The organism is Stenotrophomonas terrae, assembly GCF_039674165.1.
Taxonomy (GTDB): Bacteria; Pseudomonadota; Gammaproteobacteria; order Xanthomonadales; family Xanthomonadaceae; genus Stenotrophomonas; species Stenotrophomonas terrae_A.
This window is the reverse complement of record NZ_JBDJMY010000005.1, coordinates 1-57,671: the sequence shown is the minus strand read 5'-3', so window position 1 is coordinate 57,671 and position 57,671 is coordinate 1. Positions and strand designations below refer to the sequence as shown.

Below are 57,671 nucleotides of genomic sequence, written 5' to 3'. Positions count from 1 at the left end.
AATTGCGCCAGGCACCGTGGCTGGGCTGGATCCAGGATCTGACCGCACGTGACCCGTACTTCATCCTGCCGATCATCAACATCGCGGTGATGTGGTTCACCCAGAAGCTGACCCCGGCTGTGGGCATGGACCCGATGCAGCAGAAGATGATGCAGTTCATGCCGCTGGTGTTCGGCGTGATGATGGCCTTCATGCCGTCCGGCCTGGTGTTGTACTGGGTGGTCAACGGCGGCCTGAGCCTGCTGCAGCAGTGGTGGATGATCAAGAAGCACGGCGAAGATGCGCCGGGCAAGGTGATCGAAGCCAAGTAAGCAAAAGCCCGCCGCAAGGCGGGCTTTTCGCATGTGGGGGGAGCCTCGCGAAGACAGAACGTTCGGCTGTTTGTAGGAGCGGCGTAAGCCGCGAAGCCGACGCAGCATCAGATCGCACAGGTTCCTGATGTTCCAGCAAGGCCAGCTTCGCGGCTTACGCCGCTCCTACAAAGGGAGCGGCCTTTCGCCGCAGGTCTGGCTCCCGCCGGTGGCGTTAGAATCACCACGCCCGTTGCACCCTTTTCCCCGAGCCTGCCATGCCCTGTTCGTTGTCGCGCCGCCTGTCCTTGCCCGCTTTGCTGCTAGCCGCACTGACGGTTGCAGGCTGTTCCAAACAGGAAGAAGCCGGCACCGCGACCCCAACCCAGGCCAGCGCGCAGGCGGCAGCTGCGGCAAATCCTGCAGCGGCGCCGTTGTTGACGGCTTTGCAGAAACAACTCGATGGCCACCGCCGTATCGTCGTGCTGCTGGCCGATGAGGCACAGCAATCGCCGGCCGACCGCCAGACCTCCAGCCGCATCGGCCAGCAGCTGTTCCACGATGGTCTGGAACAGCGCCAGGCCATCGCCGCGCAGTTCGATGCGCTGTTGCGCGATCCCAACCCGCAGCGCTTCGCCACGCTGGGCACGGTGCTCGATTACATCGAATCCTCGCCCGAACTCTACGACGCCGACCGCCTGGCCTTCCGCGAAACACTGCGTGAGCTGCATCAGCGTGTCGGTGCGGATTCCTCGTTGCCGGCAGTGAAGCTGCACCAGCGCATCGGCGAAGACCTGGAGGCACTCGATGAAATCGAGCGCAACTACAACCAGGAACTGACCCGCATCTTCAGCCGCTTCGAGCGCACCCGCGCGATCGAGCTCAAGCGCGAGAAGTGGGACGACTATGTCGCCCACCTCAACACGCTGTACAAGCGCGAGGCGATCCTGCGCGACTTCGGCGTGATCGAGCCTTATCCGATGTCGATGCAGGACAGCGACCGTGAAATCTTCGGCCGCGACCTGCCGGCAAAGACCGTGGTGCTGACCTTCGACGACGGCCCACACAAGGCCTATACCGATGAAGTCGTCGCCATCCTGCAGCGCTACGACGTGCCGGGCGTGTTCTTCGAAGTCGGCCGCAACCTCGGCGCGGTCCAAGCCGATGGCAAGGTCAAGCTCGGTCCGATGGCCGGCATCAGCCGCAATCTGATGGAGCACGGCTATGCGGTGGGCAACCACAGCCTGACCCACGCGCAGCTCTCGCGCACCACCGGCGATGCATTGCGCCAGCAGGTGCTCGACACCGACACCCTGCTCAAGGGCGTGGACAGCAAGCGCGCACCACTGTTCCGCTTCCCGTATGGCGCGCGCAATGCCGAAGGCCTGCAGCTGCTCAACGAAGCCGGTCTGAAATCCATCATGTGGAACATCGACTCGATGGACTGGGCCGACCCGGTGCCCGAATCCATCGTGCAGCGCGTGGTCGACCAGGTGCAGAAGGAACAGCGCGGCATCATCCTGTTCCATGACATCCACGACCGCGCGGTCAAGGCGCTGCCGCAGATCCTCGACAAGCTGATCGCCGATGGCTACCAGTTCGCCGGTTGGAACGGCCGCGACTTCAGCGTCAGCCGAGCGCGCAAGGGTGCGGTCGCCGACACCACAGTCACCACCGGCTACGAGAAGTCCTGGGCCATCGTCATCGGCATCGATGAGTACGCCAAGTGGCCCAAGCTCGAATACGCCGGCCGCGATGCGCAGTCCATCGCCGACACGCTGACCGACCAGTTCGGCTTCCCGTCTTCGCAGGTGATCGTGCTGAAGAACCAGCAGGCCACCCGCAACAACATCCTTGCCGCCTTCCACGACCGCCTGGCCGATGAGCGCACCGGCAAGAACGACCGTGTGTTCGTGTTCTTCGCCGGCCATGGCGCCACCCGCCAGCTCGCTTCCGGCCGCGATCTTGGCTACATCATTCCGGTGGATTCGGATCCGAACGAGTTCGCCACCGATGCGATCGCGATGACCGATATCCAGAACATCGCCGAGAGCATGCAGGCCAAGCACGTGTTGTTCGTGATGGACGCCTGCTACAGCGGCCTGGGCCTGACCCGTGGCGGCGGTAGCTCGTCCTCGTTCCTGCGCGAAAATGCCCGCCGCAGCGCGCGGCAGATGCTGACCGCCGGTGGCGCCGATCAGCAGGTTGCCGACAGCGGCCCGAACGGGCATTCGGTGTTCACCTGGGTGCTGCTGCAGGCGCTGGGCGGCAAGGGCGACCTAAATGGCGATGGCCTGATCACCGGTACCGAGTTGGCCGCCTATGTAGCGCCTGCGGTGTCGGCGGTATCGCGGCAAACCCCGGCCTTCGGCAGCCTGCCCGGTTCGCAGGGCGGTGAGTTCGTGTTCCAGGTGCCGGACAGCCAGGAATACCTCAACGCCGGCAGTGACCAGCTTTCGGCCGATGCCATCGCCCTCAACAGTCGCGTCGATGCCGCCGCGCAGGACGCCAAGCCCGCCGGCAAGACCGAGGCACCGGTGACCGTGGCCGACCTGCAAGGTGGCAAAAGCACACTGGTGGTGCCGGCAGCGGTGCCGACCTCGGACCGCCAGCGCGCGCAGCAGGCCAATGACCGTGGCCTGCAGCTGTACCGCGAGAAGCGCTATGACGAAGCCGCCGTGCAGTTCACCGAAGCACTGAAGCTGCGTCCGGACTTTGCCCAGGCGGCCAATAATCTTGGTTTCGTCTACTACCGCCAGCAGCGCTATGCCGAAGCAGCGCGCTGGCTGGAGAACACCTTGAAGATCGATCCCTCACGCGCGGTGGCCTATCTGAATCTTGGCGATGCCTACTTCAATGCAGGCGACAAGGTGAAGGCCAAGCAGGCCTACAGCACCTACCTGGAGCTGCAGCCGCAGGGCAGCGGCGCCGCCCAGGCCCGCGCACAACTGCAGAAGTTGTAAATCATGAGCGAGTTGTCCACAGGCCAGACCATAGTCGCCATCGCCAGCGGCAATGCTGCCGGCGGCGTTGGCATGCTGCGCATCTCCGGGCCGCAGTCACTGCGCATCGCGGTTGCCTTGGGCTGCCCACAGCTCAAGCCGCGCCATGCGCATTACGCCAGGTTCCGCGATGCCGCCGGCGAGGTCATCGACGACGGCATTGCCCTGTACTTCCCTGGCCCGCGCAGCTTCACCGGCGAAGACGTGGTGGAACTGCAAGGCCACGGCAGCCCGGTCGTGCTGCGCCAGCTGCTGGCCCGCTGCATCGAACTGGGCGCGCGTCAGGCCCGCGCCGGTGAATTCAGTGAACGGGCATTCCTCAACGGCAAGCTCGACCTGGCCCAGGCCGAAGCCATCGCCGACCTGATCGCAGCCGGCGATGTGCGCGCCGCCCGCGCTGCCCGCCGCTCGCTTGATGGCGTGTTCTCGCGGCGGGTGGAAGAGGTGGGCGAACAACTGGTGCGGCTGCGCATCCATGTTGAAGCCGCCATCGATTTCGCCGACGAGCCGTTGGACACGCTGGGCGGCGCGCAGGTGCGCGCCGGCATCGAACAGGCCAAGGCCTTGCTGGCCCAGCTGCGCATCGATGCCGAACGTGGCCGCAAGCTGCGCGACGGCCTGCACGCGGTGCTGATCGGCCCGCCCAATGCCGGCAAGAGTTCACTGCTGAATGCCTTGGCTGGCAGCGAGCGGGCCATCGTCACCGACATCGCCGGCACCACCCGCGACACCCTGCGCGAAACCATCCGCATCGACGGCCTGGAGCTGGAGCTGGTCGATACCGCCGGCCTGCGCGAAGGTGGCGACGCCATCGAGCGCGAAGGCATGCGCCGCGCCCGCGCCGAAATGCAGCGCGCCGACCTGGCCATCGTCGTGCTCGATGCCCGCGACCCGCAAGCGGGCAGGGAAGCGATTGGTGATGCCGCCGCACAGGCCGCGCGCCAGCTGTGGATCTACAACAAGTCGGACCTGTTGCCGCAGTGGCCGCAGGAACTGGGCGAAGACAGCATCGCCCTGTCCGCCGCCAATGGCCAAGGCCTGGAGCAGCTGCATGCGCGCCTGCGCGAGATCGCCAATGACGGCGCGGGCGAGGGCATGCAGGGTGAGTTTTCCGCGCGCCTGCGCCACGTCGAAGCGTTGGCCCTGGCCAGCGAACACCTCGACGCCGCCGATGGGCAGCTGCACTACGACCAGTTGGAACTGGCCGCCGAGGAACTGCGGCTTGCACATGACGCACTCGGCGAAATCACCGGCCGCATGACCGCCGATGATCTGCTGGGCAGGATTTTTTCGAGCTTCTGCATCGGCAAGTGATGCTGGCGTAGCGACCGGCCCGCAGGGGCCAGACAGGACAGTAATCAGGAGGTAGTGGATGTTTTCGCACATCGTGGTGGGCGCCAATGACCTGGAAGCATCCAAGGCGTTCTATGACGCGCTGCTTTCCACGCTCGGCGCAAAGCCGGGTTTCATCGACCCCAAGGGCAACGTGGTTTATCTCCACGCAGGCGCCTTGCTGATCGTCGGCCACCCGCGCAACGGCGAGCCGGCAACGCACGCCAACGGCGGCACCATCGGCTTCAACTGCGCCACAGCCGAGTTGGTGGATGCATGGCATGCCGCCGGTGTTGGCCACGGCGGTACCAGCGTGGAAGATCCGCCAGGTCCGCGCCAAAGCCCATTCGGCCCGCTCTATCTGGCCTATCTGCGCGACCCGGCCGGCAACAAGCTTTGTGCCACGCATCGCCCGGCAAAAGCCTGAGCCATCCCTTTGCCTGGTACGGCGGCGCGGGTGACAGCGCCGCCGGTTACTGACGGTTCGGTTTTCCGCCGTTAGGCTATAAGCGTTACGGGATGCCCCCGCCAACGGAGTCCGGTCCAATGCGCCATTGATGTCACCGTCTTGATGACGGTCCCTACCAGTCCCTGCTGCCCTTGGCGGCCGGGTGCTTCGGGCATCGATGGAATACCGCATGACAACTTCTATTTCCGTGACGCTGGACAGCGTCGCGTGGCAGGCGCCTGACGGGCGCAGCCTGTTCTCCAACCTCAACGCACAGTTCGATCAGCGGCCAACCGGCCTGGTCGGACGCAACGGCGTGGGCAAATCCGTACTCGCGCAGATCATGGCTGGCTTGCGTCAGCCAAGTGCCGGGCACTGCCGTCGTAGCGGCGAGGCCTATTACCTTGCACAGCAGGTACAGCCGCGCGCCGGACAGCGCATAGCGGAGCTGGCGGCTGTGGATAAGCGTGTGGATGCATTACGCAGGATTGAAGCCGGCAGCACGCTGCAAGCGGATTTCGACGCGGTTGGCGAGCATTGGACGCTGTGTGAAACGCTGCAGCAGGCCTTGGCCGATGCAGGCCTGCAGGACGTCGATGCTGACACGCCTGTGGATAAGCTCAGCGGTGGCCAATGCATGCGCGTGGCCCTGGTCGGCGCCTTGCTGCAACCGGTGGAGTGGCTGATCCTCGATGAACCCAGCAATCATCTCGACCGTGCCGGCCGGCAGTGGTTGGCCGCGCAACTGCAGGCAAGAAAGCAGGGGCTGATCCTGGTCAGCCACGATCGCCTGCTGCTGCAACAGGTGGAGCGCATCGTCGAACTGTCGCCGCAAGGGTTGCGCAGCTACGGCGGCAACCACGCGTTCTATGCACAGGCACGCGCTGGTGAACGCGCTGCAGCTGAGGCGCTGCTGCAGCAACGTCGAAACGAACGCCGCAAAGGCGAACAGACGCTGCGTGAGCAACGCCAGCGGCTGGAGCAGCGCAGCGCGCGCGGCAACCGTGACGCCGCCAACGCCAATCAAGCGCCGATCCTGCTTGGCCTGCAGCGCCAACGTGCAGAAGCCAGCCAGGGCAAGGCGCGCGCGCAGCTGGATCAGCGCCAGCTACGGCTGCATGACGCGGTGCGCGAGGCGCAGGCCGATAGCGAAGCCGCAGCACCGGTGTTGCTGCTCCCAAGCCTGCAACCGAGCGGACCGGAGTGGGTAGTGCGTTCCACCGGACTGCAGCTGCCACACGTAGCACCGGCGCTGCGCGCGCTGGACTTCAATCTGCGCCGCGGCGAACGGGTCGCCATCACCGGCGCAAATGGTGTGGGCAAGTCGACGCTGCTGAAGGTCTTGGCCGGGCAACTAGCTGCCTTGGCTGGCGAAGTAAACGTGCAGGTGCCAGCCGCTTTGCTCGATCAGCAACTGCAATTGCTGCCCGCGCACAGCAGCGTGCTGGAGGCCTTGCGCCTGCGCAATCCGGGCTCGGCCGAAGGCGAACTACGCAGCCGGCTGGCCCTGCTGGGTTTGGATGCAAACCAGGTACAGCTGCCCTCGGCCCAGCTCAGCGGCGGGCAACGCCTGAAAGCCGGCCTGGCCTGCGCGCTGTACGCCGATCCACCGGCACAGCTGTTGTTGTTGGATGAACCCGGCAACCATCTGGATTTGGATGCCCTGGCCGCATTGGAGGAACTGCTGCGCCAATACCAGGGCAGCCTGCTGCTGGTTTCGCATGACGAAGCGCTGCTGCAGGCCATCGGCATCAGCGCGCGCCTGCATGCCGGTGCGGACGGTTGGCAATGGCAACGCGATTGAAGGCAGCGCGTTCTTACGCGCGTCACATGCAGCGGGCATGCTGCGCGCCTTGATTCCAATTGGAGTGCTGACGGTGCGAAGCTGGGCCTGGTTGATGGCGGTGGGGGTTGGCGTGGCATGCTGCTGGGCAATGGACAGCTCAGCCGCACAGACTTACCCACAGGTTTCGGTGTACGCGCACCGTGGTGCCAGCGCACTGCTGCCCGAGCACACGCTGGCCGCTTATGCACAGGCCATCAGCGACGGCGCCGATTACATCGAGCCGGACCTGGTGATGAGCAAGGACGGGGTGATGCTGGCCCGTCACGAAAACGAGATCGGCTCGACCACCGACGTCGCCAGCCATCCCGAGTTCGCCAGCCGCCGCACCCGCAAGCTGATCGATGGGCAGCAGGTGGAAGGCTGGTTCACTGAAGACTTCACCATTGCCGAGCTGAAGACGCTGTACGCGCGCGAACGCCTGCCGCAGATCCGCGGCACCGCCTTCGACGGCCAGTTCCGCATCGCCACGCTGGACGAGATCATCAGCTTCCTGGTGCAGCAGGCCGGCCGCGCCAACCGTGGCATCGGCTTGGCGCCGGAGATCAAGCACGGCAGTTATTTCAAAAGCATCGGCCTGCCGATGGAGGACAAGCTGCTCGCCACCCTGCAGGGCAACAGCTACACCAAGGTCGCGCCGATCCTGCTGCAGTCGTTTGAAACCGCCAACCTGCGGCAGATTCGCGCCAAGCTCGGCAAGGACAGCAATATCCGCCTGCTACAGCTGCTTGATGGCGGCGACGAGAAGCCGGCCGACGTGGCACTGGCCGGCGGCACGTTGACCTATGCACAGATGATGACCCCGGCCGGCCTGCGCGATATCGCCGGCTATGCCGATGCGATCGGTGTGGAACGGCGCGCGCTGGTGCCGCTGGATGCACAGGGCCAATTGGCGGCGCCTACCGCCTTGATCGGCGATGCGCATGCTGCGGGCCTGCAGGTAGTGGCTTACAGCTTCCGCCCGGAAAACCCGTTCTTGCCGCCGGCACTGCGCCAGGGCGCGGAGAATGCGCGCAACCCGGAAGCCTCGGTAGCCGAGATCCGCGCCTATCTGCAGGCGGGCATCGATGCGTTTTTTACCGATGATCCGGCGTTGGGGCGGCGGGCGGTGGATGGTGGTTCTTAAGGGTTGAACCTGCGTGCTGTTTGTGGGAGCGGCGTCAGCCGCGAAGCCCACACTCCACCAGATAGCTGACTGTCGGTGATTTCAACCATGCCAGCTTCGCGGCTTACGCCGCTCCTACAGATGGATTGCTGGTAGAGCCACTGCCGAGCATGGCTCGGCACTACCGTGCTGCCCTTACGGCCGCTCGTTCGGATCCCGCCGCCGCAACGGCACAACAACTTCATAATCACGACCTTCGCGCGGCTGCCACAGCACCGGCACGTTCTGCGGCAGCGGTGGCTCCAGCTCGTTTTCGGCCTGCGCCAGTTGTTCTTCTTCCTCGTCTTCCCAGCTGTAGCGCTTGCGCTCAGCGCGCGGGTCGGCGTTGCGGAACAGCAGCGCGGCGATCACGCCGGCGGCGGCACCGCCCATATGCGATTGCCAGGACACGCCCGGTTCGTGCGGCAGGATGGTGATCAACATGCTGCCGTAGAACAGGAAGCCGATCAGGCTGGCGGCAATCGCTGGCCGGTCGCGGCGCAGCAGGCCGAGCACGAACACCAGGAACATCAGGCCGTGGGTCAGGCCACTGGCACCGAGATGACGGCTGCCGGCATCCCCCAGCATCCATGCACCCAGGCCGGAACCCAGCCACAGCAAGGGCAGGGCGCGCAGGGTGGCCTTTGGGTAAACGCTGCCAGCCAAGGTACCGAGAATAAGCAGGGCGACCGCGTTGGCGCCCAGGTGTTCGATCGAGCCGTGCAGCAGGGGCGCGCCAAGCAGGCCGGCCAGGCCGCTGGCTTCCAATGGGGCTACCGCCCACGGCCGCCAATCCCAGCCACTGCTCTGCAGGGCGAACATCGCCACCAGCAGCAATACGAAGCCCAGGCTGATGTTGAACGCGCGCAGCACGCGGCTGCGGTCGTTGCGGGCGGCGGAGGCCGGCGTGTCGCCGGTGTCAGGCAGGGTTGGCGTGTCCATGATCAAGTGATTGCGGCGCCCGCTGGCAAAGCCAAGGGCGCCGCGCATGGGAACTGGCGTGCCACCGGCGGGACAATCCCGCCGGTGGGTGCGTGCATCAGGCCTTGTGGCCGCCCTTCGGCGGGATCTTCAGGCTCAGGATCACCGTGGCCACCAGGATCGCGGCAACCACACCCAGCGATACCGGTACCGGGATCTTGAAGATGTCGATCAGCAGCATCTTGGTACCGATGAAGGCCAGGATGACCGCCAGGCCGTAAGGCAACAGGTGGAAGCGGTCCGCCATGCCGGCCAGCAGGAAGAACATCGCGCGCAGGCCCAGCACCGCGAACACGTTCGAGGTCAGCACGATGAACGGGTCGGTGGTGATGGCGAAGATGGCCGGGATCGAATCCACCGCGAAGATCACGTCGGTGACGGCGATCAGGATCAGCACCACGAACATCGGGGTGAACCAGCGTACGCCGTTCTTTTCGGTGACCAGCTTGTTGCCGTTGTACTCGTGACTGATGCGCAGGTGCTTGCGCATGAATTTCAGCGCCGGGTTGTTGTCCAGGCTGGGTTCTTCGCTGGCGGCAAACCACATCTTCCAGCCGGTGTAGAGCAGGAAGGCGCCGAACACGTACAGCAGCCAATGGAACTGGGTGACCAGCACGGAACCTGCGAAGATCATGATCGTACGCAGCACGATCGCGCCCAGGATGCCGATGATCAGCACACGTTGGCGCTGGGTCTCGGGCACCGCGAAGTAGCCCATGATCAGCAGGAAGACGAAGATGTTGTCGACCGCCAGCGCCTTTTCGATCAGGTAGCCGGTCAGGAACTGCAGGCCCACTTCATTGGCAACGGCCGCGCCTGCGGTCTCATGCAGGTAGTACCAGAGGCCGGCGTTGAAGGCCAAGGCCAGCGCCACCCAGCCCAGCGACCAGTAAATGGCCTCTTTGAAGGTGACCTTGTGCGGGCCGCCGTGGCGCATCAGCACCAGGTCGATCAACAGCGCGGCGATGACCACGGCAATGAAGCCGCCCCAAAGCCAGGGATTACCAATTGTCTGCATCATGGAAAAATTCCGGTCGTGAACGGGGGTATCTCGGAACCACAAAGGCCAAGAGCTGGACACGGAATAAGGAGACCGGGGACAGAGCTTCGCCAATGCGGCGAAGGTCTTGCTCACAGTTCCAATGGCTGGAACTGCCGTTGCACCGGAGTCTTACGACTCGAATTGACGGCGACAACGTCTGGGAGCTACTCCCCTTCTGGGGCGAATAATGCCGCCTGTGCCCATTCCAGTCAATGAATACGCTGCAGGCAGGGGGCGGTGCGCGGCTACAATAGCGCCCATGAATACCCCACTCCCCGTCTTACGCCTGAAGAACGCGTGGCGCTCCAGCCACCCGTGGATTTTCCAGAAACTGGTCGAGAAGCCGACCGTCAAGCCGAAGTCCGGCACCATCGTCGATGTTGTCGGCGTGGACGGCGAGTGGATTGGACGCGGCTTCTACAACGGCCACTCACGCATCGCCGTGCGCATCCTGGAAACCAACCCGGACGTGGCCGTGGACCAGGCCTGGTTCGCGCAGAAGCTGGCGCAGGCGGTGTCGCTGCGCCGCGACGTGCTCAAGCTGGATGCAACTTCCAATGCCTGGCGTGTTGTCCACAGTGAAGGCGACGGCTTGTCCGGCCTAGTGGTGGACCGCTATGACGACCTGCTGGTGGTCGAGTTCTTCGCCGCCGGCATGTTCCGCCACCGCGAATGGATCTACGAGGCGCTGCGCGACCTGTTCCCGGGCTGCCGCTTCCACAGCTTTGCCGACGAACACGTGCAGAAGCAGGAAAGCTTCGATTTCCACGGCAATACCACCACCGAGCCGGCGGTGATCACCGAATACGGCATCAAGTTCCGTGCCGATCCGGCTGGCGCGCACAAGACCGGTTTCTTCGCCGACCAGCGCGAGAACCGCGAGTGGCTGAGCCAGCAGGTGGAAGGCAAGACCGTGCTCGACCTGTGCTGCAACACCGGTGGCTTTGCGGTGTACGCCGCAGCGCGCGGCGCGGCCGACGTGCTGGGCGTGGACATCGACCAGGACGTGATCCATCTGGCCAAGGGCAATGCGCGTTTGAACAACGCCAAGCCGCGCTTCGTGCAGGCCGACATCTTCCCGTGGCTGCGTGATGCGGCCAACCGTGGCGACCAGTACGACGTGGTGATCCTGGACCCGGCCAAGATGACCCGCGACCGCGAGCAGGTCATCACCGCGCTGAAGAAGTACCTGGACATGAACAAGCTGGCCTTGGGCGTGGTCAAGCCCGGCGGCCTGTTCGCCACCTTCTCCTGCACCGGCCTGGTAGCCGAGGACCAGTTCCTGGACATGCTGCGGCGTGCCGCGTTCTATTCCAACCGCACCATCCAGATCCTGAAGGTGGCCGGCGCCGGCCCGGATCACCCGTTCATGGCGCACGTGCAGGAATCGCGTTACCTCAAGGCGGTGTTCTGCCGCGTGCTGGACTGAGCAGCTGACGCTGCCTGGCGCTGCGGTGATACCCGCAGCGCCCCAGCGCAGCCCACAGACGGCTGCGCATCCGCACATCACACAAGCCTGGAACCCCCACCCGCTGGCGAGCAATCGCTGGCAGTGCGGCGCCTGCCATCTGTTTTGACTATCCCGTCACACTTTGTGCTGGAAAGTGTCCGCACCTGTGGGGGCCCACGTGAGTGGGAGGACGAGGTAACGGCACGCTGCAGCCACACGCAAGGGTGGCTGCGCTGCGCCTTGCACCGGAGTTTTCTGTCGGTCGGTCCCTACGTCTGTCGCATCGAGGGCTCGGCCAATGACTGCACCATCCACCCACGCCGCGCGTTGCACCGGCGTAGTGCTACTCCTGATTGCCCTTTTGCTGGGCGCGTTGCCGGCAGCGGCGCAGAACGTGCGCTGGGAAGACTATCGGGGCGATTCCAGCCGCGGTTCCGGCTTGGCCAACGTGACCTATGCCGGGCGCGCGGGTGCGCCCAGTTTCGACTACACCCTCACTGGCGTGGATGCACTGCGCACGCTTTCCGCCAACCCAGCCAACGCGGTGCGCACCGGCAGCTCGGCACTCATTGATTTCGGCGCTGGCATCGACAATGGCCTGTGCGACAACCGCACCGCCGGCAGCCGCACCTCCAGCGCCTGCAGCAACCACGCCATGGGCAAGGTCATCTATTCGCTGATCCGTTTCCCGCGCGCTGGTACCTACAACCTGGCGGTTGCCCACGATGATGCGGTGCAGGTGAATCTGTCCACGCAATACACCAACACCAGCTACCGCGCGGCGACCTATGACGTCGCGGTGGGTGCGCTGAGCAGCTATACCGGTGGCCAGGATGTGTTCCGCAGCATCGGCAGCTTCACCGCCGCAGTGGACAACAGCTGCGCCCTGATCCGCATGTACTGGGTCAATGCCGGCGGCCTCAACTTCAACCGCCTGCGCTGGCAGCATGCCGACATCAATGGCGGGGTCGAGCAGATCATCCCGGCCGCACAGTTCCGCAACCCCTCCGATGAGGCCAGTTCGCTTGGCTGCCAGGGCTCGGTGGTGTTCCCGGTGCCGGCGATCATGATCAACAAGAACGTGGCCGGGCGGATTGCCGCCCAGGACCAGTTCACCGTCGCCATCGTCCAGGGCAGCACCGTGCTGCGCTCGGCCACCACCAGCGGCAGCGGTGTGGGCCAGCAGGCCAGCACCGGCGCGATCCAGGTCAACACCGGCACGCATACCCTGCGTGATGCGATGGCGGCAGGCAGCCTGGCGGCCATCGCCGACTACAACAAGAGCATCAGCTGCAGCGCCTACCGGGTGACCGATGGCTCCGAGCCGGCGGTCACCGTCACCGGTAGCGGCCCGGACTGGAGCCTCGCTGTTGCTGCCAATACGCAGTACACCTGCACCATCACCAATACCGCGCGGCCGTCGCTTACCACCCGCAAGATCAGCGAAGGTGCCACCGGTGCCTTCAGTTTCAGTGGCAGCAATGGCGTCGGCGCCCACAGCATCACCACCACCAGCATCGGCCAGGCGGTCAGTGGCAAGCCGCAGGTGTTCGCCAGCTTGAACACGGCCACCACCCTTAGCGAAGCCCCGACCCCGGGCTTCAGCCTCAGCGCAGTGCAATGCAGCGGCTTGCCCGCTGGCGTCAATGCCACGGTTGACCTGGCCAATCGCCGCGTCACCCTGCCTGCCGCCGCGGCGGTGCAGGGCGCCAATGTCGTCTGCACCTTCACCAACAAGGCCGGCGCCGAGCTGTCGATCAGCAAGAGCAATGACGTCAACAGCCTGGTTGCCGGCGCGACCACGCAGTACACGGTGGTTGCCCGCAACGGCGGGCCGGCCGCCGCCGATGGCGCCGTGCTGCGTGATACCCCCGTCACCGGTTTGAAGAACTGCGCGGTAAGCGCATGTGACGCGCTCAACGGCGCCAGCTGCCCGGCCACGCCTGCCGACCTGCTCACACCGGCCGGCGCAGCAGTCGCGAGCTTCCCGCTGAGCGGGCAGGTAACACTTACCGTGCAGTGCGAGGTGGAATAAGCGCTGCGTCAGCGCAGGTGCGGAGCTTATCCACAACCTGTTGTGGATAAGCGTTCGGGCATTGCCGTTGCGGCAGCGCAGGTCTGTGTCGTCCGTCACTGGCTGTGATCGGGCGACCGGCTGTAAGGTCGGATTTTCCCGAATTCGGTGAGGCTCCATGACCCTGCGTCCCCTGTCCGTATTGGTATCCCTGTCCCTGTGCTTTCCGTTGGCAGCCTCGGCGGTGGAGTTCAGCCAGGCCGAGTTGAGCAAGGCGACGGCTCTGCAGCAGAAACTGCTGACCCTGGATACCCACCTGGACACACCGGCCAATTTCCCCCGCGCCGACTTCGACATCATGCAGCGGCATGACCACAACGCGCTGTCGCAGGTGGATTACCCGCGCATGGTGGAAGGGGCACTGGACGGTGGTTTCTTCGCCATCTACACCCATCAGGGCGACCGCAGCCCGGCCGCGCATATCAATGAGCGCGACCACGGCCTGCAGCGCATGCAGGAAATCCACGAAATGCTGGCCGCCAACCCGGACAAGTTCCAGCTGGCACTGAGCGCCGACGATGCCGCCCGCATCAAGGCCGCCGGCAAGCGTGTGGTCTATATCAGCATGGAGAACGGCAGCCCGCTGGTCGCCGACCCGACCCTGCTGAGTTACTACTACAAGGCCGGCCTGCGACTGATGTCGACCGTGCATTTCGCCAACAACGAATTCGCCGACTCGGCCACCGACCCCAAGGGCGCCGAATGGAAGGGCCTGAGCCCGGCCGGCAAATCGCTGGTCAACGAGGCGGTGAAGCTGGGCATCGTGATCGACCAGTCGCACGCCTCCGATGCGGTGTTCGACAACCTGATTGAAATGATGCCGGTGCCCTTCATCCTGTCGCACAGCTCGGCCAAGGCGGTGTACAACCACCCGCGCAACCTGGACGACGCGCGCCTGCGCCAGTTGGCGGCCAAGGGCGGCGTGATCCAGGCCAACGCCTATGGCGGCTATCTGGTCGACGAAACCAAGAGCGCCGAACGCAAGCAGGCCGAAGACGCGTTGGAGAAGCGCCTCGGCGGCTGGGACAACATGACCATGGCCAAGGGCGTCGAGTTGAACAAGGCGCTGGCCGAACTCGACCAGAAGTACCCAGGCCCCAAGGCCACGCTGGATGATTTCTTCCAGCACTTCGGCCACCTGCTCGACGTGGTCGGCCCGGAGCATGTCGGCATCGGCATGGATTGGGACGGTGGCGGCGGCGTGACCGGCATGGAAGACGCCGCCGACCTGCCCAAGATCACCGCGTGGATGCAGCGCCGTGGCTTGAGCGATGCGCAGATCGCCAATATCTGGAGCGGCAACGTGCTGCGGGTGATGCGCCAGGCGCAGGACTACGCGGCGGCGCAGAAGAAGTCGTAATCGCGCGCTGTTGGAGGCGTGCAATGACAAAGCGGGCTCAGGCCCGCTTTGTTTTTATCCACAAACTGCTGGGGATAAGTGGGTTATCCACAGGTGGAGTTGAGCTTTGAGGCTTCCAGGCTTCAAGGCTTCAAGGCTTCAAGGCTTCAAGGCTTCAAGGCTTCCAGGCTTCAAGGCTTCAAGGCTTCAAGGCAGAAGCACCCCTCCCCAACCCTCCCCTTGCCTGCGGCAAAGGGAGGGGGCAGAGCGCCACCCCCTCCCTTGCGCGTAGCGCAGGGGAGGGCTGGGGAGGGGTGCTCTTCAAGCAGAACCAACAAACCCCTACAAACAAAAAGCGGGCCGAAGCCCGCTTTTCGCTTTATCCACAACAGCCTGTGGATTACTTGCTACGCCCCAGCACCGCATTGCGGCGGCTGTACAGGGCATAGACCAGCAAACCAAACACATTCCACGCCAGGAACCACAGCTGGGTGCGCATTGGCAGGCTGATGAACAGATAGATGCAGCCGCCGATGGCCAGCGGACCCACCACCCACGCCAGCGGCGTGCGGAAGGTACGCGGACGGTTCGGCTCACGCTTGCGCAGCACCAGCAGGCACAGGCCCACCGCGGTGAACGCGGCCAGCGTGCCGGCATTGGCCAGCGCGGCGATTTCATCCAGGCGTGCCACACCAGCCAGTGCTGCCACCAGCACCGCGGTGAACAGAGTGATGGTCACCGGCGTGCCGGTACGCTGGTTGACCTTGGACAGGCTGCGCGGCAGCAGGCCATCACGCGACATCACGAAGAAGATGCGGCTCTGGCCGTAGAAGAAGGCCAGCAACACGGTCGGCAGGGCGATGATGGCGACAATGCCGATCACCAGCGCAGCGGTGCCGTGGCCGAGTTCGCGCATGATCAACGCCAGCGGCTCGGCGCTCTTGCCGAACACCGTGTAGCTCATCGCGCCTACCGCAGCCAAGGCCACCAGCAGGTAGATGATGGTGCAGCCGACCATCGAACCGATGATGCCGATCGACAGGTCGCGCTTGGGGTTCTTGGTTTCTTCGGCGGCGGTGGAGATCGCATCGAAACCATAGAAGGCGAAGAAGATGATCGCCGCCGCTGCCATCACGCCGCGTTCCACACCGTCCGGGCCCAGCGACTTGGGGAAGCCATAGGGCATGAACGGCTGCAGGTTGGCCGTGTCGAAGGCCGGCAGCGCCACTGCCACGAATACCGCCAGCGCGATCAGCTTGAACACCACCAGCACTGCGTTGAGCGTTGCGCTTTCCTTGGTGCCCACCATCAACATGCCGGCGACCAGGAAGGTGATGACGATGGCCGGCACATTCAGGAAACCACCTTCCACATGCGGGCCGGCGGCCAGTGCCTGCGGCAGGGCCACGTTCCAGCCGAACGAGGTGTGCAGCCACTCCAGGAAGCCGACGAAGTAGCCGGACCAGCCGACCGCCACCGTGCTGACCACCAGCGAGTACTCCAGGATCAGGCTCCAGCCCACCACCCAGGCGATGGTCTCGCCCAACGCGCTGTAGCTGTAGGTATAGGCACTGCCGGCGGCCGGCATCATCGTCGACAGCTCGGCATAGGCCAGCGCCGCACAGGCGCAGATGGTGCCGGCAATGATGAAGGACAGCAGCACCGCAGGGCCGGCCTTGTCCGCACCCACGCCGATCAGCGTGTAGATGCCGGTGCCGACGATGGCACCAATGCCCAGGGCGACCAGATGGGGCCAACTCAGCGAGGGAATAAGCCGGCGGCCTTCTTCGTGTTCGGTGAGTTGGTCGATGGGCTTGCGCCGGAGCCAGGACTGCATGCGGACCTCACGGTTCGTGGTGGTTCGGGGAAGCGGCCGAGTTTGGCTTAACGCAGTGCAGCAAAGCTAGAAAAACCCGCCATTTGGCGCGCTTTTACCGAGTACAGATGGCAACGCGCCGAATTCGGCATAAAAACCATCGGTGCAAGCCGGGCAGCGGTCCGGATGATCGAGCTTACGCCGCTGTGGCAGCTGAACAGTGCCGGCTTTGCAACGGCATCACTCGGCAATGCCAAGCCGCAGCCCGAACACCACCAGGCAGACGCCGACGCCGCGGCGTAGCCACACGCCAACGCGCGGGTAGCCGGCCAGACGCCGGGCGATGAACTGGCCGCCGAAGATCAGCACCGAGCACCAACCGACGCTGAGAATCGCGATCAGCACCGCCATCGTTGCCAGCGTCAGCGCGCCGCGCTGCCGTACCGGATCAATGAATAGCGGGAAGAACGCCATGTAGAACAGGATCGCCTTGGGGTTGAGCAGGCCCACCAGCAGCGCCTGGCGGAACCAGCGCCGGCCGTGCTGCAGCGCCGGGCTGTCACCAGCGACAGCGGCCGCCGGCTCACGCAGCAGGTTGATGCCAACCCAGATCAGATAGGCGGCACCCACAAAGCGCAGCCCGGCGAACAACACCGGATGCGCCTGCAACAGCGCGGCCACGCCGGTGGCAGCGATGGCGATCAGGATCTGGTCGCCAAGCATCAGCCCGGCCAGGGTGGCGTAGCCGGCACGCACGCCACCGCGCGCGGTGGCGGTGAGCAGGGTGAAGGTGCCCGGGCCGGGCAACATCAGGAACAGGATGACGGCTACCACGAAGGTGCCCAGGTCGTTGATGCCCATCCACGGCATGGCGGTTCTCCGTGGGGGTCAGGGCGCGCGCTGTGCGGCGATGCGTTGTGTCACCGCGTCGATCAGCGCCGGCAGGTCATCAAAGCGCGGCACGCCGTAGCGGTCACCGGTGATGTCCAGGTTGCCCTTGCGCCAGTAACCGGCGGGCGCGGCCACCAGCAACTTGCCCGAGCGTGCATACAGGCCGAATTCGAGCAGAGTGATCGGGCTCTGCGTGCCCGGCGCGAAATACATCAGCACGATGTCGGCCTGCTCCAGCGCAGCCAGTTCCCATTCCACCTGACGGCGGAACTCGGGCTCGTCGGCCTCGGCGCGCCAGGCTGGATTCCAGTCGGCGCGGCGCGGGTTGAGCATCAACACGCCTTGGTCGGCCAATGCCGCCTGCACCTGCTGCTGCCAGTCGCCGGCCTTGCCCATCTCGATGCTGCCGGCCAGGAACACCTTGGGCCGCGCATCGTTGGTGGGCAGGGCGTGGGGCGAGGTGATGGTCTGCGAGTCGGCGGCGCGGGCTGCCATCGGCAACAGGCACAACAGGCTCGACAACAGCAGGGACAGAGACTTCATGTCGGGGGTGCAGCAGGTGGGGGTGCCTATGATCGCAGATGCGCGCCGAGGGAAGTTTTCGCCACCAGCCGACAAGCTGCCGGATCAGCTTCTGAGACGGGCAGGGCTACACTTCTCCCCATGCAAACTGAAACCCTGATCCTTGGCGGCCTGCTGGTCGCCGTCCTCGTGCTGCAGCTGTTGCTGTTGCTGCGCCGTAATGACACGTCCACGTTGGAAAATGCCCTGCGCGAAGAACAACGCAGCGGCCGTGGCGAGCTGCGCGAGCAACTGGAAACCATGGCGCGGCAGCAGGACATCCGCAGCGATGGCTTCGGCCGCAACCTCAGCGACCTGTCCACCCGCACCGACCAGCGCCTGGACCTGCTGCGCGACAGCCTCAACGACGACGCCCGCAAGGGCCGCGAGGAAACCGCCAACGCCCAGCAGTTGCTTGCGCAGTTGCTGGGCACGCGGCTGCAGGATGTGCGCGGCCAGCTCGACGTGTTCGGCCAGCAGCAGGAAGCGCGCATGGAAGCCTTCGCGCGGCAGCTGGCCGGCCTGCAGCAGAGCCTGGTGGAGGAAACCCGCAAGGGCCGCGAAGAGGGCGCACAGGTACAGCTGCGCTTTGGCGAAACCCTCAACCAGAAACTGGGGGAGCTGACACAGCGCAATGAGCAGCGCATCACCGAGATGCGGCAGACCCTGGAAGCGCGCCTGAAGGACCTGCAGGGCGACAACGCCGCCAAGCTCGAACTGATGCGGCAGACCGTGGACGAGAAGCTGCAGAGCACGCTCAATACGCGCCTGGACTCCTCGTTCAAGCTGGTCTCCGAGCGTTTGGAGCAGGTGCAGCGCGGGCTGGGTGAAATGCAGCAGCTGGCCACCGGCGTGGGCGATCTCAAGCGCGTGCTGAGCAACGTCAAGAACCGTGGCGGCTGGGGCGAAGTGCAGCTGGACAACATCCTTGAGCAGACGCTCACTGCCGAGCAGTACGCACGTGGCGTCAAGCTGCGCGCCGACAGCGGCGAGATGGTGGATTTTGCCGTGCGCCTACCCGGCCGCAGCGATGCCGGTACGCCGGTGTGGCTGCCGATCGATTCCAAGTTCCCGCGCGAGGATTACGAACGCCTGCTCGATGCGCAGGAAGCCGGCGACGTGGATGCGGTACGCAACTGCGGCAACCAGCTGGAACGGGCGATCCGCATCCAGGCCAAGTCGATCAGCGAGAAGTACATCGTGCCGCCGCACAGCACCGACTTCGCGGTGATGTTCCTGCCGACCGAAGGCTTGTATGCCGAAGTGATCCGCCGCGCCGGCCTGGTGGATGCCTTGCAGCGCGAGCACCGGGTGGTGATCGCCGGCCCGACCACGGTGACCGCGTTGTTGAACAGTCTGCAGATGGGCTTCCGCACCCTTGCCATCGAGCAGCGTTCCTCGGAAGTGTGGAGCCTGCTGGGCGCGGTCAAGAGCGAGTTCGGCAAGTTCGCCGGCATCCTTGAGAAGGCCGAGAAGCAGATCAATACCGTCGGCAAGAGCCTGGGCGACGCCAGCCGCAAGACCCGCACCATCGAGCGTAAGCTGCGCGGCGTGGAGTCGCTGTCCAGCGACGCCTCGCAGGCAATGCTGGGCACCGACGACGAAGCCGACGAAGCAGAAGACGAAAGCCCCACAGCGTAGTGCCGAGCCATGCTCGGCAGAGGTTCTACCAGCAATCCCGATGTAGTGCCGAGCCATGCTCGGCTCTCTCCCTTTCGCATCGCGAAGGGGAGGGTTGGGGAGGGGTTGGCTTTTCGCAGGCCAATGCAGCACTGGCTTCGCGGCTCACGCCGCTCCCACAAAATGCCAGCAACACCCATGTAGTGCCGAGCCATGCTAGGCAGGAGCTCCACCAGCAATCCCACTGTAGTGCAGAGCCATGCTCGGCAGAGGCTCTACCGGTAACGCTCCAGCCGAGCATGGCTCGGCTCTACAGGTAATGCAGTAGCCAAGCCTGGTTCGGCACCACTACAGAACCCAGTGTTACAACCTGATGGTCGTGCCAGCGCCACGGCCGCCGTTTATGCTTGGGCTTTCCAACCCCCCAAGCAGGCAACCGCATGACCGCTTCTGTTTACGACATCGCGCTGACCACCATCGACGGCGCGCCGGCAGCGTTGGCCGACTACCGCGGCAAGGTGCTGCTGGTGGTGAACACCGCCTCCAAGTGCGGTCTCACCCCGCAGTACGAAGGCCTGGAAAAGCTGTACCGCGAAAAGAAGGACGCCGGCCTGGAAGTGCTGGGTTTCCCGGCCAACAACTTCAATGGCCAGGAGCCGGGCAGCGAGGACGAGATCAAGCAGTTCTGCGCATTGACCTATGACGTCAGCTTCCCGATGTTCTCCAAGATCAGCGTTGCCGGTGACGACATCCACCCGCTGTACCAGCAGCTGACCGCCGCCCAGCCGGCCGCCATCGGCGAAGGCCCGATGCGCGAGAAGCTGGTCGGCTTCGGCATCGAGGCCAACCCGGCCCCGGCCGTGCTGTGGAACTTCGAGAAGTTCCTGATCGGCAAGGACGGCACCGTCGTCGCTCGCTTCGCCCCGGACACCAGCGCCGATGACGAAGGCCTGCGCAAGGCAGTGGACGCAGCGCTGGCAGCGTAAAGCAGCCACAGTTGTGTTCTTGTGGGAGCGGCATCAGCCGCGAAGCTGACATTGCATGGCAACCGCATCCAACCGCGATCTGTTGACCAGCCAGCTTCGCGGTTGACACCGCTCCCACAAAAAAGAAGCAAACAAAAAGCCCGGGTTTCCCCGGGCTTTTTGTATGTCGCTGGAGACTAACCAGCAACAACCAGGATCAGTCGCCCCAGTTCGGCATCGGCATCGCGTCGACCGGAATCGTGGGCTGGTCGTCGTCGTCGCGCTTGCCGCCATGGCGCAGATCCTTCTCGATCTGGTAGGTGCGGCGCTGCAGCCAGGCATCGCGGGTCAATGCGTACTCGTCCACCGCAGTGTCACGCAGCGAATCCACGGCCATCAGCTGTGCGCGCATGTCCACCAGCTGCAGGCCCTGCAGGCCGATACGGACCTTGTCCATCTCGATCTGACGCATCGGCGACAGCGGAATGTCACCGGCCAGGCCGAACACATCACGCACGGTGCGCGGGCCAAAGAAAGGCAGCTCCACATAGCGTGAGCCGCGCCAGCCCCACGCACCCAGCGTCTGACCGAAATCTTCGCTGCGCTTGGGCACCATCGCCTTGCTGGCCGGGTCGAACAAGCCACCAATGCCGAAGGTGGAGTTCATCAGGAAGCGGCCCAGCGTGTCCCAGGCATCATCGGCATGGCCCTGCAGCACCTGGTTGACCATGGTCAACGGCGAGCGCAGGTTGCTGAAGAAGTTGCTCACGCCGGTACGTGCGAACTGCGGCACCACGTTGACATAGGCGGTGGCCAGCGGGCGCGCGACCGTGCGGTCAACCGCGTTGTTGAAGCGGTGCACGCCGCGGTTGTACTTCTCCCACGGGTCGTAGGTCATGCTGGCGGCGGCCGCGCCGTTCTGGCCTTCGCTGCCCGGTGCCGGACCGCCGTACAACGCAGCGAAGTCGTCTTCGGCACCGGTCGGTGCGGTGGCATCGCTGGCACCGGCAGCTGCATTGTCCTGCTGCGTAGCGCCGCTGTTGCTGGCCGTGTCCTGCATCGGAGCGGGCGCCGCTGCAGCGGTGTCCGCGGCCGGCTCGGTGGCCGCCGGTGCAACCAGCGTGGTGGCCGGCATGGCATCGCGCGCCGGCTTGCCGGCACAGGCCGCAAGCAGGGCCACGACGAGCAGAAGGAGAAGGGTGCGGAAAAGTTTCATGTCAGCTTCCTGCCGAGGAGGCGTTGAAATCGAGGGACGGCGACAGCCGGTAGGCCGCACACAATTCGTCCAGTCCAGCCGGCGCACCACTGACGTTGCCGCCAGCTTGCGCGCGCAGCCGTGCAGCGAGCTCACTCAACAAGGCCAGACCGGCACTGTCGATGCGCTCCACTGCCTGCAGATCGAGCTGGCGTACGGGGCCAAGCCCGCGCGCCAGCTGCGGCCACAGTGCAACCACCGCCGCGCGGTCGATCACCCCTGCCAAAAGCAGGGTGTCGCCCTCGGTGCGGAAGGTCGCGTTACTTGCCACGGGGAGCCGGGCCGGCGTTGGCCTGCATGCTGCCGCTGCGCAGTTCGGTGGCCACCTGCTTGATCGACTTCTGCCGCAGCGGTGCATCGAACTGGTTCTTGAAGGTCTGCACGTAGGAGATGCCTTCGATCATCACGTCGAAGATCTTCCACTGGCCATCGACGTTGCGCATCAGGTACTCGACCGGGGTTGGCTCGCTGCCGGCGCGCACCAGCTCGGTGGACACCTTGACGCCGCGATTGCCCGGCAGCGGCTGCTCGCTCTTGTAGCGGAAGCTGGGCTTGCCCTGGATGTCGAGCAGGGCCGAGCCGTAGCGCGACATCAGGTTGTCGGCCATGGCATCGGCGAACAGCTTGATGTCGGCATCGGCGGCGCCGCGGCCGTGCACGCCCAGCACCAGGCGGGCGGCGTAGTCGCGATCGAAGGCGCGGCTCAGCTCACCATCGATGTAGCTGCGCAGCGTTGCCGGGTTGGCGCGGAACTCGGCGCGACGGGTCTGCAGGGCGTTGATGATGCGGGTGCTGGAATCCAGCACGGTGCGGGCGGCGGCCGAAGGCTGCGCGGCGGTTGCGGCCGGGCGCGCCTGCGCCAGCGTGACCGACGGCGCGGTGGCCAGCAGGGCCGCAGCAAGCACGGCGGTAAGCAGTTTCACTTTCATGGTTGCGGTTCCGTTGCGGGCGCGTCTGCGCCGTGGGTGTCGTTGGCAGCAGCGCCGGTATTGCCGCCACCGCTGAACATGTATTTGCCTACCAGCTGCAGCAGGTCCACCGCCGGCTGGGTGAAGACGATTTCATCGCCGGACTTCAATACGTCCGGATCGCCGCCCGGCTGCAGGCCGATGTAGCTCTCGCCCAGCAGCCCGCTGGTGTAGATGCCGGCGGAGGTGTCGGCCGGCAGGTCCTTGAACTTGCTGTCCAACGCCAGGGTCACGATGGAATCGTATTTAGTCGGGTCGAGCTGAATGTCAGCTACTTGGCCGATGGTCACACCGCCAACCTTCACTGGCGCCTGCTTGCGCAGCTGCCCGATCTGGCTGAAGCGTGCCTTCAATTCATAGTCGCCACCGCCCATGCCGAAGCGCTGGTTGGTGGAGGCCACGGCCAGCACCAGCAACGAAGCCAGGGCCAGCAGCAGGAAGGCGCCGACGGAAAATTCGAGTCTGGGTCCACGGATGGCCATGTTGTGTCTCACTCCTGATCCAGCTGTTGCTTCGCAGTGCGAAGCGGATTGTTCGGGTTTTTATTGACTTCCCGCACACGGATGCGCGGGCTTGTGCGGTTGACCCGCATCATTGGAACAGCAGTGCCGACAACACGAAGTTGAACATCAGCACCAGCAACGAGGCGTTTACAACGGCGCGGGTGGTGGCCACCGAGGTGCCTTCGATGGTCGGCTCGGCATGGAAGCCGACATACGCGGCAACCAGCGCCGCAGTACCGCCGAAGATCGCCGACTTGAGCAGGGCCACCGCAAAGTCGTCCCAGAAATCGACGCTGCCACGCAGCCCCGACCAGAACGTGCCGTTGTCCTGGCCCAGGATGTGTACCGCTTCGAAGTAACCACCGGCGATGGCCAGCGAGCAGAAGATGCCGGTCAGCAACGGCACGGTCAGCACCGCCGCCCAGAAGCGCGGCGCCACCGCCTTGGCGATCGGATCGATGGCCATCAGCTCCAGCGCCTTGATCTGGTCGGTGGCACGCATCAGCCCCAGTTCGGCGGCGATCGAGCTGCCGGCGCGGCCGATGAACAGCAGCGCGGTCAGCACCGGTGCCAGTTCGCGGTACAGCGACAGCCCGAGCAGGGTGGACAGCGCATCGGACGCACCAAAGGTGGTCAGCGTGCGGTAGCCCTGCAGGGTGAGCACCAGGCCGACAAACGCGCCGCCAACGGCAATGATCGGCAGCGAACGCGCACCGATCTTGTAGATCTCGCGGGTCAGTTCGGCCAGGAAGTCGCGGGTCGGTACCGAGCCACGCAGTACGGTCAACGAGAACAGCCCGGCACGGCCCAGCGAGCGGATGGAAGAGGTGAAGGGCATCAGCTGGCGTCCCTTGAGCTACTGAAGGTGCTGGACGACAAGCCCTTCTCCCGTTTAGGGGAGAAGGTGCCCGAAGGGCGGATGAGGGCAGCTTTGGCAACACCAGCTTCAAAAGCGCCTTCAAAAGCGCCCTCACCCCAGCCCTCTCCCGCTTCGCAGGAGAGGGGGCCAAAAGCGGACTTCGCGTGCAGTGTCACCATCACGCCTTCTCCAAACCGTAGCTGCGCGTGGGCGCGTCAAACGGGATCGGGCCGTCCGGCTCGCCGTGCAGGAACTGCCGCACCAGCGGGTCGGTCGTGGCCTGCAGCGCATCCGGCGTACCGGAGAACACGATGCCGCCATTGGCGATCACCACCGCCTGATCGCAGATCGGCAGGGTTTCATGCACATGGTGGCTGACGATGATGCTGGTCAGGCCCAGGCTGTCATTCAAGCGCTGGATCAGGCTCATGATCACGCCCGAGGCGATCGGGTCCAGCCCGGTCAGCGGCTCGTCGTAGATCATCAGCGGCGGGTCCAGCGCCAAGGCGCGGGCCAAGGCCACACGCCGCGCCATGCCGCCGGACAGCTCGCGCGGCCAGGCATCGGCAGCGGCCAGCAGGCCAACCGCGTGCAGCTTCATCTGTACCAGGCGCTGCAGCACCGGCTCGGGCAGCTTGGTATGTGCCCGCAGCGGCAGCGCCACGTTGTCGGCCACGCTCAGGTCGGTCAGCAGACCGTTGCCCTGCAGCAGCACGCCGACGTTCTTGCGCATCTCCAGCAGGTCACGGTTGCCGTGCGGGATATCCCGACCGAACAACTGCACGGTGCCGGACACCGGCCGCAGCTCACCGGTCAGCGCCGCCAACATGGTTGACTTGCCACTGCCCGACGGACCCAGCACAGCGGTGATGCTGCCTTGCGGTACCTGCAGCGAAACGTCGCGCAGAATGGTGCGTCCGCCGCGATCGATTCGCACGTTGGACAACTGCACCAAGGGAGTCCGAGCTGAGGGCATGGTGGCCTTTAACGGAAAACCAACGTTCTAGGATTGCCAGCTGCGCCTGAACATAAGCGTACTGGACCGTGCAGTATTGTCGCATCCCAAGTGCCTCCCGGCATGCGCTGCAGGTCGGTATTGGTGGCAACACACTGTCTCCCCAGTGGCCGAATCGGCGTCCGGGGCCTGTGTGCACAAGCCGTGGCGGGTACAGCCTGCCCGGTTCCCGGCGGCGAGCCCCCGCTCAATGACGGGAACCGCCCAGGCTGCAGGACCAGGCCACTTCCAGACACATCCCATTCTTGATCAAGCGTCAGGGGACTAAGGTCCAGCCCGAGTGCAATCACTGCGACGGCCATGGAGGGGCCGAGCACGATGGCAAGGACGCTGATCGTAGTGGGCGATGCCCCAATGCCTGGAACATAGGTCTTGAAGTTCAGGAATTTTTGAGCCGGAGAATCGGCCGGGAGGTCATGTGCGTCGTCTCTTGTTGATCCTGATTCTATTGTTGCCCTTGTCCGCGCATAGCGGGGAAACTGCTTCCACGATTGAGCTGCGTGCTCGTTGCCTTGACGGCAATCCCTGTCGCTTCATCGACGAGATGATCCACGTGGAATTGGAACTACTCAACGCAGGCGAGCAGCCTGTGTCGTTGCCAATTGAGTACTACCGGAGGCGAGGGCCAAAGGTGATTCTTATTGATAATCACTCGGGAAAGGAGAGCCGATTGTGCATGGGACCACCCAGTTCAACTTTGGCCAAACAGGTGCAAGTTCTCTCTCCTGGTGAAGCGGTTCGAATCCCTTGGTTGGCAGCGCCAGATTCGATAAACCGATTTGCCGTGAAGCCAGTGGATCTGACGGTTCGATTTTCTTTCAATCTGACTCCGACGCTCCGGATGCGGTATCTATAGCGACGACGCTGCAGGTTGTGGAGGCCAGGTAACGTCATCAAATTGATCTCTTCGATCGAAGTAAAGGGTTGATGGACGGCGTCATCCGCGGAGTGGAGTTTTGAACCTGACGTGCCATTTGAGTCTTGGTTTTTCATCAGAAGATTGATGTTTGATCACTGCGCCGCGCCTGCTGGACATTGGTTGAACCGGCAAGCCACTGCGGCAGCTTGCCGTCAGACATAGCTGCCAAGCGCCGCAACCCAGCCGCTCATCCACCACATACCCCGCGGATCACTCGTCGAACCCATCGCACTGCGGCAAGATGGCGCGATGAGCAATGCCCCCGATTTCCGCCTGTACCACTCCAATGCCCTGGACGTGTTGGCCCAGCTGTTGGCCCACGCGCTGCGTGAGCCGGCCCCCGGCCAGCCCTTGTTGGCCGCCGATATCGTGCTGATCCCGCAGGTGGCGATGCGGCGCTGGCTGCAGTCCACCCTGGCGGCCGAGTACGGGGTGTCGGCCAATCTCGAATTCCTGACGCCAGGCGAGTTTGTCGCCAAGGCGCTCAAGGCCAATGTGCCCGGCGAGCGCGATGACCTGGGCGCCACCGGCCTGCACTGGCGGCTGTATGGGGCGTTGACCGACAGCACGGTGATGCAGAAACCGGCGATGGGCGGGTTGCGTGCCTACCTGGACCGCGACGACCCGCTGCGGCCCTGGGCGCTGGCGGCCGAGCTGGGCGGGGTGTTCGAGAAATACCAGGCCTGGCGCCGTGATTGGCTGCTGCGTTGGGAGGACGGTGCCGAGCCGGACGACCCGCAGGCCATCCTGTGGCGGCATATCGCCGGCGGCCAGAACTACCGCGCGCGCCGCATCAACGACTACCTGGCCCGCTTCGAGGGCGAGCACCAGCCCTTGCCGCAGGGACTGCCGCAGCGGCTGTTCGCCTTCGCCACGCTCAATGTCTCGCCGGACGTACTGCGGGTGATCGCCACCCAGGCGCGGGTCGGCACGCTGCACTTCTATATGCCGACGCCGACCCGCTCCTACTGGGGCGACCTGCAGACCTTGAAGGAAAAGCTGCGCAGCGGGCTGGCCGAGCCGTTCGGCATCGAGGCCGGCGAGAACCCGCTGCTGCAGGCCTGGGGCGAGGCCGGCCGCGACTTCATGGCGGTGCTGGGCGATTACGAAGTGGTCCACCCCAGCGGCGAAATCGCCGCCTATGTCGATCCGGAAAGCATCCCGGTGCCGGGCCTGGATGCCGGCGGCCTGGGCGACAGCCTGCTGCATCGCCTGCAGGCCGACCTGTTCCATCGCCGCGCGCTGCCCTCGCCACCGCTGCTCGAAGCCTTGCGGCTGGACGACCCCAGCATCCAGATCCACGCCTGCCACACCCGCCTGCGCGAGATGCAGGTGCTGCACGAACAGCTGCGTGCGCTGCTGGAAGACCCGCGTTTCGATCCACCGCTGCAGCCGCGCGAAATCGCCGTGCTGGCGCCGGATATCGATCCCTACGTGCCGTATCTGGAATCGGTGTTTGGCGGCCGCGGCGGCAACGACGCGCATATTCCGTGGGCACTGGCCGATGCCAGCCCGCTGCAGGGCGAGCCGCTGGCCGAGGTTTTCGTGCAGCTGCTGGGCCTGCCGGTGTCGCGCTTCGGCCTCAATGAAATCCTCGATCTGCTGTCCAGCGCACCGCTGGCATCGGCCTCTGGCCTGGATGCGGCTGCCTTCGAGCGCCTGCACGCCTGGTTGCAGGCCGCCGGCGCGCGCTGGGGGCTGGATGCCAGGCACCGCCAGCAGCATCAGGCACCGGCCGACGATGCCTACACCTGGCAGTTCGCGCTGGACCGGCTGCTGCTCGGCCACGCCAGCGGCAGCGATGAGGACATCGGCGGTGTCGCCCCGTGGCCGGAACTGGAAGGCGGCGGCCTGGCCGCGCTGGATGCGCTGATCCGCCTGTTGCGGGTGCTGGCCCGTCACCAGAAGACCCTGGCCGAAGCCCTGAGTCCTAACCAATGGCGTGAGCGCCTGCTCGGCCTGTTGAATGCATTGCTGCCTGAAAACCCGAGCGAGCCGTCCGCCGTGCGCGCGCTGGACCGGCTGCGCAAACTGGTCAACGAGTTCGCCGAGGAAGCCAACAAGGCCGGCTTCGATGCGCCGGTGCCGGCCGAAGTGGTGCGTGCGCATTTCGCCTCGGTATTGTCCGAGGCCGATACCCGCGCGCCGCTGCTGACCGGCGGCATCAGTTTTGGCCGCATGGTGCCGATGCGCCTGCTGCCGTTCCGGGTGATCTGCGTGCTGGGTTTGAACGATGGCGATTTCCCGCGCCGCGACCCGGCCGCCGGCCTGAGCCGGCTTACCGCCGAACTCGGCACCGAGCGCCGCCGCTACGGCGATCGCTCGCTGCGCGAGGACGACCGCTTCCTGTTCCTGCAGCTGTTCGCTTCCGCCCAGGAAGTGTTCTACCTGAGCTATCTGGGCGCCGATGCCCGCGATGGCAGCGTGCGTGAGCCGTCGGTGCTGGTCAGCGAACTGGTCAATGCGGCGGCCGCCTATCAGCAGGATGCCGCTGCGGCCCGCAAGCAGCTGGTGGTGCGGCATCCGCTGCAGCCGTTCGCCCCGGCCGCGTTTGGTGGCGATGGCGAACCGCGGCGTTTCAGTTATCGGCGCCAGTGGCACCCGGCCGCCAGCGCGGTTGGCGGCAGTCGCCAGCGCCTGGCACCGTGGTTCGATGGGCCCTTGGATGCGCCGCTGCCCAGCGCGCTCAACGACGACAGCCTGTCGCTGGACGCACTGCGGCGCTTCATCAGCGACCCGGCCGGGCAGTTCCTCAGCCAGCGCCTGGGTTTGCGTCTGGCGGGCGAAATAGACGACAGCGAAGACATCGAGCCACTGCTGGTGCCCGGCGGTGGCCGCCTGCATTCCTCATTGCAGCAGCACGTGCTCAGTGCGCTGCTGCAGGGGCGCGAAGCCGGGCTGTACCAGCGCCTGCGTGCCCGCGCTTTGTTGCCTTCAGGTGCATTGGGACGGCAGCAGTTCGAACGCATGCTCAGCCGCATCCGCCCCTGTGCGGAGGCGTTTTCGCAGTGGTACGACGGGCAGCCGCTGGACTCGCAGCGCTACGAAGTTGAACTGGATGGCGTGCGCCTGCATGGGCGTGTCGATCAAATCCATCCACAGGGGCTGGTGCGCCTGCAGGCCGGTGCCGCAGGTGTGGCCTATGTGCTGCGCGGCGGCTTGGATTGGCTGTTGGCCAATGCGGCGGGAACACCGTCGGCGATGCTGCAGTTCCATGACAACGGGCAGGCCGGCTATGGCCCGCATCAGTTGCCGGCGCTGTCGCCTGAAACCGCGAAAACAGCCCTGAAAGCCTTGCTGCAGCTACGTTCCGAAGGCATGCAGCAACCGCTGCTGTTCGCCCCGTACACCGGCTGGGAGGTCTATAACGCAGCCGATGACAAACGTGAAAGCGCCGCCCAGGCACGCTGGTTCGGCAGCGAACACAGCTGGGGCGAGCGCAATGGCGAAGCTCTGCAACTGGCCTTGCGCGGCCGCGATCCGTTCGCTTCGCCGGCCACTACACACAGGTTTATCCACAACGCCTTGTTGATATTTACCGCCCTGCGCGAGGGCCGCGTATTGCCCGATTTCGACGAACAGGCCGATGCACTGAATGGAGCCGGCGCATGAGCACCGAAGCGCTGCAATCCGATCCCTATCTGCATCTGCCGCTGGATGGCCTGCGCCTGATCGAGGCCAGCGCCGGCACCGGCAAGACCTTCACCCTGGCCACGCTGTTCACCCGTCTGGTGGTGGAACAGGGCCTGCGCATGGGCCAGATCCTGGCGGTGACCTTTACCGATGCCGCCACCCAGGAGCTGCGCAAGCGCATCCGTGAGCGGCTGGAACTGGCCGCGCGCGTGGTCGACAGCACGGCTGCAGAAGACGACAGCCCGGAAACCACACTCACCCGCGCCATCCTGCAACGTCATCTGCAGCAGGGCACGGAAAGCGCCGCGCAGTTGGGCCGGCGCCTGCGTATTGCCGCCGAAGAAACCGACCTGGCTTCCATCTTCACCATCCACGGCTTCTGCACGCGGGTGCTGGGCGAATACGCGCTGGAGAGCGGCCACACCTTTGCCGCGCCCGAGCTGCTGGCCAATACCCGCGCGCTGCATGATGAGTTGGCTGCCGACCTGTGGCGCCTGCATGCAGGGCAGGGCGAGCATCTGGAGGCCTTGCTGGGTCTGTGGAAAAGTCCCGATGCCCTGGCCCGCGATCTGCCCGCGTTGGCTGCCGAGCTGCCGCTTTATCCACAGCCGCCGCAGCGCCTGATCGAAGACACGCGCCCCTTCCGCGACGGCGCCGCGCAGCGTCTTGCCGCCGCCTTTGAAGAACACGGCGAGAGCTACCTGCAGCAGCTGCGCGGCGCGCTTGATGGCGGCATCCTCAACAAGGCCAGCTACAAGCCCGACTGGATCGAGCCGCTGTTCCAGCAACTGCTGCAGTGGAGCCGCCATCCGGATCCGAGCGCCGAACTGGACGAGCGTCTGGAACGACTGACGCTGGAGGCACTGACCGCCAAGACCAACAAGGCCAAGGCCGGCAGCACCCCGCAATCACCGCTGCAGCCACTGATTGCCGACTACCTGCAGGCACTGGCGCAGGTCACGCAGTGGCAGCGCCAGCAATCCATCGTGCTGCTGCACCAGCTGCGCGACGAGGTCCGCCAGCGGCTGGCCAAGCTCAAGCAGCTGCGCCGCCAGCAGACCTATGACGACCTGATCGACAACGTCGCCAACGCCCTGCACGGTTCGCACGGCGCGCATCTGGCCGAACGCCTGCGCGCGCAGTACCGCTTTGCCCTGGTCGACGAATTCCAGGACACCGATCCGCGCCAGTGGGACATCTTCCGCCGCATCTTCGCTGCGGATGATGAGGCAGCCGCACTGTTCCTGATTGGCGACCCCAAGCAGGCCATCTACGGCTTCCGTGGTGGCGATGTGCATACCTATCTGCAGGCCAAGGCATTGGCCGAAGCCGCGCCGGCGCTGGATCGCAACTTCCGCTCGCGCCCGGGCGTGCTGCGTGCGATCCAGGCGCTGTACGACAACGCCGGCCCCGAAGCCTTCCTCGACGAACGCATCCAGTTCGAGCCGGTCCTGCCGGGCAGCAAGCGCAGCGACGCCGACTATCTGTTCGACGGCAAGCCCGCGCCCGCGCTGACCCTGCAGCTGATTGCCGGTGATGCCGATGGCAAACCGCTGAAGGCCGATGCCTCGCGCGATGCCGCCACCGCCGCTTGCGTTGCAGATATCCACAGGGTGCTCAGTGCCGCCCGCGAAGGCCGCGCGCTGGTCGATGGCAAACCGGTGCAACCGGGCGATATCGCCGTGCTGGTGCGCTCGCACAAGGAAGCCTCGCGCGTGCAGCAGGCCTTGGCGGCACTGGGCATCCCGGCGGTAGCCGCCGGCAAGCAGAGCCTGTTCGCCAGCGCCGAAGCCCACGAACTGCGCCTGCTGTTGCTGGCCCTGCTGCAACCGGCCGACGAAGGCCGCCTGCGCGCCGCGCTGGCCACCGTGCTGCTGGGCGAGAGCGCTGCCCGCATCGCCGCGATGGAATACGAAGGCGAACAACAGCGCCTGCACCAGGAACGCTTGTTGCAATGGCGCGAGCGCTGGCAGCGCGGCGGCGTGCTGGCCTTGTTGTCGGACCTGTGCGCCGAACAGGCCGAACGCCTGTTGCTGCTGATCGACGGCGAGCGCCGCCTGACCAACTACCTGCAGCTGGCCGAAACCCTGCAGGAAGCCAGCAATCGCAGCATCGGCCTGCACGGCCTGCTGGACTGGCTGCAGAGCCAGATCGCACACGCCGATGAAGGCGACGAAGCGCAGCTGCTGCGGCTGGAATCGGACGCGCGCCGCGTGCAGATCATCACCCTGCACAAGAGCAAGGGCCTGGAGTACCCGCTGGTCTACCTGCCCTTCGTCGGCATCGCCACCAATGCGCCTGACAGCAGCAACCACCGCACCGTGCACGACGGCGAACAACGCGTGCTGCACTGGAAGATCGACAAGGAAGACCCGGACTGGAAGGCCATCGGCCAGCAGGTCAACGCCGATGAAGAAGCCGAGACCGCGCGCCTGCTCTACGTCGGCCTGACCCGCGCCGAGCATGCCTTGTGGATAAGCGGTGGCGCTTTGACCGGCCTGGCCACCTCGCGGCTGGGGCCGATGCTGCAGGGCTTGCCGGCGCACGCCGACATCGAGGTGATCGAAGGCGACACCGGCCCGGCGCCGGCGCGGCTGCCACCCGAGCGTGAGCAGGCCCTGCCGCCGGTGCGCGACGTACGCCGCAGCGTGCCGCACGACTGGTGGGTGTACAGCTTCACCCAGCTGGCCCATGCCGAAGGCGGCCACGACACCGCCGCCGCATCCACCGAAGACAGCGGCGGTGCCGCCGACGAACCGGCGCAGGTCGATGTGGACGCGGAGCCGGCCAGCGAACCCAACGCCGCACAGCCGGAAGTGTTTGATCCGCGTTTTGCCGGCAGCCGTTTCGGCAACGTGCTGCATGCCGCGCTGGAAAACGTCGACTTCGGCGACTGGCGTGACTGGCAGCCCAGCGCGGTGGCACCGGAGGGGCAGGGCGAGATCATCGAAAAAGCCCTGCGTGCCGATGGCTATATCGACGAGGAGATCGCCGATGGCGTGGCGCTGCTGACCCAGCTGATCGGCCAGACCCTGACCGTCACCCTGCCCGAAGGCGGCGCCCTGCATTCGCTGGGCGAGGGCGAGCGCCGTGCCGAAATCGAGTTCCACTTCGCCATGCAGCCGACCACGGTGCCGGCACTGCTGCGCGTGCTGCATGCACACGGGGTTGTGCGCGGCCGCCACGGTTTTGGCCTGCGCCGCCAGCTGGAAGGGCTGATGACCGGCAAGATCGACCTTACCTACGTCCGCGACGGGCGTTGGTATGTGCTCGATTACAAATCCAACCGCCTGCCCGATTACGCCCCGGCGCAACTGGACGCGGCCATGCGCCATAGCGAATACGACCTGCAGGCGCTGATCTACACCGTGGCCCTGCACCGCTGGCTGCGCTTCCGCGTCGGTGCCGGTTACGACTATGCGCGTGACTTCGGTGGCATCCGTTATCTGTTCTGCCGTGGGCTGGATGCAACGCGTACGCAGTCACCGGGTCTGTACGCGCACAACTTCGCACCGGAGCTGGTGCACGCGGTGGATGAATTGTTTGCCGGTGGCCGCGGCGGCCATGCGGCCTTGTTGGCACGACTGGGAGGCGAGGCATGAGCCTGCTGGCCGCTTTGAACAAAGCCAGCGCATTGCGCGCGCTGGATCACGCGCTGGCGCAGAGCCTGCGCCGTTTGGACCCGGAAACGCCGGATGCGGTGCTGGCGGCGGCGGCCTTGGCGTCGCTGGCGGTATCGCAGGGCCACGCGGGCTTTGATCCGAGCCAGCCGCAGCGGCTGGTGGATGCTGGCGTGGAATGGCCGGCGGCCGAGGAGTGGATTGCGCAGCTGGCTGAGTCGAAGTGGATAGCCGGTGCTGTGGATAACAACGCGGAGTCGGAACAGGCGCCGCTGGTCTGGGAAAACGGATTGCTGTATCTGCGCCGCTATCGTGAGTATGAGCGCCGCTTGGCGGCGGGTCTGCAGCGGATCGGGCAGGCGCCGGTTGCTGGTGAGGATGTGGCTGGATTGGCCGAGGTGTTTGCGCGCTTGTTTCCAGGGCAGGCCGCGCCGCAAGACCCACAGACCTCAGTGCAGCCGGATCTCTTCCTTCTCCCGCCTGCGGGAGAAGGTGCCCGAAGGGCGGATGAGGGCAAGCCTTTAGACCACCAAGCAAGAGCCGCAGCCACCGCCCTGCGCCACAATCTGTTGCTGATCACCGGCGGCCCCGGCACCGGCAAAACCACCACCATCACCCGCCTGCTGGTGCTGCTGGCCGCACAGGCGCAGGCCACAAACCAGCCCGCGCCGCGCGTTGCCCTGGCCGCGCCTACCGGCCGCGCCGCCGAACGTATGGCCGAAAGCCTTCGCCACGCCCTGCAGAAGCTCTCGGCGGAAGGCATCGACAGCGCCCTGTGCGAGCAACTGCCCAGCACCGGCACCACCTTGCATCGCCTGCTCGGCGTGATCCCGGATTCCCCGCGCTTCCGTCACCACGCCGACAACCCATTGCCCTACGACGTCATCGTGGTCGACGAAGCCTCGATGATCGACCTGCCATTGATGACCAAGCTGGTCGAAGCAATCGCGCCGGGCACGCGCCTGGTGCTGCTCGGCGATCCCGACCAGCTGCCATCGGTGGAAGCGGGCGATGTACTCAGCGCCATCCTGCGCGCCGCCGGTGACGGCCAGCGCAGCAATGCGGCCGATGCAGAAGCGCTGCGTGCACTGCTGGGCGAACTGCCGGCAGCGGCGATTGAATCCAAGCCTTCCGACTTCGCCGGTGCCCGCGTGCAACTGCAGCGCGGCTACCGCCAGAGCGAAGCGCTGCAGCTGTCGCCGCTGGCCAAGGCAATGCGCGAAGGCGACGCCGTACAGACGCTGCAACTGCTGCGCGATGCGCAACTGTCCGGCGTGCATTTCCACGAAGGCGATATCGATCCCCTGCAGGCCTGGCGCGAGCCGCTGCAGCAGTACTGGCAGTCACTGGCCGATGCCGCCAGCCCGGCCGATGCGCTGGCGCTGGCCGGTCGCATGCGCCTGCTCACCGCGGTGCGCGAAGGCCCGCAAGGCGCGCGCGGGCTCAACGCCCGCATCGAAGACCTGTTGGCCGGCAACCGCGGCCGCGCGCTGGGCCCGGGCTGGTTCCACGGCCGGCTACTGATCATTGGCGAGAACAGTTATCGCCACCGCCTGTTCAACGGCGATGTCGGCATCTGTCTACGCGATGGCGACGGCCGCAGCATCAGCGCCTGGTTCCCGGGCGACGACCCGGCCAACCCGCGTGCCTTCCATCCGGCAGCCTTGCCGCTGCACGAGAGCGCGTTTGCGATGACCGTGCACAAGGCGCAGGGCTCGGAGTTCGACCAGGTCTGGCTGCAACTGCCACGCCGCGACAACCGCGTGCTCAGCCGCGAGCTGCTGTACACCGGCATTACCCGCGCCCGCAATGGACTGCATCTGGCCGGCAGCGCCGAGGTGATTGAAGCGGCGCTGGCCCGCCACGCCAGCCGTTGGTCGGGATTGGCGCAGCGGTTGGCGCCCGCTCTTTTGAAGTAGGCGAAGGTGGGCGATCAGTCCGCGCAAAAAGCACCCCTCCCCAACCCTCCCCTTGGCTGCGCCAAAGGGAGGGGGCGCAACGCTTGTCTCCCTCCCTTGCGCCGCAGGCGCAGCGGAGGGGTGCTCGTCTCCCTCCCTTTGGCGTAGCCAAGGGGAGGGTTGGGGAGGGGTGCTTCAAAGCCTTTGCTTTCCCCAACAGTCCCGCCTAAAAAAGACCCGACAAACGAACCCGCAAGGACGCCCATGAAAACCCTGGCAACCACCGCACTGCTGCTCCTGGCACTGACCGGCTGCAACAAGGACGCGCCCGCCACCGCCGCGCCTGAGCCCGCCCCGGCAACGGCCAGCAGCAGCGAGCAGGACATTGCTTCCGCCCGCGCTTTCCTCAGCCACATCTACGCCGGCTATCACCCCGACGCCGGGCTGGACGCCATCCTGCCGGACGATGAGGTCTACGCGCCGGCCCTGCTGGCCGCGATGCAGGCCAATAGCGACGCGTACGCCGGCGAAGTAGGCTATCTGGACGGCGATCCGCTCTGCGACTGCCAGGACACCGCACAGGACCTGCGCCAGCTCAGCTTCGATATCCAGCCCTTGGCAGACGGCCAACTCCGCGCCAGCACCCAGCTCGACGACCCCCAGCACCCGCTGCAACTGCAGTTGACCCTGCAGCGCCAAGGCAGCAGCTGGCGCGTGGCCGATATCGCCACTGCACGTGCCCCAAGCCTTATGCAGGCTCTGGAGCGTGATACCCAGGCTGCTGTGGGCAGAAAATAATGTCTGCTTTAGTTTTTGGGCGTGCTTGATCTTCTCGGTAATTTATAACGTGTGCTTTAGATTTTGATGCTGAGGCGACCCGCAAACGAAATTTCTAATGTTTGCGTTAGATTTCGCTTGAGCTATACGCTTTTATAGATCAATCTAAAGTCTGCGTTATATTTCAGAGGGCCAGCCCATGCAGGTGCAGATCGACCAAGCGTCAGACATCGGCCAATACGTTCGTGCTGTGCGCAAGGCGCAAGGCCTGCGCCAGGATGATCTGGCAGCAATGGCGGGCACCAGCCACGTGGTCCTGGGCAATGTGGAGCGCGGCAAGGACACCGTGCAGATCGGCCGGGTATTCGAAGTGCTGCGACAGCTGGGCATTCGCGTGCAGCTTGATCTGCCAGTGGACCTGCCGCCGCCGGAGCGCGGCTGATGGCGATCGAGGTCGAGCCGCGCCAGCTCGATGTGTGGCTGGAACAACAGCGCATCGGTGAGCTCTACGAGCAGGGCAACCTGTGGGCGTTGCACTACGATCCGGTCTGGCGCGACAACGGCTTTGACCTGTCGCCGGCTTTGCCGCGCAATGCGGGCGAGATCCAGGACGGTGGCAGCCAGCGTCCCGTGCAGTGGTTCTTCGACAACCTGTTGCCGGAAGAGGGCGGGCGCCAGTTGGTCGCCGCCGATGCCGGCATCAACGCGGCCGACGCATTCGGCCTGCTGCAGCGTTTTGGTCCGGAGTCGGCAGGCGCATTGACCTTGTTGTCGCCCGGGCAGCAGTTGCCGCCTCCCGAGTTGCGGCCGCTGTCCGATGCAGAGCTCTCCGCACGTATCCAGGCGCTGCCAAGGCAGCCGCTGTCGCACGGCGCGCCAAAGCGCATGTCGCTGGCCGGTGCACAGCACAAGTTGGCCGTGGTGTTCGACCAGAATCAGCTGTGGGAGCCGATCGGGCAGGCCGCTTCCACCCACATCCTCAAGCCAGACCACGAGCAGGTGGATGACTACCCGCACAGCGTGGTCAACGAGTGGTTCTGCATGCGCCTGGCTGCCGCTTGTGGCTTGCCGGTACCGGAGGTGCAGGTGCGGCGGGTGCCGGAGCCGGTCTATCTGGTGCGTCGCTTCGACCGTGAAGGTGAGGGACTGCAGGTGCGGCGTCGCTACGCCCTGGACGGTTGCCAGTTGCTGTCACTGGATGCCGTCTTCAAGTACCAACAGGCCAATAACATCGCGTTGCGACAGCTGTTGGACATCATCCGGACACCGGCGGTTACGCGCCTGGCACTGCTGCGCTGGCAGCTGTTCAACTTCTTTATTGGCAATGCCGACGCCCATCTGAAGAACCTCAGCTTTCTGTGGGGCGAGAAGGGCTGGGAGCTGGCGCCGCATTACGACCTGCTGAGCACTGCGGTCTATCGGGCACCGGATTGGGGTACGGAGAACCTGGTCTTCCCAATGGGCAATGTCACGCGCTTCGCCGATATAACCAAGGCAGAGGTGGGGGCGTTTGGTCAGAGCATCGGGATTCCGGTGGGGCTGGCCCTGCTGGAGTTGGACCGCTTGGCCAAAAACCTGTGGCGGGAAGCGCAGGCACTGCTGCAGGCATATGAGCAGGGCATTACCCATCAGGTAGATCCGGGTGAGGCGCGTCTATTGCGGCAAATCGTGTACGGCCCCATCACCGACGCGATTGCCTGGGCATCCAGATGGAGTCGTTCCTGAGTCGGCTCTTCATAAAACCAATAAAAACAAAGTTTTATGTATTTCTTGGGGGCGGGGGTACAACGCGATTTAGGGCCTCTCCATCCCCACTTCACCCCCGGCTGGTAGCATGTCTACCCCGTAATCCAAGCGCAGTTCTGTAATGGCCGATCCCAAGAACCCGTCCGTCACCCAAGCTCAGGCCGAAGACGCCGTGCGCACCCTGCTGCGCTGGGCTGGTGAAGATCCCACCCGTGAAGGCCTGCTCGACACCCCGCGCCGGGTAGCCGAGGCCTATGGCGACTGGTTCAAGGGCTATAACGACGACCCGCGCGAGTATCTGGCCCGTACCTTCGAGGAAGTGGCCGGCTACGACGAAATGATCGTGCTGCGCGACATCGAGTACGAAAGCCACTGCGAGCACCACATGGCGCCGATCATCGGCCGGGTGCATGTCGGCTACATCCCCAACGGTCGCGTGGTCGGCATCTCCAAGCTGGCACGTGTGGTCGAGGCCTATGCGCGTCGCTTCCAGGTGCAGGAAAAGATGACCGCGCAGATCGCCGATGTCATCCAGGACGTGCTGCAGCCGATGGGCGTGGGCATCGTGGTGGAAGGCGCGCATGAGTGCATGACCACCCGCGGCATCCACAAGCGTGGCGTCAGCATGGTCACCTCGCGCATGCGCGGCACCTTCCATGACGACGCGCGCACCCGCGCCGAGTTCCTGCGTTTCATCGAAGTCGGCCACGCCCGACGCTGAACCCAGGGAACGCGCGCGCTCGATGAAGTACCGCCAACGTATTGCCGGCTACCAGCGTCTGCGCGAGCAGCCGCTATGGAAACTGCTGGCCTCCGACCGCGCCCCGGTATTGGTGGGCCTGTTGCAGGGCCTGCTGCTGGAAGCCGACCGCCGCATTCCCGGCTCCATCCTCGCCGAGCGCCTGCAGCAGCAGCTGGACACGCTCAATGGCGAGGAGCTCGAGCGCGAACTGCCGCGTACCGCGCCGGCCTACATCGCCTACTGGCTGGCCCAGGGTTGGCTGGTGCGGCGCCTGCCTGAGGGCGCCACGGAAGAAGAGTACGAGCTGTCGCGGCAGGCGGTGCAGGCCATCCGTTTCATCGCCGGCATCGAGCACAACGCCAGCCTGGCCACCGAAAGCCGCCTGGCGATGGTGATGCAGCAGATCTCGCAGCTGGCACAGCAGACCGAGGCCGATCCGGAAGCACGCTTGGCCGCATTGAAGGCCGAGCGCGACCGCATCGATGCCGAGATCGCCCAGGTGTCCACCGGCAAGGTCAGCGCGCTGGATGGCAAGCGCGCGCTGGAACGCACCCGCGATGTGATCCGCCTGGCCGATGACCTGGCCGAGGACTTCCGCCGCGTGCGTGACGACTTTGAACAGCTCAACCGCCGCTTCCGCGAGCGCATCATCGATGACGAAGGCGCGCGTGGCGATGTGCTCGACCGCCTGTTCAACGGCGTCGATGTGATTGGCGAATCCGATGCCGGGCGCAGCTTCCAGGCGTTCTGGGACCTGTTGAACGACCCGCAACGCAGTGCCGAACTCGATGTCGCGCTGGACACCGTGCTCAACCGCGGCTTCACCCGCAAGCTGGACCGCAACGAGCGCAACTTCCTGCGCAACTTCACCAGCACGCTGCTCGAACGCGGCGGCCAGGTGCATGAGGTGATGCAGCACTTTGCCCGCAGCCTGCGTGGCTTCGTGCAGAGCCGCGGCTATCTGGAACAACGCCGGCTCAACCAGCTGCTCAAGCAGGCGCAGGGCCAGGCCTTGCTGCTGCGCGAAGAAGTGCGGCCCACCGCGCCCACCGGTTTCGTGTTGCCGCTGTCGTCGGCGCGCATCCGCTCGATCGGCCAATGGCGCCTGCACGACCCGCGCACGCACCAGGTCGATACCTCCATCTATTACGCCGAAGCTGCCGAGATCACTCTGGACAGCGTTGGTGATCTGGTCGCGCAGTCGGAAATCGACGTGCGCACCTTGAAAGACAATCTCTTCATGCTGCTGGGTTCACGCCCGCGCCTGAGCATCTCGCAGGTATTGCGCGAGCGGCCGGCGCGGCAGGGCCTGGGCAGCGTCATCGGCTACCTCTCCATCGGCACCCGCCATGGCAAGGTGATGACCGACCAACTGGAAACCGTGGAATGGACCGGCGGTGACGGCGTGGTGCGACGCGCCCGCGTACCGCTGATCTGGTTCCTCAAGGAAAGACGCGATGAACTGGTCTGAGACCGAAACCGAAAACGAGATCGAGGCAACGCCGGCACCGGCCGCACCGGTACTGAGCGGCGGCGCCTTGTTCGTTGGCGACAGTGGCCGCCTGCCGGTCGATGCACGGCGCGCGCTGTGCCTGTTGCTGGCCGGCCCCAGCGTCGATGCGCAGCGCCAACCGGCGCAATGGGCGGCCCTGCTGCGCAATGAAGACGAAGTACGCAGCCTGCTGTGCGAGCTGTTCCTGGAGCTGGTGCTGGACCGGGATGGCGGTATTGCCTTCACCCGTCAGTTCGACACTGCCGAACTGGACTCGCCCAACCTGCTGCGCGCCGCGCCGCTGACCTTCATCGAGTCGGTGCTGCTGTTGTTCCTGCGCCAGCAGCTGGCCGAAGCCGATACCCGCGGCGAACGCGCGGTGGTGGCCGAGTTCCAGCTGGTGGAGGCGATGAGCATCTACCAGAAGAACGTCTCCACCGACCAGGCCGGTTACGGCAAGCGCGTGGCCGCGGCCATCGCCAAGCTGCGCGAGAACCAGCTGCTGTCCAAGCTGCGCGGCAGCGAGGACCGCTACGAAGTGTCGCCGGCATTGAAGCTGCTGTTCTCGGCCGAGGACGTGCAGGTGCTGGTCGAGGCCTACCGCCAGCTGCGCGACGGCGATGCGGTCGCTGACGCGGTGGACGAAGAAGAAACGACCAGCGGCACTGCCGCCGAATGATGCCTGGCACCCACGCCACGCTGACCAGAATGACCACCGCCGCGCGCCGCGTGGCGGCTGAAGGATGAGCCGTATGGAAACCACTTCCCACACCCTGCTTCCCACTGCCGCGTTGTTCAACGACCCGGCCAGCGATGCACGCGCGAACCAGTTCCGCATGCGCCGCCTGCAGGTGCTCAACTGGGGCACGTTCTCGGGCCTGACCGAAGTGCCCATCGCCGAGCGCGGCTTCCTGTTCGTCGGCCGCTCCGGCTCGGGCAAGTCCACCCTGCTCGATGGCATGAGTGCACTGCTGACGCCGCCGAGCATCGTCGACTTCAACGCCGCCGCGCGCGAAGCCGAACGCTCCGGCCGCGACCGCTCGCTGGTGTCCTATGTGCGTGGTGCCTGGGCCGACCAGCAGGACAGCGAGTCGGGCGAGATCGCCACCCAGTACCTGCGAAAAGGCGCCACCTGGAGCGCCTTGGCGCTGGAATACCACACCGCCCGCGGCGACGCGGTGTCGATCGTGCGCCTGTTCTGGATTGCCGGCTCCGGCACCTCGGCCAATGATGTGCGCAAGCACTACATGGTGATTCCGCGTCGCTTCGACCTGGCCAAGGAGATGGAAGGCTTCGACCTGGACCTGCGCAAGCTGCGCGGCCGCTTGGGCGAGGACGTCGGCCACTTCGACAGCTTCACCGGTTATGCCGAGCGCTTCCGTCATCTGCTGGGCATCGGCAACGACATGGCGCTGCGTCTGCTGCACAAGACCCAGTCGGCCAAGAACCTGGGCGACCTCAACGGCTTCCTGCGTGGCTTCATGCTGGAAGAGCCGCGCACCTTCGAAGCGGCCGACCGCCTGGTTGAAGATTTCGCTGAACTTGATGGTGCCCACCACGCCGTGGTCACCGCGCGCCGCCAGGTCGAGACGCTGACCCCGGCGCGTGATTTCCATCAGGACCTGATGACCCTGCGCAAGGGCGTAGCGACGCTGCGCGACCTGCAGATCGGCATCGACGGCTTCCGCGAAGAGAAGCGCCTGGAGCTGGTCAACGAGCGCCTGAAAGAAGTGGAAATGCTCGACCGCGGCCTGATGGGCGAGGAAGGGCAACGCCGGCAATCGCTGGACAACCACGAACAGAAGCTGGTCGAGCTGGAACGCCAGCAGCGCGAGCAGGGCGGTGAGCGCATCGAGGAACTCGAACGCGAGCGCATCCGCGTCGAGCGCGAAGTCGACGAACGCAGCCGTCGCCGCAAGCAGCTGGAAGGCGCATGCCGCCAGCTCGGCATGGCCCTGGCCGATACCGCCAGCGGTTTCTCCGAGCAGGTGGAACAGGCGCGTGCGCTGATCGACGGCACCAAGTCCGGCGCCGGCACGGTCGACGATGCCATTGCCGAGCGCATGGCCGAGCGCCGCGATGACGAAAAGCGTTTCGCTGCACTGCGGGTGGAACTGGAATCGCTGAAGGCTGCACCGAGCTCGATCCCGGCACCGCTGCAGCAGCTGCGCGCACGTCTGTGCGACGACACCGGCCTGTCCGAATCGGCGCTGCCCTTTGTCGGCGAGTTGATCCAGGTCCGCGAAGACCAGATCGGCTGGCGCGGCGCCATCGAGCGCGTGCTGCACGGCTTCGCGCAGTCGCTGCTGGTTGACGAGAAGAATCATCAGCAGGTTGCCGAGTGGGCCAACCGCACCCACCTGGGCACCAAGCTGGTGTACTTCCGCATCCGCGACAACGAGTTGCTGCATGCGCGTGAGCCGGAGAAGCGCTCGCTGATCCACAAGCTGCAGCTGCGTGACCATCCTTATGGCGACTGGGTCTACAACGAGCTGCAGCGCCGGTTCGACTACACCTGCGTGGAAAACGCTGGCCAGCTGCGCAGCGAAGACCGCGCGATCACCCGCGAAGGGCAGATCAAGCACCCGGGCGACCGCTACGAAAAGGATGACCGCCACGCGGTCAACGATCGCAAGCGCTGGATGCTGGGCCACGACAACCGCGACAAGCGCCGCGTATTCGAACGCGAAGGCCAGGAGCTGGCACAGCGCATCGCGCGCAGCGAAGCCGACGTGGCGATGCTGCGCAAGCAGCGCGAAAGTGGCCACGAAAAGCAGCTGGCCGCGCATTCGCTGATCGAGCGTGAGTGGGACGAGATCGATGTCGGCCCGCGCCTGCAGCGGCTCACCGATATCGACGAGCAGCTGCTTGACCTGCGCGAGGGCGACAGCGCCCTGGCCCGCATCGGCCAGCAGATTGAATTGACCCGCGGCCTGCGCGACCAGGGCAAGCGCACCTACGAAGACGTGCGCCTGGAACGTGCGCAGTTCTCGCGTGAGCGCGTGCGCCTGGAGCAGCAGCGCGACAACGGCCAATCGCGCGTTTCCAGCGCGCCACTGACCGAGTTGCAGCGCGAAGGACTGGAAGCACGCCTGCAGATCCTGCCGGGCTTGAACCTGGAAAGTCTGGAAAGCCACTTCCGGGTGATCGAGCGTGGCCTGGCCGAAGAACTGGGCAGCAGCCAGGGCCGCGACGCCAAGCTGACCCAGCACCTGCTGGACTGCTTCCGCAAATACACCCAGCAGTGGCCGGAAGACTCCGGTGACTTCACCGTGTCGCTGACCAGCGCCGATGATTTCCTTGCGCGTTTGACCCGGCTTGAGAGCGACGGCCTGCCGCGCCACGAGGGCCGCTTCTTCGAGCTGCTGCAGACCCAGAGCAAAAACAATCTGCTTGCCCTGCAGCGGCACACCGCTGAAGCGCACAAGGCGATCAAGCAGCGCATGGACGAGGTCAACGCCTCGCTGGAGCAGGTGGCGTTCAACCGCGGCACTGTGCTGGCCATCGACGTGCACGACCGGCGCCTGCCGGAAGTGCAGGATTTCCAGCTGCAGCTGCGCGCGGTGTTGACCCACCAGCAGACCGAAGACCGTTCGCTGGCCGAGTCGCAGTTCAATGTGCTTCGTGACCTGGTGCGTCGCCTCGGCGCACAGGAGCCGGAGCTGCGCCGCTGGCGCGAGCAGGTGCTGGACGTGCGCCTGCATGTGGAGTTCATCGGTGTCGAGCTGGATGCCGAAACCCGCGAACAGGTGGAAATCTATCGCAGCGGCGCCGGCAAATCCGGTGGCCAGCGGCAGAAGCTGGCGACGACCTGTCTTGCTGCTGCATTGCGCTACCAGCTGGGCGGCGAAGACGGCGAACTGCCGCGTTACGCCGCCGTGGTGCTGGACGAAGCTTTCGACAAGGCCGACAACGAGTTCACCGCGCTGGCGATGAACATCTTCGAGAACTTCGGCTTCCAGATGGTGGTGGCCACCCCGTTGAAGTCGGTGATGACGCTGGAACCGTTCATCGGTGGCGCCTGCTTCGTCGAGATCAGCGGCCGCCACGATTCGGGCGTATTGCTGATCGAATACGACGACGAAGGCAATCGCCTGAAGCTGCCGGCGCGCGCACGCGGCGCGATGGCCCAGGCCAGCGTCGAGGACGCGGTGAACGTGCAGCTTGCTGCTGACGCAGCGCCTGCACCCAGCGAAGCCGCCGAGGCCGAGCTTGAAGCGCCGGCTGTTGAAACTTCAGTGGAAGTGGAAGCAACTGCCAAGCCGGCCGCGAAGAAAGCCGCGAAGAAGTCTTCGACGAAAAAGAACATTCCGGCCTGACAGTCAGGGCAGGCACCGAGGCTTTCCCTTCCCCCGCAAGCGGGGGAAGGTGCCCGAAGGGCGGAAGGGGGCAGTTTGTGATCCTGCTTCGGCTTTAGCTTCAAGCCAAAGCCAAAGCCAAAGCCAAAGCCAAAGCCAAAGCACCCCTCCCCAACTCTCCCCTGCTGCGCAAGGGAGGGAGCAGTGCACGGCGGCTGCCGCACCCGTAGCAATGAGGGTCATCCCTTCTCCCGCTTGCGGGGGAAGGTGCCCGAAGGGCGGATGGGGGGGACGCTTGTGATCCAGCTTCGGCTTTCGCTTGAAGCCAAACCCCCAAGCTACCCTTCAGCCTTTGATCAAGTGGCAGCAGCAAAGCAATCCATTGCGCACATGAAAAGGCAGCAGAGCAAAGCGCGCACTGCACTTGTTACCCTTGAGCCAACCAAGAGCACGCGCAACGGAGATCAGCATGCATTACGTCGAAATCATCACCGCCCTGGTGGTGCTGCAATACCTGTTCTTCATCTACCAGGTCGGCCGTGCGCGCGGCCGCTACGGCGTCAAGGCGCCGGCCGTCACCGGCCATGAAGGCTTCGAGCGCATGTACCGGGTGCAGATGAACACCCTGGAGCTGATGGTTGCCCTGGTGCCGTCGCTGCTCATCGCTGCCCGCTTCTGGCCCGCCGAATGGGTGGCGGCAATCGGCGCGGTCTACCTGATCGGTCGTTTCATCTACTGGCGCGCCTATGTCGGCAATCCGTCCAGCCGCGGCCTGGGCTTCGGCCTGTCGATGTTGCCGGTGCTGGTGCTCCTGCTGATGGCCCTGGCCGGCGCGATCCTGCGCTGAGAGCCCGCACCGGTTTTCTGCTTTTGTGGGAGCGGTGTAAACCGCGAAGCTCATGGCCCCGCAGCTGCGGTTCAATCTGCAATTGCAATCTTCGCTGGCTTCACGGCTCACGCCGTTCCCACAAAAACAAAATGGCAATGAACCAAGGGAGCCTTACGGCTCCCTTGGCGGTCATGCAACTCAGAAATCCAGGCTGAGCTTGGCGTAGGTGTAGCGGCCGGGCAGGTCATAGGTGCCCGGGTCATAGCCATTGAGCGTGCAGCTCAGGCAGATCGGCGGGTTCTTGTCGAAGACGTTGTTGACGCCCACGGCGAGCTTCACGCCCTTCATCCATGCATCGGTGCGCCAGCTGATCTGTGCATCGTGGTAGGTGGTGGCGCCAAGCCAATGCTGGTCGGCGACACTGTCGGTGCAGATCGCAAAGCCATTGGCACCGGCGCAGCTTTCGCGCAGGCGGTCGATGTAACGCATGGTCCAGTTCACGTTCCAGTTCTGGTAATCCCAGTTGGTGGTGAACGTCGAGCTCCATTCCGGGATGGCGCTGTCGCTGACTTCGATGCCCGGGCCCTTCGGTTCGGGCTGGCCGGATTCATTGATCAGCTCGTAGCGGGTGACCCAGGTGGCCTTCCAGTCGAAGCCGAGCTGGCCCCAGCCGGTTTCCGGCAACAGCCAATGCGCGTTGAAATCCCAACCGCTGGTGTTGATGGTGCCCAGGTTGGCCAGGATGTCCTCGAAGCGGACGATCTGGCCGCGGTCGTTGCGGGTATAGCTGGCGCAGGCGAAGGCATCGCGGCTGTCGATGCAGCGGTCCATGATCGACTGTGCATCCGGTGCCTGGATCGCCTTGTCGATGGTGTGGCGGTAGAAGGTCACACCCAGGTCCAGCTTGCTGGCCCAGCTGCTGTCCTCGGCCCAGCTCGGGCTCCACACCGCGCCGGCCATGAACGAGCGGCTCTCTTCCGGTTCCAGCTTGCGGTTGCCGGCGGTCACCACCGAGATCTGCGGGTTGGCCTGCTCGTAGCCCGGCGGTACACCGTCGGCGACGCACTTGGGCGTGGTCGAGGCGGCGTTGTTGCAGGGGTCGACGATGGTGGCATCGAAGCGGCTCAGGGTGCCGTACAGCTCACCGATCGATGGTGCGCGGAAGCCCTGCGCGAAGGACATGCGCAGCAGCAATTCGTCGGCCGGTTGCCAGCGCAGGCCGATCTTGCCGGTGCCGGTGCCGCCGAAGGTGGAGTAATCCGAGTAACGGCCGGCAATGCTCAGGTCCAGGCTCTTGCCCCAGAAACCCTCGCGCGCCAGCGGCACGTCGAATTCCACATACGCTTCCTTCACCGAGTAGCTGCCGATGGTCACGCCCGAGGGCACGCCGTTGTATTCGCCGGCCACGGTGATCGGGTCGGGATGGTACTCGCCCTTGTAGCGGCGCCATTCGGCACCGGCGGCGAAGGACAACGGCCCGGCCCAGATGTCGAACAGCTCGCCGGTGATGTTGGCCGAGCCCAGTGACAAGGTGTTCTTGCTGCGGTCGCGCACGATCGGCGAAATCCAGGCCAGCATTTCCGGGGTGATGGTGCCCGGCCCGCCGAAGATGTTCAGCGGTACGCAACCGGCAATCGCCGCGCAGGCGGCAGGGTCACCCAGCGCCTGGTTGATGTGCTTGACGTTGTAGCTGCCGGTATTGGTCTGGGTGGCCTTGCTCTCGCTGGACATCACGTTGACGTCCCAGTTCCAGGTGCGTTGGTTGACCTCGAACACGCCATCCAATCCGCCGGCCGCGTACCAGGTTTTCACGTCCTGCTCGTAGCGGCGCGGGCCGCCTTCGACCGGTCGCCGGCCGAGCAGGAACAGATTGGGATTGGCGCCCATCGTGGTCAGGTCAAAGCCAAACGGGTTGTAGGGGTTGTTGGCAGAGATGACCAGTTTGGTTTCGGCCCAGTCGTTGTACACACCGGCATCGGTGCCCAGGAAGAAGGGCTCCGGTGCGGCCTGGTTGGCCGATTCACGCTCGCTGTACAGGCCACGGAACCAGCCACTGACATTCGGGGTGAACTCGAAACGCACCTGGCCGAACACCGATTTGCGCTCGTTCGGGGTCAGCAGCAGGTTGTTGGGTGCGAAGTTGTAGCGGTCGGGGGTGCCGAAGCAGTGGTAGTCATCGGTGCGGGTACAGCCGGTCTGGCTGGGATCGAAAACCGGATTGGTAACGCCACTGTTGGAGGTGATGTTGTAGGTATTGCCACTGGGGTCGGCAAACACCAGGCGCCCCTGTGGGGTTGCCGAGCTGCCGTTGGCCAGGCCGGTGCCGGGTACCGGCACGGTCGCCCATTCGTACTCTTTGGAGGAGATTTCCTTCTGCTTGAACCACGACGCGCCCACAATCCACTGCGCACGCTCGCTGCTGCCGCCAAAGCTCAGGTCGATGCTGCTGGTATCGCCGCCCTTGAGGTTGTAGTCGCCGTACTGCACCTCGACGTGGCCGCCTTCGGCACCCTTCTTGGTGATGATGTTGACCACGCCGGCGATGGCGTCGGAGCCGTAGATCGAGGACGCGCCGTCTTCCAGCACTTCAATGCGTTCGACGATCGCCAGCGGGATGGTGTTCAAGTCCACCGAGGAACCCACGCCCGAGCCGGAGGATTCATTGACCCAGCGGATGCCATCCACCAGTACCAGTACGCGCTTGGGCCCGAGATGGCGCAGGTCCACCGTTGCCGCACCGGCACCGACACCGCCGCCATCGGGAGGAAAGCCGAAGTTGCCGCTGGAGTTGAGCTTGGTGCTCAGCGATGCGCCGCTGGCGGTGAGGTGCTGGACCACATCGGCGACCGAGCTGTAACCGGTGCGTTCGATGGCTTCGCGGGTGAGTACCTGTACCGGAACCTGGGTCTCCAGCTCGGCTTTCTTGATGCGGGTACCCGTGACTTGAATGCTGTCCAGGGTCTTGGGCGCGCTGTCGGGTGCTTGTTGCGCGAATGCCGCGCCGGGCAGCAGACACAACAGGGATAAGCGGACAGCGCAGCTGAGGCGGCGCGGGCGTAGCGGTAACAACGTCATCGGAAAGCTCCTGGTGATTGCCGGACTACGTGCCCGCCACCATGACGGGCGTAGCCGATTTGTAAGCAATTCGTTAGGCGCAGACAAGCGGAGACGTCTCAACACGAGCCGTAAACCGCACAATGAAACCGTTGTTACATCAATTCACCGAGATGAATAGCCACCATCGACCAGGTGGTAGCTCCCGGTAATGAACGACGCTTTGTCCGACAACAGGAAGCAGGTCAGTGCCGCTACCTCCTCGGCCGTGCCCAGCCGCCCGGCCGGATGCAGTGCCACCAGCCCGGCGTAGGCGCGGTCGTCCATGCCCTGCAGCAGTGGCGTGTCGATGAAGCCCGGGCCCACTGCATTGACCCGCAGGCCGCGCGCGGAATATTCCAGCGCCGCACTCTTGGTCATGCCTACCAGCGCATGTTTTGCCGCCACATAGGCCGCCGCACCGGCCCAGCCATTGGTGCCCAGGATCGAGGCCATATTGACCACGGCGCCGCCGCCACTGGCGAGGATGGCGGGGATTTCATACTTCATCGAATAGAACACGCCGTGCAGGTTGACCCCGAGCACGCGGTGCCATTCTTCCAGTGGATAATCGGCGGTCTGCAGGCTGGCGCCGCTGATGCCGGCGTTGTTGACGGCCAGATGCAGGCCGCCGAAGCGCTCCTTGCAGGCACCCACCATATGCCGCACCGCATCCGGGTCGCTCACATCCACCTGCAGCGCCTGCACCCGCTCACCCAGCGACATCGCCACCGCGGTTGCCGCATTGCCATCGATATCGGCGGCCAGCACCTGCGCACCGCCAGCGGCCAGTTGCCGCACCACCGCCTCACCAATGCCGGACGCGGCACCGGTCACCAAGGCGATGCGCCCGGCAAAATCGTGCTGCATGGCCGTACTCCCGAACTGCGGCATTGCCGCGATGGGTACAGCCTGCGGGTTTGACGGTGCCGGCGCATTGCGCCAGATCAAGCAGCCGCATCAGCCGGCGTGCTGTGCTGCCCGGGGCGGCTATGCAGCGGCAGGAAGTCGGCCAAGGCACTTGCCGACATCGGCTTTCCGAAGAAATAGCCCTGTGCGTAGACCACGCCCTTGTTGCGGAAGAACTCCGCCTGCTCCGCGGTTTCAATGCCTTCCACCAGGCTGCGCATGCCCAGGCTGCGCGCCAGTTCGATGATGTGGGTAGCCACCTGGCTGGTCACCGCCTCGGTGCAGGCGGTGGAAGTGAAACTCTTGTCGACCTTGAGGATGTCGAACGGAAAGGTGGTCAGGTAGGCAAGGCTGGAATAGCCGGTGCCGAAATCATCGATGGCGATGGCAATGCCCAGGGCGCGGATGGCGTTGACCACTTCCATGGCGCTGGTTTCCTCCAGCAGGCCGCGTTCGGTAGCCTCCACCACGAACTGGCCGTTGCCCACGCCGATACTGCGCTGCATGGCTTCCAGCAGCGCCGGTGTCTGCATCGATTGCAGGTCGCGTGGTGACAGATTCACGCCCAGGTGAAATTGTGGATGGCGGCGCAGGAAGCCGGTCAGGTCCTTGACCACCAGTTCCAGTACACGGCGGGTAACCAGCTGGATCAGGCCCGCATCCTCGGCAAACGGGATGAAGCGGTCCGGCGGTACCACGGTGCCGTCCTCATGCTGCCAGCGCAGCAGCGCCTCGGCGCCGATGCAGGTGTTGTCCTGCAGGTCGAAAACCGGTTGGTAGAGCAGGAACAGGTGGCCTTTGTTGAGCGCCCGCAGCAGCTCGGCGCGCGCCGACACCTGGCGCCGGATAAGGATCAGCGCCATGCCCAGCACGGCCAACCCGGCGATGACCCCGATCGGGATGAACCAGTGCGCGAACTGGGCCACGCGGGCGTCGATGGTCGACAGTGGGGTGGCCACGATCAAGCCGGTGATGCCGGGTGACAGCACCCGCCGCACCACCATGTAACCGCTCTGCTGGTCGATGAAGTGGCCCTTGTCGTCGGCCTTTCCGTCGGCTTCAACCCAGCGTTGTTCCAGCGTGCCGTTGCGCGCGGTGTAGCGGCTGTCCTTGACGTTGAACAGGCCCAGTGAAAGATCCGGTCGTGCGAACGGTGCGATCAGCCCGTCCGGGTACAGCAGCAGCGCGTAGCCGTCCTTCTCCAACAACACGTACTGCCGGTCGGCAAGCCCGGGGACGCGCAGTTGGGTGTACAGGCTTACCCCTTCGGGGGTGCGCAGCGAAGAGGGGCCCAGCACGAGCCGCTGCATCAAGGCGCCGCTGGAGGAGCACAGCACCTTGCCGTCCTGCAGATACAGCGTGCTCTTCACCACCTGCGAACCCAGCCCGAAGCGCTGCAAGCGCAGCCTTCCTGCGTCGCTGCAGGGTTCATCACCGCTACCGCGCATTTCCTCGCGCAGCATCCCCAAGGTGGTGGCGGTGCTGCGGACCTGGCGTTCCAGGTTGGCTGCCACTTCGTCCAGCCCCACGAACTTCTCGCGGATGGCCTGCGCCCGTGCCTGGCGGAGTGAGTAGGCGACTGGTACGCAGGCCAGGATGGCGCCCGTGACCAGCAGCAGCACTGCAATTCCACGTGGGCTTTTCAAGATTCGCCGTCCCGGTTGGCTGGTAGTTAAGGACCCACTATGTGACGTCCGTCAATAATTTCCAGCGGCTGAAATTTAGCTATGTGCAGGTGGGTTTCACGGCGTGTTGAAGGTATCCCAGGCCATGCGCGTGATCAGTACCACCACCAGCACCACAAAAAGCTTGCGAATCAATGGAGTGCCGCCGCGCAGGGCGAGCCGGGTGCCGGTCACCGCGCCCAGTACGTTGGCCGCGGCCATCGGTACCGCAAGGGCCAGCAGCACATTGCCGCTGGGCACGAAGAACGACAACGCTGCCACATTGGTGGCCAGGTTGACCACCTTGGACGCGGCCGAGGCGCGCAGGAAGTCCAGGCCGAAGAAGCGTACGAACAGGAAGATCAGGAAGCTGCCGGTACCGGGCCCGAAGAAGCCATCGTAGAAACCGATCACCCCGCCCATCGCCAGCGCGATCAGCAGTTCGCGCCGGCCGACCTCGCGTGGCCGGTGCAGCGCGCCGAAATCCTTCTTGGTCAGGGTATAGCCCAGCATCACGATCAACAGGGTCAGCACCAATGGCCGCACCGCCTCCTTGGACAGCAGGGTCACCGCAGTGGCGCCAAGGAAGGAGAACGCAAACGCCGCAGCGGCCGCCAGCAACACCGGCCGCCAGGGGAAACGCACCGCGCGCGCATAGCGCAGCGCCGAGGCACCGGTGCCGAACACCGAGCTGAATTTATTGGTACCCAGCAACGCGGCCGGCGTCTGCTGCGGCAGGGCAGTGAACAGCCCGGGCAACTGGATCAAACCACCGCCACCGACCGCCGCATCCACCAGTCCGGCGATGAAGGCGATGACCAGCAACCACGGCAGCTCGGGTGGGATCAACTCCAGCATGGCAACTCCGGCGCAGGGCGCGACAGCATACGCGCCCTGCACGGCGACATCGCTTGGAAGCGCCGCGCGGCTGGACGAAAATGCACAGATGCAGATATCTCCCAGCTCCCCCTGTCCCTGTGGCCGCGCGCAGACCTATGCGGCCTGCTGTGGCCGTTACCACGCCGGCCAGGCTGCCCCCGATGCCGAGGCACTGATGCGTTCGCGCTATAGCGCCTATGTACTGCAGGACGTCGACTACCTGTTGGCCAGCTGGCATCCGGACACCCGCCCGGCGGAGCTTTCGCTTCAGGACGCCCCCGGCCAGCGCACGCAATGGCTGGGTCTGAGCGTGAAGCGTCATGCCCTCACCGGCGAAGACACCGCCGACGTCGAGTTCACCGCCCGCTACCGCGTAGGCGGTGGCAGCGCGGTAAAGATGACCGAGCACAGCCGCTTCCAGCGCATCGACGGCCGCTGGTACTACCTGGACGCCGCCGGCTGAAGCGCCACCGCGTCCCTCGCGTACTGCGCGGGCAGGGCATGCAGCGAAGCAGCGCCGCATTGGTAGAGCCGAGCCATGCTCGGCTGGGGCCGTACCGGGAAAGCCCTGCCGAGCACGGCTCGGCACTACGCACCCTCCCTTGCGCGAAGCGAAGGGGAGGGCTGGGGAGGGGTGCCTTTGGCTCTTCGCAACCCTCAAACAACTCCAGCTTCGCGGCTCACGCCGCTCCCACAACCAAACGCAAGCACACCGCTTATCATCAAGCTCCAGTGCAAGGAGCCCATGGATGAACCCGATCAACCTGCTGCGTGCAGGCACCACGATGGCGGCGCTGCTGCTGGCCCTCCCTGCCAACGCCGCGATCGCCGACTTCGGCAGCTGTGGCGCCTCACTCAAGACCGCCGCCGTCGCCCAGGGCATCAGCGGCGAAAAGGTTGACCAGGTCTTCAGCAGCATCACGCCGGACCTGAGCGTGCTGCCACTGCTCGACGCGCAGCCCGAGTTCACCACCCCCATTTGGGACTACCTGGCCTCGCTGGTCGACAGCCGCCGCATCGCCGATGGCCGCGCGCTGCTCACCCAGCACCGCGCGCTGCTGGACCAGGTAAGCGCCCAGTACGGCGTTGATCCGGCCACCATCGTTGCGGTCTGGGGCGTGGAGAGCGATTACGGCCGCGTGTTCGGCAAGCGCCCGCTGCTGCAGTCACTGGCCACGCTGTCCTGCAACGGCCGCCGCCAGCCCTTCTTCAAGGGCGAGCTGCTGGCCTTGCTGAAGCTGATCGACAAGGGCGACCTTAACCCCGACGGCCTGACCGGCTCCTGGGCCGGCGCTTTCGGCCACACCCAGTTCATGCCATCGACCTACGCCCGCATCGCCGTGGATGGTGACGGCGACGGCCGCCGCGATCTGGTTGCCAGCATTCCCGACGCGCTGGCCTCCACCGCCAATTACCTCAAGCAGTCCGGCTGGCGCAGCGGCCAGCCATGGGGCGTGGAAGTCCGCATCCCGGCCAACTTCAATGCCGCACTCGCCGGCCGTACCAAGCGCAAGCCGCTGGCGGACTGGCGCGCGCTGGGCGTCACTCTGGCAGACGGCAAGCCGTTGCAGGTATCGGCCATCGCTGACGACAGCAACGCCGCCGTGCTGCTGCCGGCCGGCACCAAGGGCCCGGCCCTGCTGGTGTTCCGCAACTACGACGCGATCTATTCCTACAACGCCGCCGAGAGTTACGCCCTGGCCATCGCCACCCTGGCTGACCGCCTGCGCGGCGGCCCTGGCTTGAGCGCGGCCTGGCCCACCGACGACCCGGGCATCGGCCGCGATGAGCGTCGCGAACTGCAGACCCTACTGCTCGCTCGTGGCCACGACATCGGCAGCGCCGATGGCATGGTCGGCAACGCCACCCGTCGCGCCATCCAGGTCGAACAGCAGCGGCTGGGCTGGAAGGACGCCGATGGCCGTGCCGGCACCCGCATCCTGCAGGCGCTGCGTAACGCCCAGCCTGCCGAGCCCACCGCGTTCCGGCTACCGGCCGGCTATCAGCAGCTTGTCCAATCACCGATCGTACGGAGCAACGTTTCAATGAAGGATGTGCAGGGCCTGAGCACAGGCGACTACAAGGGTTTCACCGCATGGAAGGTGGAAACCCCGTTCTCGACCGCTGCCATCAGCGTGTTTGGCGGGCAGCTGCTGTCCTTCGTGCCCAATGGCGGTCAGGACGTGATGTGGCTTTCGCCCACTGCCAAGCAACCGCCCACGCCCATCCGTGGCGGTGCACCGGTGTGCTGGCCATATTTCTCGCGGCAGGGCCAGAGCAATGACGTGCCCGCGCATGGTTTCGTGCGTACCGTTGCCTGGCAGCTGCGCGATGCCCGCCGCGAAGCCGATGGCAGCGTGGTGCTGACCCTTGCCCCACCGGTGCTGGACAGCCTGGACCTGCGCCTGCAGATGGTGCTGCGCATCGGCCGCACCCTCGAACAGGAACTGATCACCGAAAACGCCGGCACCAAGCCGCAGACCTTCACCCAGGCACTGCACAACTACTTCAATGTCAGCGACGCCTTGAAGGTGGATGTCACCGGCCTGGACGGGCTCACCTACCTGGACAAGCTCGACAACGGCAATGCCCATGTGCAGAAGGGCGACTGGAACCTACGCGATCCGCGTGACCCGGGCCGTAGCGATCGCCTCTACACCCAGGCCGGCGGCCATTACGTACTGCGTGACCCGGGCTTCAAGCGCGCAATCGACATCAGCACCAGCGGCAGCCGCACCGCCGTGGTCTGGAACGCAGGCGAAGCCGGTGCAGCCAAGATGGAAGATATCGGCGCGGCGTGGCGCAACTACGTCTGCGTGGAGGCGGCCAACGCCGGCCCGGACGTGATCGAGCTGGCCCCGGGCGGACGCCACAGCCTCAAGCAGGTGTTCGAGGTGAAGCCGCTTTGAGTGGTTTCTGGTTGTGAGTGCAGGGCGGCCCGGCCTAGAGTCGGCGCCTTGCGCTGCCATGAAGGTAGCTGTGCCCAATCAAGGAAGAAACGATGCCGAACACCCAGTGGTATTACACCGATGCACAGCATGAGCGGCAGGGGCCGCTTGCCACCCCGCAGCTGCAGCAGCTGATCGCCGAGGGCGGGCTGGCCCCGGCCTCGTTGCTATGGCGGGCCGGCATGGAGCAGTGGCAGCCGCTGCAGAACTTCGCGCAGGATCTGGCACTGCCCGGTGCCAACGACGCGCCCGCTGCTGGCAGCAACCCTTATGCCGCACCGTCCACGGTTGTTGCCGCACCGGTTGTCGAGCTGGATGACAAGTTGAAGCCCTACGCCGATTTTGTCGGCAACAACTTCGACAAGTACCGCCAGAAGTGGCATCTGGACGGAAAATACCCCAACGCCAAGGACACCTGGCATTGGCCGGCGTTCTTCCTCGGCGTGCTGTGGATGCTCTACCGCAAGATGTATACGCTAGCGCTGATGTGGGGCGGCGGAGCAATGCTGCTGGGAACCGCGCTACGCATCATGGGCATCCCGGACATGGCGGCATGGGGCGTCAATATCGGTATCTCCGTTGCCGCAGGTGGGCTGGGCAATGCGTTTTATTTGAAGCACACGCAGAAGCAGATCCAGCAGCTGACGTCCGCGAATACCAGCGGCGCCAACGCACTGCGGGCGCAGCTACGCTTGCGCGGCGGCACCAGTGTTGCAGCCGTGGTGACTGGCATCTTCGTGTTGATCCTGCTCAACGTGGTGATTGGGTTCCTGATTATTTGAGCAGCAGGCGTGCGCGCCTGCTGCTGCCGAGCAGGTGCGCGCTCGATGCACGGCGTGCTCAGCGCGGCGACGGCCGACGCAGCACCAGCAAGGTGACAACACCGGCCAACAAGCCCCAGAACGCCGAGCCGATCCCGGCCATGGTCAGGCCTGACGCCGTCACCAGAAAGGTCACCAGCGCCGGCTCACGCTCGGCCTCTTCCTTCAAGGCGACAGCCAGGCTGTTGCCGATGGTGCCAAGCAGGGCGATACCGGCCAGTGCCGCGATCAATTCCTTCGGGAAGGCAGCAAATACCGCTGCCACCGTCGCCCCGAACAAGCCGATCACGATGTAGAACACGCCGGCGCTCACCGCCGCCGTATACCGCCGTGCTGGATCTTCATGCACCTCCCGGCCCATGCAGATCGCCGCAGTGATTGCCGCCAGATTCAAGGCATAGCCGCCGAATGGCGCCAGCAGCGTGTTGACCACGCCGATCCAGCCGATCACCGGCGATATCGGCGCGTCATAACCGGAGGCCTTCAACACTGCCACGCCCGGCACGTTCTGCGACGCCATGGTCACGATGAACAAGGGCAGGGCGATGCCGAACAGTGCCGCCCACGACAGCGTCGGCGCGGTGAATACCGGCATTGCCATCTGCAGCTGCACCTGCTCCATATGCATCAAGCCCTTGCCACTGGCCATCGCCACGCCCACCAGCAAGGTCGCGATCACCGCATAGCGTGGAAACCAACGCCGGCCCAGCAGATAGGTGGCAAACATCAGCAGCACCAGCATCGGCTGGGTATTCACCGATACAAATACATCCAGGCCAAAGCGCAGCAACACCCCGGCCAACATGCCCGCAGCCAGCGACACCGGAATCCGCCGCATGGCTTTTTCGAAGACGCCAGAGAATCCGGCCAAGGTGCCCATCACGGCTGCCAGCACAAAGGCGCCGATGGCATCTGACAGTGGCAACGTGCTTGCCCCGACCACCAGCATCGCCGCCCCGGGCGTGGACCAAGCCGTCACTACTGGCACGCGGTAGCGCAGCGACAGGCCGATACAGGTAACGCCCATGCCGATGCCCAGCGCCCACATCCATGACGCGATTTCGGCCTGCCCGGCGCCAACGGCCTGCGCCGCCTGGAACACGATTACCGCCGAGCTGGCAAAGCCCACCAACACTGTAATGAAGCCGGCAACCACCGCAGGCAGCGAGAGATCACGAAAGAACGAACGCGGAGCCGGATTGGTCATCTATATAGAGGTGCAACGGATCAACCCGCATTGTGGCCCAGCCAGCAGGCCTGCGGCTCTCATGCAATCAGCCGAAGGCAAAGCCTTAGTGCCGCACGCGGAAGAGGGGCAATCGAAGCCAGAACCCCTCTCCCGTTTACGGGAGAGGGGCAGGGGCGAGGGCAGCTCTCCGCATTGAAAAAGCGCAAGGCACCAACAAGCCGCGCCACCCAGCAAGCAGACCGGCGGCCTCTGTGCACCCAGCCGAAGACAAAGCCCCTCTCCCGTATACGGGAGAGGGGTTGGGGTGAGGGCAGCTCTCCGCATTGCAAAAAAGCACAACGCACCAACAAGCCACGCCACCCAGCAAACAGACCGGCAGCTTCTTTGCACCCAGCCGAAGACAAAGCCCCTCTCCCGTACACGGGAGAGGGGCTGGGGTGAGGGCAGCTCTCCGCAAGGACTTTGCCAAGTCTGGCCCCAACCCCTGATTTGCCGCTCTGCAACAAAAAGTGATTGCGGTTTTCACAAAGATGTCTAGAATCCACTTCCTCGCTTCACGGCGCCGATCACAGCAGTGACCGGAACCAACAAGCAGCGTCAGCAGCCTCCAAAAAGGGTGTTGACGGAAACAAAAAGCCTGCCATAATAGGCGGCTCGCTTCGACGAAAAGCCTTCGGGCCAACGCTGAAGCCGCCGAGTCAACCGCCCCGAAATGAGGTGTTGACGAAGCAGAAAAGCCACCATATAATGGGCGGCTCGCTACGACGGAAACGTCGCAGCCTACGAAGAAGGCGCTGAGGCCTGATTCGAAGTTCT

The 57,671-nt window shown here is 65.1% G+C and carries 40 protein-coding genes and 1 pseudogene (1 of these 41 running past the window's edge); 25 read left to right on the top strand and 16 right to left on the bottom strand.

The annotated features are described in order from the left end of the window. The 6 genes from yidC to ABE493_RS03585 form a co-directional block, all read left to right on the top strand. Positions 1-311, top strand: partial view of a membrane protein insertase YidC gene (gene yidC, locus ABE493_RS03610; RefSeq protein ID WP_346497373.1) — the end only. 1,399 nt of this gene lie to the left of the window's left edge; 311 of the gene's 1,710 nt are visible here — the last part of the coding sequence; its start codon lies off the left edge, out of view; it ends in the stop codon at positions 309-311. 257 nt (positions 312-568) lie between these two features. Beyond that, a complete protein-coding gene (locus ABE493_RS03605) occupies positions 569-3,253 on the top strand; it encodes a polysaccharide deacetylase family protein (protein ID WP_346497371.1) in 2,685 nt (894 codons plus the stop codon). 3 nt (positions 3,254-3,256) lie between these two features. Continuing rightward, a complete protein-coding gene (gene mnmE, locus ABE493_RS03600; RefSeq protein ID WP_346497370.1) occupies positions 3,257-4,606 on the top strand; it encodes a tRNA uridine-5-carboxymethylaminomethyl(34) synthesis GTPase MnmE in 1,350 nt (449 codons plus the stop codon). A 58-nt stretch (positions 4,607-4,664) separates the two neighbouring features. Beyond that, the gene (locus tag ABE493_RS03595; RefSeq protein ID WP_346497368.1) at positions 4,665-5,051 is read left to right on the top strand and encodes a VOC family protein; all 387 of its coding nucleotides are present in this window, start codon (positions 4,665-4,667) and stop codon (positions 5,049-5,051) included. A gap of 211 nt (positions 5,052-5,262) precedes the next feature. After that, positions 5,263-6,876: an ATP-binding cassette domain-containing protein gene (locus tag ABE493_RS03590; protein WP_346497366.1), complete on the top strand. Its 1,614-nt coding sequence runs from the start codon at positions 5,263-5,265 to the stop codon at positions 6,874-6,876. 130 nt (positions 6,877-7,006) lie between these two features. Continuing rightward, a complete protein-coding gene (locus tag ABE493_RS03585) occupies positions 7,007-8,041 on the top strand; it encodes a glycerophosphodiester phosphodiesterase (RefSeq protein WP_346497364.1) in 1,035 nt (344 codons plus the stop codon). A 174-nt stretch (positions 8,042-8,215) separates the two neighbouring features. Here the strand turns inward: ABE493_RS03585 and ABE493_RS03580 are convergent, their stop codons facing one another. Both ABE493_RS03580 and ABE493_RS03575 read right to left on the bottom strand, forming a co-directional pair. Beyond that, the gene (locus ABE493_RS03580) at positions 8,216-9,001 is read right to left on the bottom strand and encodes a rhomboid family intramembrane serine protease (RefSeq protein ID WP_346497362.1); all 786 of its coding nucleotides are present in this window, start codon (positions 8,999-9,001) and stop codon (positions 8,216-8,218) included. Between the two features lie 97 nt (positions 9,002-9,098). Further along, on the bottom strand, positions 9,099-10,058 hold the full coding sequence (locus ABE493_RS03575) for a TerC family protein (protein ID WP_346497485.1): 960 nt from the start codon (positions 10,056-10,058) through the stop codon (positions 9,099-9,101). Positions 10,059-10,341: 283 nt separating this feature from the next. Between ABE493_RS03575 and ABE493_RS03570 the strand changes: the two genes are divergently transcribed. The 3 genes from ABE493_RS03570 to ABE493_RS03560 all read left to right on the top strand — a co-directional run bounded on the left by ABE493_RS03570 (position 10,342) and on the right by ABE493_RS03560 (position 14,966). After that, positions 10,342-11,511 (top strand): class I SAM-dependent rRNA methyltransferase, encoded by a 1,170-nt coding sequence (locus ABE493_RS03570; RefSeq protein WP_346497360.1) that lies wholly within the window; start codon positions 10,342-10,344, stop codon positions 11,509-11,511. Positions 11,512-11,830: 319 nt separating this feature from the next. After that, the gene (locus ABE493_RS03565) at positions 11,831-13,567 is read left to right on the top strand and encodes a prealbumin-like fold domain-containing protein (RefSeq protein ID WP_346497358.1); all 1,737 of its coding nucleotides are present in this window, start codon (positions 11,831-11,833) and stop codon (positions 13,565-13,567) included. A 157-nt stretch (positions 13,568-13,724) separates the two neighbouring features. Next, on the top strand, positions 13,725-14,966 hold the full coding sequence (locus ABE493_RS03560; RefSeq protein ID WP_346497356.1) for a dipeptidase: 1,242 nt from the start codon (positions 13,725-13,727) through the stop codon (positions 14,964-14,966). A gap of 379 nt (positions 14,967-15,345) precedes the next feature. Here the strand turns inward: ABE493_RS03560 and ABE493_RS03555 are convergent, their stop codons facing one another. The 3 genes from ABE493_RS03555 to ABE493_RS03545 all read right to left on the bottom strand — a co-directional run bounded on the left by ABE493_RS03555 (position 15,346) and on the right by ABE493_RS03545 (position 18,195). After that, on the bottom strand, positions 15,346-16,782 hold the full coding sequence (locus ABE493_RS03555) for an amino acid permease (protein WP_346497354.1): 1,437 nt from the start codon (positions 16,780-16,782) through the stop codon (positions 15,346-15,348). A gap of 219 nt (positions 16,783-17,001) precedes the next feature. Continuing rightward, positions 17,002-17,631 (bottom strand): leucine efflux protein LeuE, encoded by a 630-nt coding sequence (gene leuE, locus ABE493_RS03550; protein ID WP_346497351.1) that lies wholly within the window; start codon positions 17,629-17,631, stop codon positions 17,002-17,004. A gap of 18 nt (positions 17,632-17,649) precedes the next feature. Then, complete coding sequence (locus ABE493_RS03545) at positions 17,650-18,195, bottom strand: nucleoside 2-deoxyribosyltransferase domain-containing protein (protein ID WP_346497349.1); 546 nt, start codon at positions 18,193-18,195, stop codon at positions 17,650-17,652. Between the two features lie 120 nt (positions 18,196-18,315). On the opposite strand from ABE493_RS03545, the gene rmuC reads away from it, so the two are divergent. Together rmuC and ABE493_RS03535 are read left to right on the top strand one after the other, a co-directional pair. After that, positions 18,316-19,854: a DNA recombination protein RmuC gene (rmuC, locus tag ABE493_RS03540; RefSeq protein WP_346497347.1), complete on the top strand. Its 1,539-nt coding sequence runs from the start codon at positions 18,316-18,318 to the stop codon at positions 19,852-19,854. Positions 19,855-20,273: 419 nt separating this feature from the next. Next, the gene (locus ABE493_RS03535) at positions 20,274-20,819 is read left to right on the top strand and encodes a glutathione peroxidase (protein ID WP_346497345.1); all 546 of its coding nucleotides are present in this window, start codon (positions 20,274-20,276) and stop codon (positions 20,817-20,819) included. Between the two features lie 196 nt (positions 20,820-21,015). Here ABE493_RS03535 and ABE493_RS03530 read toward each other — a convergent pair whose 3' ends face one another. The 6 genes from ABE493_RS03530 to ABE493_RS03505 all read right to left on the bottom strand — a co-directional run bounded on the left by ABE493_RS03530 (position 21,016) and on the right by ABE493_RS03505 (position 25,359). Further along, entirely contained in the window at positions 21,016-22,014 is a 999-nt protein-coding gene (locus tag ABE493_RS03530) for an MlaA family lipoprotein (RefSeq protein WP_346497343.1), read from the bottom strand. Between the two features lies 1 nt (position 22,015). Next, positions 22,016-22,324 carry an STAS domain-containing protein gene (locus ABE493_RS03525; protein WP_346497341.1) on the bottom strand — a complete coding sequence of 103 codons (309 nt, stop codon included), beginning with the start codon at positions 22,322-22,324 and terminating at the stop codon, positions 22,016-22,018. Further along, the gene (locus ABE493_RS03520) at positions 22,314-22,982 is read right to left on the bottom strand and encodes an MlaC/ttg2D family ABC transporter substrate-binding protein (RefSeq protein WP_346497339.1); all 669 of its coding nucleotides are present in this window, start codon (positions 22,980-22,982) and stop codon (positions 22,314-22,316) included. The genes ABE493_RS03525 and ABE493_RS03520 overlap by 11 nt, the downstream gene beginning before the upstream one ends. Continuing rightward, on the bottom strand, positions 22,979-23,503 hold the full coding sequence (gene mlaD / locus ABE493_RS03515) for an outer membrane lipid asymmetry maintenance protein MlaD (protein ID WP_346497337.1): 525 nt from the start codon (positions 23,501-23,503) through the stop codon (positions 22,979-22,981). Before mlaD ends, ABE493_RS03520 begins: the two co-directional genes overlap by 4 nt. A gap of 109 nt (positions 23,504-23,612) precedes the next feature. Further along, on the bottom strand, positions 23,613-24,362 hold the full coding sequence (locus tag ABE493_RS03510; protein ID WP_346497335.1) for an MlaE family lipid ABC transporter permease subunit: 750 nt from the start codon (positions 24,360-24,362) through the stop codon (positions 23,613-23,615). Positions 24,363-24,561: 199 nt separating this feature from the next. Next, positions 24,562-25,359 (bottom strand): ABC transporter ATP-binding protein, encoded by a 798-nt coding sequence (locus ABE493_RS03505; protein WP_346497333.1) that lies wholly within the window; start codon positions 25,357-25,359, stop codon positions 24,562-24,564. Between the two features lie 1,207 nt (positions 25,360-26,566). On the opposite strand from ABE493_RS03505, the gene recC reads away from it, so the two are divergent. The 11 genes and pseudogenes from recC to ABE493_RS03450 all read left to right on the top strand — a co-directional run bounded on the left by recC (position 26,567) and on the right by ABE493_RS03450 (position 45,370). Continuing rightward, a complete protein-coding gene (recC, locus tag ABE493_RS03500) occupies positions 26,567-29,929 on the top strand; it encodes an exodeoxyribonuclease V subunit gamma (RefSeq protein WP_346497331.1) in 3,363 nt (1,120 codons plus the stop codon). Then, complete coding sequence (gene recB, locus ABE493_RS03495; RefSeq protein WP_346497329.1) at positions 29,926-33,552, top strand: exodeoxyribonuclease V subunit beta; 3,627 nt, start codon at positions 29,926-29,928, stop codon at positions 33,550-33,552. The genes recC and recB overlap by 4 nt, the downstream gene beginning before the upstream one ends. Continuing rightward, positions 33,549-35,489, top strand: coding sequence for an exodeoxyribonuclease V subunit alpha (recD, locus tag ABE493_RS03490; protein ID WP_346497327.1), 1,941 nt, complete (start codon positions 33,549-33,551; stop codon positions 35,487-35,489). Before recB ends, recD begins: the two co-directional genes overlap by 4 nt. A 243-nt stretch (positions 35,490-35,732) precedes the next feature. After that, on the top strand, positions 35,733-36,266 hold the full coding sequence (locus ABE493_RS03485; protein ID WP_346497325.1) for a DUF3828 domain-containing protein: 534 nt from the start codon (positions 35,733-35,735) through the stop codon (positions 36,264-36,266). A 178-nt stretch (positions 36,267-36,444) separates the two neighbouring features. Continuing rightward, entirely contained in the window at positions 36,445-36,687 is a 243-nt protein-coding gene (locus tag ABE493_RS03480; protein WP_346497323.1) for a helix-turn-helix domain-containing protein, read from the top strand. After that, entirely contained in the window at positions 36,687-37,970 is a 1,284-nt protein-coding gene (locus ABE493_RS03475; protein ID WP_346497321.1) for a HipA domain-containing protein, read from the top strand. The genes ABE493_RS03480 and ABE493_RS03475 overlap by 1 nt, the downstream gene beginning before the upstream one ends. 142 nt (positions 37,971-38,112) lie before the next feature. Further along, complete coding sequence (gene folE / locus ABE493_RS03470) at positions 38,113-38,712, top strand: GTP cyclohydrolase I FolE (protein ID WP_282267683.1); 600 nt, start codon at positions 38,113-38,115, stop codon at positions 38,710-38,712. Positions 38,713-38,734: 22 nt separating this feature from the next. Then, on the top strand, positions 38,735-40,204 hold the full coding sequence (locus tag ABE493_RS03465; protein ID WP_346497318.1) for a DUF3375 domain-containing protein: 1,470 nt from the start codon (positions 38,735-38,737) through the stop codon (positions 40,202-40,204). Continuing rightward, a complete protein-coding gene (locus tag ABE493_RS03460) occupies positions 40,191-40,904 on the top strand; it encodes a DUF4194 domain-containing protein (RefSeq protein WP_430980705.1) in 714 nt (237 codons plus the stop codon). The genes ABE493_RS03465 and ABE493_RS03460 overlap by 14 nt, the downstream gene beginning before the upstream one ends. Before the next feature lie 73 nt (positions 40,905-40,977). Beyond that, positions 40,978-44,541: pseudogene (locus ABE493_RS03455) on the top strand (ATP-binding protein); the annotation flags it as partial. A 451-nt stretch (positions 44,542-44,992) separates the two neighbouring features. Further along, positions 44,993-45,370, top strand: a complete 378-nt coding sequence (locus ABE493_RS03450; protein WP_346497316.1) for an MAPEG family protein — start codon at positions 44,993-44,995, stop codon at positions 45,368-45,370. A gap of 180 nt (positions 45,371-45,550) precedes the next feature. Here ABE493_RS03450 and ABE493_RS03445 read toward each other — a convergent pair whose 3' ends face one another. From ABE493_RS03445 to ABE493_RS03430, 4 genes are all read right to left on the bottom strand, one after another. Then, the gene (locus ABE493_RS03445) at positions 45,551-48,427 is read right to left on the bottom strand and encodes a TonB-dependent receptor plug domain-containing protein (protein ID WP_346497314.1); all 2,877 of its coding nucleotides are present in this window, start codon (positions 48,425-48,427) and stop codon (positions 45,551-45,553) included. 144 nt (positions 48,428-48,571) lie between these two features. Then, a complete protein-coding gene (locus ABE493_RS03440) occupies positions 48,572-49,315 on the bottom strand; it encodes an SDR family NAD(P)-dependent oxidoreductase (protein ID WP_346497312.1) in 744 nt (247 codons plus the stop codon). 77 nt (positions 49,316-49,392) lie between these two features. Next, entirely contained in the window at positions 49,393-50,976 is a 1,584-nt protein-coding gene (locus ABE493_RS03435) for an EAL domain-containing protein (protein WP_346497310.1), read from the bottom strand. Between the two features lie 120 nt (positions 50,977-51,096). Next, entirely contained in the window at positions 51,097-51,876 is a 780-nt protein-coding gene (locus tag ABE493_RS03430; RefSeq protein ID WP_346497308.1) for a sulfite exporter TauE/SafE family protein, read from the bottom strand. Between the two features lie 88 nt (positions 51,877-51,964). On the opposite strand from ABE493_RS03430, the gene ABE493_RS03425 reads away from it, so the two are divergent. From ABE493_RS03425 to ABE493_RS03415, 3 genes are all read left to right on the top strand, one after another. After that, positions 51,965-52,360 (top strand): YchJ family metal-binding protein, encoded by a 396-nt coding sequence (locus tag ABE493_RS03425; protein WP_346497306.1) that lies wholly within the window; start codon positions 51,965-51,967, stop codon positions 52,358-52,360. A gap of 295 nt (positions 52,361-52,655) precedes the next feature. Further along, positions 52,656-54,806: a lytic murein transglycosylase gene (locus tag ABE493_RS03420; protein ID WP_430980709.1), complete on the top strand. Its 2,151-nt coding sequence runs from the start codon at positions 52,656-52,658 to the stop codon at positions 54,804-54,806. Between the two features lie 92 nt (positions 54,807-54,898). After that, on the top strand, positions 54,899-55,627 hold the full coding sequence (locus ABE493_RS03415; RefSeq protein WP_346497304.1) for a GYF domain-containing protein: 729 nt from the start codon (positions 54,899-54,901) through the stop codon (positions 55,625-55,627). Positions 55,628-55,685: 58 nt separating this feature from the next. On the opposite strand, the gene ABE493_RS03410 is transcribed toward ABE493_RS03415, so the two are convergent. After that, entirely contained in the window at positions 55,686-56,873 is a 1,188-nt protein-coding gene (locus ABE493_RS03410) for a benzoate/H(+) symporter BenE family transporter (protein WP_346497302.1), read from the bottom strand. Between the last annotated feature and the right edge of the window lie 798 nt (positions 56,874-57,671).

What these genes read in the sequence shown, in the direction of transcription:
- ABE493_RS03605 (WP_346497371.1), top strand. Translation starts at nt 569, where the DNA reads ATGCCCTGTTCGTTGTCGCGCCGCCTGTCCTTGCCCGCTTTGCTGCTA.
- mnmE (WP_346497370.1), top strand. Translation starts at nt 3,257, where the DNA reads ATGAGCGAGTTGTCCACAGGCCAGACCATAGTCGCCATCGCCAGCGGC.
- ABE493_RS03595 (WP_346497368.1), top strand. Translation starts at nt 4,665, where the DNA reads ATGTTTTCGCACATCGTGGTGGGCGCCAATGACCTGGAAGCATCCAAG.
- ABE493_RS03590 (WP_346497366.1), top strand. Translation starts at nt 5,263, where the DNA reads ATGACAACTTCTATTTCCGTGACGCTGGACAGCGTCGCGTGGCAGGCG.
- ABE493_RS03585 (WP_346497364.1), top strand. Translation starts at nt 7,007, where the DNA reads ATGGACAGCTCAGCCGCACAGACTTACCCACAGGTTTCGGTGTACGCG.
- ABE493_RS03580 (WP_346497362.1), bottom strand. Translation starts at nt 9,001, where the DNA reads ATGGACACGCCAACCCTGCCTGACACCGGCGACACGCCGGCCTCCGCC.
- ABE493_RS03575 (WP_346497485.1), bottom strand. Translation starts at nt 10,058, where the DNA reads ATGCAGACAATTGGTAATCCCTGGCTTTGGGGCGGCTTCATTGCCGTG.
- ABE493_RS03570 (WP_346497360.1), top strand. Translation starts at nt 10,342, where the DNA reads ATGAATACCCCACTCCCCGTCTTACGCCTGAAGAACGCGTGGCGCTCC.
- ABE493_RS03565 (WP_346497358.1), top strand. Translation starts at nt 11,831, where the DNA reads ATGACTGCACCATCCACCCACGCCGCGCGTTGCACCGGCGTAGTGCTA.
- ABE493_RS03560 (WP_346497356.1), top strand. Translation starts at nt 13,725, where the DNA reads ATGACCCTGCGTCCCCTGTCCGTATTGGTATCCCTGTCCCTGTGCTTT.
- ABE493_RS03555 (WP_346497354.1), bottom strand. Translation starts at nt 16,782, where the DNA reads ATGCAGTCCTGGCTCCGGCGCAAGCCCATCGACCAACTCACCGAACAC.
- leuE (WP_346497351.1), bottom strand. Translation starts at nt 17,631, where the DNA reads ATGCCGTGGATGGGCATCAACGACCTGGGCACCTTCGTGGTAGCCGTC.
- ABE493_RS03545 (WP_346497349.1), bottom strand. Translation starts at nt 18,195, where the DNA reads ATGAAGTCTCTGTCCCTGCTGTTGTCGAGCCTGTTGTGCCTGTTGCCG.
- rmuC (WP_346497347.1), top strand. Translation starts at nt 18,316, where the DNA reads ATGCAAACTGAAACCCTGATCCTTGGCGGCCTGCTGGTCGCCGTCCTC.
- ABE493_RS03535 (WP_346497345.1), top strand. Translation starts at nt 20,274, where the DNA reads ATGACCGCTTCTGTTTACGACATCGCGCTGACCACCATCGACGGCGCG.
- ABE493_RS03530 (WP_346497343.1), bottom strand. Translation starts at nt 22,014, where the DNA reads ATGAAACTTTTCCGCACCCTTCTCCTTCTGCTCGTCGTGGCCCTGCTT.
- ABE493_RS03520 (WP_346497339.1), bottom strand. Translation starts at nt 22,982, where the DNA reads ATGAAAGTGAAACTGCTTACCGCCGTGCTTGCTGCGGCCCTGCTGGCC.
- mlaD (WP_346497337.1), bottom strand. Translation starts at nt 23,503, where the DNA reads ATGGCCATCCGTGGACCCAGACTCGAATTTTCCGTCGGCGCCTTCCTG.
- ABE493_RS03510 (WP_346497335.1), bottom strand. Translation starts at nt 24,362, where the DNA reads ATGCCCTTCACCTCTTCCATCCGCTCGCTGGGCCGTGCCGGGCTGTTC.
- ABE493_RS03505 (WP_346497333.1), bottom strand. Translation starts at nt 25,359, where the DNA reads ATGCCCTCAGCTCGGACTCCCTTGGTGCAGTTGTCCAACGTGCGAATC.
- recC (WP_346497331.1), top strand. Translation starts at nt 26,567, where the DNA reads ATGAGCAATGCCCCCGATTTCCGCCTGTACCACTCCAATGCCCTGGAC.
- recB (WP_346497329.1), top strand. Translation starts at nt 29,926, where the DNA reads ATGAGCACCGAAGCGCTGCAATCCGATCCCTATCTGCATCTGCCGCTG.
- recD (WP_346497327.1), top strand. Translation starts at nt 33,549, where the DNA reads ATGAGCCTGCTGGCCGCTTTGAACAAAGCCAGCGCATTGCGCGCGCTG.
- ABE493_RS03485 (WP_346497325.1), top strand. Translation starts at nt 35,733, where the DNA reads ATGAAAACCCTGGCAACCACCGCACTGCTGCTCCTGGCACTGACCGGC.
- ABE493_RS03480 (WP_346497323.1), top strand. Translation starts at nt 36,445, where the DNA reads ATGCAGGTGCAGATCGACCAAGCGTCAGACATCGGCCAATACGTTCGT.
- ABE493_RS03475 (WP_346497321.1), top strand. Translation starts at nt 36,687, where the DNA reads ATGGCGATCGAGGTCGAGCCGCGCCAGCTCGATGTGTGGCTGGAACAA.
- folE (WP_282267683.1), top strand. Translation starts at nt 38,113, where the DNA reads ATGGCCGATCCCAAGAACCCGTCCGTCACCCAAGCTCAGGCCGAAGAC.
- ABE493_RS03465 (WP_346497318.1), top strand. Translation starts at nt 38,735, where the DNA reads ATGAAGTACCGCCAACGTATTGCCGGCTACCAGCGTCTGCGCGAGCAG.
- ABE493_RS03460 (WP_430980705.1), top strand. Translation starts at nt 40,191, where the DNA reads ATGAACTGGTCTGAGACCGAAACCGAAAACGAGATCGAGGCAACGCCG.
- ABE493_RS03450 (WP_346497316.1), top strand. Translation starts at nt 44,993, where the DNA reads ATGCATTACGTCGAAATCATCACCGCCCTGGTGGTGCTGCAATACCTG.
- ABE493_RS03445 (WP_346497314.1), bottom strand. Translation starts at nt 48,427, where the DNA reads ATGACGTTGTTACCGCTACGCCCGCGCCGCCTCAGCTGCGCTGTCCGC.
- ABE493_RS03440 (WP_346497312.1), bottom strand. Translation starts at nt 49,315, where the DNA reads ATGCAGCACGATTTTGCCGGGCGCATCGCCTTGGTGACCGGTGCCGCG.
- ABE493_RS03430 (WP_346497308.1), bottom strand. Translation starts at nt 51,876, where the DNA reads ATGCTGGAGTTGATCCCACCCGAGCTGCCGTGGTTGCTGGTCATCGCC.
- ABE493_RS03425 (WP_346497306.1), top strand. Translation starts at nt 51,965, where the DNA reads ATGCAGATATCTCCCAGCTCCCCCTGTCCCTGTGGCCGCGCGCAGACC.
- ABE493_RS03415 (WP_346497304.1), top strand. Translation starts at nt 54,899, where the DNA reads ATGCCGAACACCCAGTGGTATTACACCGATGCACAGCATGAGCGGCAG.
- ABE493_RS03410 (WP_346497302.1), bottom strand. Translation starts at nt 56,873, where the DNA reads ATGACCAATCCGGCTCCGCGTTCGTTCTTTCGTGATCTCTCGCTGCCT.